Below are 53,898 nucleotides of genomic sequence, written 5' to 3' on the forward strand. Positions count from 1 at the left end.
GGTCATCCGAAAGACCGTTTTAATGACAGACGGTCTGATTTGATAGCGGACAACCTTCCCCTGGCGGTCAATCTCCATAATCGCCGACTGGGTTAGACGGTCGAGGTTAGGATTAAGGGAACAGATCCCATTAGATAAGCGTTCAGGCAGCATAGGAACAACGCGATCAGTCACATAGACAGAAGTTCCCCGTGCCAGTGCCTCGCGATTTAGTGCAGACCCTTCTTTAACATAGTAGGAAACGTCTGCAATGTGGACACCCAATTCAAAATGGCCATTGTCTAAGCGTTTGATATGAACCGCATCGTCCAGATCCTTGGCATCTGCGCCATCAATCGTAAACGTCAGCTCCTCACGCAAATCTAAGCGCCCCTGATAATCTTTTTCTGAGGGCTTATCCGGCACCTGATTGGCTTCAGCCATGACGTCCTCCGGAAAGGCTGAGACAATATCCATTGACTCAAACACCTCCAGAACATCTATGCCAGCATCACCCTCATGTCCCACAATATCAAGTAAATGAGCGACAAAATAATCATGATGTCGGCTGGGATACTTGTCAATAGCGACTTTAATAATTTCCGTACCATCGAGCAGAATGGGTTGTTTTTTGATGTAAATCTTTTGACTAATTTTCTGATTTTTACTCTTGATATAACCAGCATACTTGGGTTTGTCATCATCAAGAATAAACCGGCCAACAACTGTTTTGATGCTCCGTTCCAAAATAGAAACGACACGGGCTTCTGCTGCCGTCCCTTTAAGACGGTTGGGAACCTTCTTGATAACCACCTCAACGGTATCCCCGTCAATGGCATGTCCGACATCTCCACGGCCTACAAAGAGATCTTCTTCTGCTTCATCAACCGTCACAAAACCAAAGCCCGCCTTATTAGCCCGAAAAACTCCCTGAACCGTGACTTGTTCTTCTTTTTTGATTTTTTTGCGCAGAGAAATCGTACCGTCCTGTTCAAAACGGAGTTTCCCCTTGCTTTCCAGGCTTGAAATAGCCTTAATCAAATGAGGGAATTTTTTGGCACCGGCCATATCCAGACTGACAGCCAAGTCATCAACGCTGGATTTCCCCTTTTCTTCTAAATATGTAATTATTTTTTCTTTCATTCGTTTTCCTATAATCTCTTCAAAAAAAATAAGCCAGACTAGGTCAAGCTCACTTTTTATTGACTTGATAATACAGCAAGTGCTAAAGCAATAGCCAGCCAAAAGAAGACCAGAACTGCTGTCAAGCGTTGCATAAAGGCTTCAAAACCGCGAGCTTTCGAACGCTCAAACAAGGCTTCTGAACCGCTGTTATCAAAAACATTACTGCTAGGATTCTTTTGGGGCTGCATAAAGATTGCAATCACCAAAATCGCCGATAAGACTAGCAATATTGTAAGTAAAAAGCTGTACATGTTTTTTCCTCCACTACTGTCTTTGCCATTTTAACATACTTTTGTCTAAGATTCAATATGTAAGGTTACTTTTCTCTCTTTAGGACAGTATTTAAGGACTTCTATTTTATCTGGGTGATTTTGTTTGTTCTTGCTGGTTAAATAATTCTTACTGCCGCAGGAAGAACATTTTAAATTGATTTTAACACGCACTAAATATCCCTAACCTTTAATTCTTTTCTAACATTAATAAGATTCCTCCCGAGCAGAAGTCAAAGCCGACTATCAATTCGTCCTATGCCTTCTAACATCCAGATGTTCAACCAAAGGAGGCCTAACGGGCTTAACAAGAGAAAAGCTTGCTCCAGTAAGAAAACTACCGAACCAAGCTACCAAAAGGTTTTCTTCCCATTAACAGTTGTTATGATTAGTCATTATCTTCTTTTCTGAACCACTATAAGCCATTATATCACACTTCAATCCGTAGCCATCACCTAAATCATTATTTTTAGCTAAAGCTTACTTACGCAGGCTGCCAAAGATACCACGAACTAATTCACGGCCAACTGTTCTAAGAGCTGAGTTGATAAAGTTGTCTCTGGCTCTCTCAAAGCTCGTTTTGCGCGGTCTGCCCGCTGACGAGGTCTGCTTAGCTTCCCGTTTGGCTTTAGCTGTCGCCTCTTGTTGTGCGGCAGCCGCCTTATCGGCTTCTTCTTCTCTAGCAAGCTTAGCTGCTAGAAGCTCGTAGGCTGATTCACGATCTACTTGCTGAGCGTATTTGCTATGAAAAGGTGAACTAGAGATAAGCGTCTGAGTTTCTGCCAGCTCCAGAGAAGCAAAGCTGGACTGAGGCGGCAGAATGTAAGCACGCTCCACCATACTTGGCTGCCCTTTGTCATTAAGGAAAGACAGCAAGGCTTCGCCGACTTCTAGCTGGGTTAAAACAGCTTCAACATCCAGTTCTGGATTCGGCCGAAAACTATCCGCAGCAGCCTTGATCGCCTTCATTTCTTTAGGTGTATAGGCACGAAGCGCGTGCTGAACCCGATTGCCCAGCTGACCCAGAATTGTTTCCGGCAGGTCCTGAGGATTTTGCGTAATGAAATAAATCCCCACTCCTTTTGACCGAATCAGACGAACCACCTGTTCAATCTTTTCAACAAAAACCTTAGGCGCATCCTTGAACAAGAGGTGTGCCTCATCAAAGAAGAAGACCAGCTTAGGCTTATCAGGGTCTCCAACTTCTGGCAGGCTTTCAAAAAGTTCAGCTAACAGCCAAATCAAGAATGTAGAATAGAGTCTCGGAGACTGAAAGAGCTTTGTGGCCGATAAAATATTGACAATGCCCTTACCGCTGCTGTCCAGCTGCATAAAATCAGCCAAATCAAGGGCCGGTTCTCCGAAGAAAAGATCAGCTCCCTCCTCTTCCAAGACTAAAAGACTTCTCTGGATAGCACCTACCGACTGTTTGCTGATATTGCCGTATTGAGTTGAATAATCAGAGGCGTGATCCGCAACTTCTTTTAAAAGACTCTGCAAATCCTTCAGGTCAATCAGCAGCCAGCCCTTGTCGTCTGCAACCCTAAAGACGATATTTAAAATACCTGTCTGGGTATCATTAAGATCGAGCAGACGTGCCAGCATAAGGGGACCCATCTCAGAAACAGTAGCCCTGACAGGATGTCCGGATTCTCCAAAAACATCCCACAATCTGACCGGAAAAGCCTGTGGCTGATAGTCCGTCAGCCCCAGTAAATCGAGCCGAGCCTGTAATTTTTCGGTCACCTGACCAGGCTTGGCCAGATTCGTCAGATCTCCTTTGATGTCCGCTAAAAAAACCGGAACCCCTGCTAAACTCAGCTGTTCTGCTAAGACTTTCAAAGTCACCGTTTTCCCAGTACCTGTTGCGCCCGCAATAAGACCATGGCGATTCAGCATGTTCAGATAAAGCGGGGGCGGCGTTTTGCCCTGTCCTAAAGTGATGGTTGTCATAATGAATCCTTTTCTAAATCTTCTAATAGCTTATCTAATTGGCTGTAAGTCTCTGTGAGGCTACCCGAATTGTCCACAACAGCATCTGCCAAGACTCTCTTTTCGTCTAAACTCATCTGAGCCTGAATACGATCCAGTGCCTCTTCCTTAGAGAGCTTGTTTCGTGCCATCAGACGGCTCAGCTGCTGATCTGAATTAACATAAACCAACCAAACCTTGTCAAACCAGTCTTCATATTGCCTTTCATATAAAAGCGGGATATCCATGAAAAAAACGGACTGCTTTCTTTTTAAATCTTCATAGCGCTGCCGCAATTCCTGACGAATGATATGATCTTGCAACTCCGAAGATTTCCTTAATGTTTCTGGGCTGGAAAAAATAAGCTGGCTTAATTGGGGGCGGTCCAAGTTCCCCGCTTCATCTAAAATGGCTGGCCCAAAATATGCAAGCAGGGCCTGATAAAGGCGACCTTCCTTTTGCTGGAGTTCATGAACCAACTGGTCAGCATCAAGCACCTGATAGCCCCTGTCCTTTAAATACTGACTGACGGTAGACTTTCCTGAGGCAATCCCCCCCGTTAAACCAATCGCTTTAGCCTTCATCTTTTCTGACACCTCGGGCAAAAATGACTGCCCCTTCCCCCTACCTGAATCTTTTGAATAGTCGTTCCGCACCTTGGACAAGGCTGACCAGCCATGCCATAAACCTGCAAATAATCCTGCATGGTCCCATCTCGCCCCAACGCATTTTTATAGGTGCGAATAGTGGAGCCTCCTTTTTCAATACCTAGCTGCAAAATACGAATGGTCACATCGTGGATCCGCTTGACTTCAGCCTTTTTAAGACTACTGGAGACACGTTCTGGGTGAACCCTAGCTGCCCAAAGCACTTCATCCACATAAATATTACCCAGACCAGCCACCACTTTTTGCTCCAAAAGCAGAGGCTTAATCAACTTGTTAGAAGCCTTCAAGGATCGTTCAAAAGGAGCCAGTTTGAAATCCTTCTTGGTCGGTTCAGGACCAATTTTTTTAGCGCTAAAATACCGGTCTTCTTCTGATTTAGCCAGAAGCTCGAAAGTGCCAAACTTGCGGACGTCTTGATAAACAAGGGTTGAAGCATCATCTAGCTGAAAAAAGACGTGAAAATGCTTGTTTTCAGGCACCTGCTCTGGAAAGAGCAGGTATTTCCCCTCCATGCGCAGATGAGAAATCAAGATCTGACTGCCAAGGTCAAAAATTAGATACTTCCCTCGGCGGCGAACAGCTTCAATGGTCTGACCAGACAGGTCCAAGGCGAAAGTCTCCCTGTCCGTCTTAATCATCTTGGGGACACGCACTTGAACAGCCTTGATGTCCCTGCCGACAACAAGCTTTTCCAAGCCCCGCCGAACGGTTTCGACTTCTGGTAATTCGGGCATTCTAAGATACTAAGCCATTAAGCGACTCAAAGAAAAGTATGAACCTTACTGACAGTGTAACAGCACCCAGATAAATGGTTGTCTCCTTTCACAGAGTCCTAGGTGTGTTCGATTCACACACCTTTCTGGCTAACCTTTCTAATAAAAATCTCAACAAGGGTAACGGGCTGTATTCAATCGTCAAATCGTCTTAAGGTAGCAGGAAATCGGCCATCCTGAAAAAAATACCGGACTAACTGGATATGACTTTCAACATCACCAAAGAGCCAAGCATGTCCCTTGTTAGGATAATAGGCGCATTGACTCTGACTGTTTGTTTGTGCTAAAAGCTGATGTGACTCATGAATTGTCTCTGACTCCTTACCCCCTGAAACAAAAAAGACAGGATTACTAAAGTCTAAATTAACATGGAGCAGATTGGCCTGGGACATGGCACGCCGAAAGGATTTCCGTGAAACGCTTTGTAAATCCGAAACAAAGGTTTGACAATCTTGTTCAGAAACCCCGTCTTCCCGCATCATTTTAGTCATCAGATTAGCAGTCAGCTTGGTGTTCTTAAACAGCGACATGAAATAAACCGCCGCAATGACTCTACGATAGCCCTTGATAGGCTGATGGGCTGCCCCATCCACTATCACCCGATCAAATAAGTCGAAGTGCTTTTCTAATAGTTTAAAAATGAGACTGCCACCCAAAGACAAACCAACTAGGTGCGGTTTCCCGTGAGATCTATTCTTAATCGTCTCCACTAGAAGCTCCGCAACATCATCAAAAGTGGTCCAGTCTACCTCATGACTCTCCCCATGACCAGGTAAGTCAAGGGTGATGCAGTGAAAATCACTTTTTAACTTCGCGATATGGTGTCTCCACATCTTGCTGCTGGAACCCGAGGCATGTAAAAAGACAATTGTTTTCGCATTGTGCTGGCCTGCTTCATTAACAAATAACTGAGATATTACTGCCATAACCATCACCTTCGTATTTCTTGATTGGTGGACTGAAACAGTCTAATAGACTGTTTCAGATTGGAAATGAGGACTATCCCCAGGCTACCTCACTCTCCTTTTTCTAGGCTCGGAATACTAAGATCCACCGGATCTTAGTATTCCTTCTTACTATACCCAAAGTCCGCCAAATCCAGCTTTTTATCCCGCCAGTTTTTCTTGACCTTGACCCAGGTTTCTAAGAAGACCTTGTCGCCCAGCATAAGCTCGATATCACGCCTTGCCATAGAGCCGATCTTTTTAAGCATAGAGCCGCCCTTACCGATGATAATGCCTTTTTGGCTGTCGCGTTCAACCATGATGGTGGCCTGAATATGAATCTTATCTGTTTCTGGATCCCGTTTCATCGAATCAATCACAACAGCCACTGAATGAGGGATTTCCTCTCTGGTCAGGTGAAGCACCTTTTCACGAATCATTTCCGACACCAGAAAACGCTCCGGATGGTCTGTAATCTGATCATTTGGAAAATATTGGAAACCTTCTTCCAGATTTTCCTTAAGAATTTCCATGAGACGGTTGATGTTGTTCCCCTGTAAGGCAGAAATAGGCACAACTTCTTTGAAGGGCATCTGGTTTCTAAAATCATCAATCTGTTCCAGCAACTGATCGGGGTGAACCTTATCAATCTTATTGATGACCAGAATAACAGGGACTTTGGCTGCCTTAAGCCGCTCTATGATCATATCATCTCCCTTGCCTCGCTTCTCATCAGCAGGCACCATAAATAAAACCGTATCTACTTCTCTCAGAGTGCTGTAGGCAGATTCCACCATAAAATCACCCAAGGCTGTCTTAGGCTTGTGGATCCCAGGGGTGTCAATAAAGACAATCTGCTCCTCAGCAGTTGTGTAAATCCCCATTATTTTATTGCGCGTCGTCTGCGCCTTATCACTCATAATGGCAATTTTTTGCCCCATTACGTAGTTTAAAAAAGTAGATTTGCCAACATTTGGCCGTCCCAAAATCGCCACAAAACCTGACTTAAATGTCATCTTCTCTCCTTATTGTCAATGAAAAATCAATGCCCAAATTTTTGGCACAAAAATAATAATACCTGTTAAAGCCGCAAAGCCAGAAATGACAAGCACGGCGCCTGCCGCCATATCTTTGGCATTCTTGGCTAGCATGGAAAAGTGGTAGTTGCTAGCCAAATCCACCACATTTTCAATAGCTGAATTCAGTATCTCAAAAGAGATAACTAAAAAGATACTCAGCAGAAGAAAAAGCCACTCCGTCACCGACACCTGAAAAATCAAACCGGCAAAGACGGCCAAAACGGCAGAGACCGCATGCTTTTTCATATTGCGCTCTTCTTTGAAGGCCGTGACAATCCCAGTCACCGCAAACTCAAGACTGGAGGTCAGGGTCAAGTTTTTCCATTTTTTCTGATTCTTATCGCGTAAGTCCATAGGCTTTTAATATCTCTTCCTGTAAGTTAAACATTTCCTTTTCTTCTTCAGGGGTATAGTGGTCATAGCCATTAATATGTAAAAAACCGTGTACTGCCAAAAAGCCCATCTCCCGCTCAAACGAATGACCATATTCCTGAGCCTGCTCCTTAGCCTTGTCTATTGAAATAAATAAGTCACCAATATAGGGATCAAACTCTGTCATCAGATCTGCCAAATCAGGATCATCTGCCAAGATACTGTCGTCAAAAACAATCGCTTCTTCTGGCTTATACTCTAGACTGATAACATCTGTCGGCCGATCCGTCTGCCGATAAAGCAGATTAAGCTCATGGCTGCGTTCATTGGTTACAAAAGTCACCGCCATTTCCTTGTCGTCTTTGCCAATCTTTTGAGCCGCAAAATCGAGAAGTTCTAACGTTTGTTTCTTTATTTCATCTGAAACCTGATTGGTTTCGTCTATCATTTCAACATACATTTTGAATCTGCTTTCATCCTTAATACTTTTATTATATCATAAAAGCCAACTCTTTCTAAGCAAAAGACAAGAGCAGAATCCCAAGATTCTGCTCCTTGATCTGACAATCATCACGGACAAAGCCAGCCTTTTGAGACGGCTCTAATCCCTTTTATCCTCATAGGCATTGATAATTTCTGCAACAACAGGATGGCGGACAACATCCTTAGATGAAAAATGCACAAAATCAATTTGGCGGATTCCTTTCAATTTTTCAGAAGCATCAATCAGACCCGATTTGACATTCTTGGGTAGGTCAATTTGACTGATATCCCCATTGACAATCATCTTGGAATTAAAGCCCAGACGAGTCAGGAACATTTTCATCTGCATAATAGTCGTATTTTGCGCTTCATCCAAAATCACAAAAGCATCTTCCAGCGTGCGGCCACGCATATAGGCCAGTGGCGCGATTTCAATAATTTCCCGCTCCATCAAACGGGTCGTCTGCTCCCGCCCCAGAACCTGATATAGGGCATCATAAACAGGTCGCAGATAAGGATCAACCTTTTCTTTCAAATCACCAGGCAGAAAGCCCAGACTTTCTCCGGCTTCCACCGCAGGTCTTGTCAGAATAACCCGTTTGATCTGACCGCGTTTTAACGCCTTGATGGCCAAGGTAACTGCCAAAAAAGTTTTTCCGGTTCCGGCAGGACCTATTCCAAATACGATATCATGATTCTTGACGCTGTCTACATAAACCTTTTGCCCCAAGGTCTTGACACGAATGGTCTTCCCATACGAATCTTTGATGATTTCTTCCTCGTAAAGAGCCACAAATTTATTGATGTTATGGTTTTTAGCCATGGAAATAGCTGTTGCTGTGTCCGCTGTCGAAATGAGCATCCCTCGATTGACCAGAACCAAAAGGGCCTCAATCACCTGACGGGCCAATTCCACAACTTCGGCACTCTCTCCCAGAACCTGTACAATCTCAGTCCGAGCATGGATAGTGACCGCAAGTTCATCCTCAATCATCTTCAGATGGCGTTCATTGCTACCAAAAAGATTCATCATGTCATCGGGATGGCTTAAACGGATATCAATTGAATAATCTTGCAAATAGACGCTCCTTTAGCTAATAACTTTCTTTCATTATAACAAAAAACACGCCAAAAAGCGTGATTTAATGAGACAAATACTCTTCCCAAATCCTGTCAAATTGACCTAGATTGAAGGAGAAAGCAGCCCCATCTTCCAAATAGCGGCTGACCTCATCAAAATCATCTGTGTGCTTGGGAAAGGTCGAATCTTCAAAGGCCAAATCCGCCAAAATGGCCACCGGCTCCTGACTTTTGGGATTACGCTGGGTCATCAGCCAGCTATAAAAAGATTTTCTCATGACCATTTCCTTTCTAAAAAGGCATGCCTAGTCTGGCTGCTGAGTGCATAGCGTTGAGGATTTTTCCGGTAAAAGGCCTGATGGTATTCTTCGGCTTCATAAAAAGGCTGTGCAGGTTCAATCCTTGTCACGATAGGACGGTCAAATCGACCGGAAGCTTCAAGTCTGGCCTTGGACTGCTCAGTAATAGCTTTTTGGCGGTCGTCCTCATAGAAAATAACAGGCCGATAGTTATCTCCTCTGTCCTCAAACTGTCCAAAAGCATCTGTCGGATCCGTCTGCGCCCAATAAAGCTCCACAAGATCAGCATAGGAAATCTTCATCTCATCAAAAATAATTTCTACGGCTTCCGTGTGTCCCGTTCTGCCGCCGCAGACGTCTTCATAGGTCGGATTTTCTGTATGCCCGCCAGTATAGCCTGATCTGACTGATAAGATGCCATCCTGCTCTTCAAAAGGCTGTACCATACACCAAAAACAGCCGCCTGCAAAAATCGCACGTTCCATGATTGCCTCCTTTATCAAAATCGTTCTTTTATTGTAGCAAAAAAATCCCAGTTTAGCTGAGATTTTGATGTTAGTGCGTGTTTAAAAAGTTATAGCAGGTTTATCCCTTGATAAATCAAACCTGCTGCTGGACAGACCAGCAAAGGCCATAAGAAGAGATGTTCTGGCAGTCCGAGATGCAGCATCCAGTTTCTGGTCTGCCAGTCTGGGCAGTCTTCTGTTCCCGGAATCATCAGGTGATCTATCATTTTTTGACGAAAAAGCCAGTCTAGGCCTATCAGATCCCCCACATTAACCAAAAACAGCTGCCAATAACCGATCATAAATAACGGCAAAAAGCCCCTGACAGGAAGGTAGGCTGTCGTCACTAAGCCCAACCCCAAGGTCAACAGGTAAATCCAGAATAGCCGTTTTCTCATCTTCTGGCGCTGAAACCCATCAGGTTTGGGAGCGATTTGCTGTATTTGCCTAGGCAGCATCGAAACCACAGCCCTTGGATAAGTCAGCCAAAGTCGGGCAACTGCCCCATTAAACAGCAAACTCATCAAAAGACCAACTAGGGTCACATACAGCCATAAAGCCATTGTTAGCCTCCCATCCCAAATCTTATTTGATTAATTCTGTTCCCAGTTCATCTTGCTTGATTTTTTTAGCTTTCATAAGCCCTCCCAGAGCCTTTTTGAACTGCCCTTTAGAAATACCAAAGACCGCTTTGATCTCTTCAGGAGAAGACTTATCATTTAAGGTCATAAAGCCGCCCTTGGATTCTAGGTAAGTCAAAATCATCTGTGCATCATTTTCCAACATCTCAAAAGAACGCGGTTTTAGAGATAGGTTAAGACTGCGGTCTACCTCACGAAAACCAATGACACGCGCAGTAACTTCCTCGCCTAAGCGCGGCTCCTGATAACGCTCGCTGGGATGAATAAAGCCCAGCATATTGTTATCAGGCAGATAGACAAAGGTGCCCGACAGTTTCAGACGATAGACGATGGCTCGTAAGTTCTGATTCTGCATATTATCATAAGCATGACCGGCCAGCTTTTGAAAAACAGCCGGCTCAGCAGGAATGCCCCAGATACGGTCCTTGCTGTCCACCTCAAGTGTGATGTAGAGTTTATCACCTTTTTTAGGCCATAGTTCCTTGAGTTCCGGCAGTATATCCAGAGAAACAACAATTTCTTTGTCAGGAATGCCAGTATCCACAAAAACTCCCAGATCACGGCGGACATTGGTCACCTCTCCCCAACCATAAGATTGGCAGGTCGATTCAATCGCTTTGGTCGTCAGCCGTAATTTCTGCTTCATATCGACATAAGCAAATCCGCTCACCATGTCCCCCACTTGCTGAGGACCTTCTGATTTAGGCAGGGCAAAGGTCAGTCCCTCCTTCTGGACAAAGTAAAAGGTATCATTTTCATCTGTCACTAAGGCAGTAATCTGCCGTCCTAATAATTGATTCATGCTTTTCCTACCATTTCTGTTAACGGGAAAAATAGAAGGGGCAGGAACCTATCATTAAGGATGCTTTGATAGGCTGCCTGCTCCCCTTATCGTTGAGATATGTCTTTAGACTTCGAGGAGTTCTTTTTCCTTGTTTCCCGTCATCTCATCAATATGTTTCACCGCGTCATCTGTAATTTTTTGGATGTCCTTTTCAAGAGACTTTAATTCATCTTCTGCGATTTCTTTATCTTTTTCAGCTTTCTTAGCTTCATTCATGGCATCTCGGCGGATGTTACGAATGGCAATTTTGGCATTCTCACCCACTTTTTTAACCTCTTTAGCCAGGTCTTTACGGGTTTCTTCCGTCAAAGCTGGAATAACCAGACGGATAACAGAACCATCGTTGGCTGGATTGATGCCCAAATCAGACTCATTGATGGCACGCTCAATCTCTTTGATGGATGATTTGTCAAAAGGTGAAATTAACAGCACACGCGCTTCTGGCACAGTGATAGACGCTAGCTGATTTAAAGGTGTTGGCGCGCCATAGTACTCTACTTCAATCCGATCCAAGAGGCTGGCGTTGGCACGGCCGGCACGAATGCTGGCAAATTCCCGAGCCAAAGCCTGATGGGATTGTTCAAATCTCTCTTTAGCCTTATTAATAATGTCTTTAGTCATGATATCTCCTTTATTCTGAAACTTTATTCGTAACGGTTGTACCGATTTGCTCGCCAAAAATCACCCGCTTGATATTCCCAACCTCATTCAGATTGAAAACAACCAAATCAATGTCATTGTCCATAGACAGTGAACTTGCTGTAGAGTCCATAATTTTGAGACCCCGCTTCAGGACTTCAATATGAGTCAATTCGTTAAATTTGATCGCATCAGCATTTTTGCGAGGATCATCGTTGTAGACGCCATCTACACCATTCTTAGCCATGAGGATGGCATCTGCCTCAATTTCGGCTGCCCGCAGAGCCGATGTGGTATCGGTTGAAAAATAGGGGGAACCGACACCGGCAGCAAAAATAACAATCCGGCCTTTTTGCAGATGACGAAGAGCACGGCCTCGGATATAAGGCTCAGCAACCTGCTGCATAGCAATAGCCGTCTGAACACGGGTATCTACACCAAAGTGCTGGAGAGCATCTGCCATCACAAGAGCGTTCATCACCGTACCAAGCATTCCCGTATAATCAGCCTGTACCCGATCCATGCCAGCTTCTGCCGCTGGCTCTCCTCGCCAGAGATTACCGCCTCCGATAACGAGGGCAATTTCAATGCCGGATTCGTGAACTTCCTTGATTTCCTTAGCAATTGCTTGAACTGTCGGCAGGTTGATGCCAACCCCTTTTTCTCCCGCCAGAGCCTCCCCGGACAACTTGATCAAGACGCGATTGTACTTTGGTTTTCCCATTATTCTCACTCCTTATATTATCCCTACTATTTTACCACACTTCAGCTAATATTGACAGTTTCTTTTTCGAGAATCCTGAGGATCAAAAAAAGAACCTTAACGGTTCTTTTGCATTTTTAGAATGACGCTGTGTCAACTTTGACACCAGGTCCTTGAGTTGTTGTTACAGTAAGGCTTGTGATGTAAGTTCCTTTTGCTGTCGCAGGTTTTGCCTTGGCAATGACATCATTGAAAGCTTTAAAGTTTTCAACCAGTTTTTCTGTATCAAAGGATACTTTACCGATGATAGCCTGTACGATACCAGCCTTATCCGCACGGTAAGTGATTTTTCCGCCTTTAGACTCTTCAACCGCTTTAGCAACATCCATGGTTACTGTACCAGTTTTAGGGTTTGGCATCAAGTTACGCGGACCGAGCACACGACCAAGACGTCCAACAACTGCCATCATGTCTGGTGTTGCGATGACAACATCAAAGTCCAGCCAGCCATCGTTGATTTTGGCAACAAGGTCATCTTCACCAACGAAGTCTGCTCCCGCTGCTTTTGCTTCTTCTGCTTTCGCACCGCGTGCAAAAACAAGAACACGCTGTGTTTTACCAGTTCCGTTTGGCAAGACCATTGCTCCGCGGATTTGTTGGTCAGCTTTTTTAACATCAATGTTAAGGTTATAGGCAACCTCTACGGTTGCATCAAATTTTGCAAAGTTGGTTTCTTTTGCGAGCGCTACTGCTTCTTCTACGCTGTATACTTTAGTGCTGTCGATTTTTTCGAGAGCAGCACGTAATTGTTTGCTTTTTTTAGCCATTATTATCTTCTCCTTGTAATGTGGTCATATCGATTTTCATCTCCCACGTCACTCGTCACATATGATCAAGTATTGCGGGCTAGCGAATGACTCTGAACTTCAATCAAAATCATTCTCTGCTGGGCATATTACAGAATTAGTCCGTAACAGTGAATCCCATTGAACGAGCAGTACCTTCGATCATACGCATTGCAGACTCAAGGTTTGCAGCGTTTAAATCTGGCATTTTTGTTTCAGCAATTTCTTGTACCTGAGCACGTGTTACTGAAGCAACTTTCGTTTTGTTTGGCTCACCAGAACCTTTTTCAACACCTGCAGCTTTTTTCAAAAGAACAGCAGCTGGTGGTGTTTTGGTGATGAAATCAAATGATTTATCTTCATAAACTGAGATAACAACCGGAATAATCATACCAGCTTGATCAGCTGTACGAGCATTGAATTCCTTTGTGAATCCCATGATGTTGATTCCTGCTTGACCAAGAGCTGGTCCAACTGGCGGAGCTGGGGTTGCTTTACCGGCAGGAATTTGAAGTTTTACAATGTTTTCGACTTTTTTAGCCATGATATAAAATCCTCCTATTGTGGTTCTTTCGGTAATTAGAGATTTTTACCTCCCACAAATATGCATTACACATACCCTACTATTATACACGATCTTGTTTAAAAAGCAAGCTATTTTCTTTAAAAAAGGTAGATCTGCCCTCTTACCTCCTTGAAGCGATCTTGTTCTTACGATCCAAAATGGCATTTACTTTCTTCTTAAATTCTTATAAAATAGAGACATGGATATTTATAAAATAATGGCTGTTGCTTTTATCTTTTTGACTATGGCTTTTGCTTACGTCATTGCAACAACCTTTAAACTGAACCGTTTTGGTCTTAACTTGGCTGATATTGCACTTCCTATGTATGTCTTTGAAATCGTTTTGGTATCGGCTAGATATTACACCCACAGTTTTTTACCTTATTATATGGCTGCCATGTCCCTTTTGGCTATGACCATTGCCATCCGGCAGCTGGTTAAACGCAAGTCTTTCCATTTTAAACGTTTTTTCAAATTTTTTTGGCGAGCTGGTTTTATTTTAACCTTTCTCTTTTATCTAGCAACTGTCATCGCTGTCTTTTTAGCCTGACAAACATTACCGACTAGGCACTTCAAGATGAAGTGCCTAGTTTTTTGACAGTCTTAAACTAGATAGGATACATCGTTCAGAAAACAGCTGTCTCTCCCCTAGAACTCATATGCTAAAAATAGGAAACTGGTACTGCTGAAAGGGATTTTGGATTGACAAAAGACAAAAAAAGAATTATAATATGAATGAACAAAAAGAAATATTCATTCATTCTTGATAAGAAAGGAGGTCCAATGACAGAAGATAAGAAAGCGGCCCTCAAAGCCGCAGCTTTGGACATTTTTGGTCAAAAGGGATACAAGGCAACTGGGATTTCTGAGATTGCTCGGCAGGCCAAGGTGGCCGTGGGGTCTTTTTATAACTACTATGATTCCAAGGAAGCCATTTTTCTGGATGTCTATGTTGAGGAGAACAAGCGGATTCGCCAGAAGATGATGGAGGAAATCAATTGGCAGGGGGAAGCGGTTGACTTGGTAGGCCAACTCTTTGCCTGGTCCAGAAAGCTGATTTCTCCCAATAAAATCCTGTCAGAATGGTACAATCCAGCCATCTCGGACTACCTGCGCAACTACTATGCTTCCGAAAACGGCAAGGAGGAAAACACCTTTCATCAGTTTTTGATCCAACATTTTACAGAGCGCATGCTGGACCAAGGCTTTTCCCAAGAAAAAATCCAGGAAATTCTGCAGGTTTACCAACTATTCTATTACATGGATATGCACATCACGGAAACGGATTTTCCGGCCATTGGCCAGACTATTGAGACGCTGGCGACCAACTTTGTCAAAGGGATATTTAAATAAAGAAGCTTCATTCTTTATTTTTTGAGAAAAATGAATGAACATTAGATATCATTCATTCAATAACATAAAAGGAGGACGATCATGAACACAGAGAAAGGAAATCAAATGAGTGGATTTACGATTGCCGGAATGGCACTTGCAGTTACAGGAATTTTAGTGGTGATTTGGGGCATGACCTTACAGCCTGTCCATTTGCTGAGCCCTGACTTCATGTCTTTCGCAACGGGAGGCTTGCTCTTATTGGCCATCGGATGCTGTATGATGACTAGACTGCCAGCTATCGTACAGATTGTCGGAATTTGGCTGGCAGCTGCAGCGACCATGCTCTATCTTTACAGCCTGCCTGATACGGATCTGATTATCAAGTTGATTGGCTTTGTGCCGGTCCTTGGATTGGCAGTCTGGCTGAGCCTCAAGTTTTGGCGCTAAACTAACGAAAGGAGACAATTATGCTCATCCTTATCCTATCCATTCTTGCACTGGGGCTTCTTACTTGCTGGGGAGTCTATGCCTATCTTGGACGAAGCCTTGATTTGTCGGTCAAATCCATTGAGCATTTGACTGGAGACCTTTTCCTCATTCATCTGACAAAACCTGAACATCTGCTCTGGGAGTCAGGTTCCTATGCCAAGTTTGTTTTGCCTGATAACAAAGAGAGCCGCTGGCTGACCATCGCCTCAACGCCTGATGAGAATGAAATGTTGATTCTCACTCATCATAACGGCAGTGCTTTCAAGAAAGCCCTGACTTCCTTGCATAAGGGGGAGAAAATCCAGATGAGCTGGCTGTCCTCAACCTTAAAAGTGAAAGAGGAAGCTAGTCCGCTGGTTTGCTTTGCCTCTGATGTTGGCATCGCCGCTATACGCCCCATTATCAAAGAATGGGCTGGTAAGCGCGAGCTTATACTCAGTCACCTAGATAAAGGGGGGCTGGCTTTTGATAGTGAACTGGTAGAGCTGGCCGCCAATCAAGAACTGCTAACTTACCAAACCAGCGCCAGCCTTTACCAAAGTAAAGAACAATTAGCGCAAGCTATTGACCACTATAGCACCCACGCCACTTACCTTTTGGCAGGACAACCTGATGATGTGGAAGCCATGAAAGCCTTTCTTTCAGTCAAGGGAATAGACAGCAGTCAGATTCTAGTTGAGTTGTTTAGGGGCTTGCCATGAAACTTGAAACTTCCATTGAGAGCTGAATACCAAAAAACATGCGCTCAGCATGTTTTTTTGCTTGTTGGTGGCTTCTTATATTACTTGATTATATCGAAAAGATATGTTACTATTAGGTATATAGAGAAGAGGAAGAAGATTGAATAACATTATTTTAGGCATTCTTATGATGAGAAGAATGACGGCCTATGAGCTGAGGAGTGTCATTGGAGAACATTTTCAATCTATGTGCAGCGACAGTCTGGGAAGCATTCAAGCTGCTCTCAAAAAATTGCTGCAATCTGGCTATGTGACTTATGATGAGGTTACTGAAAATGGTAGGTTCAAAAAACGCTATGCCATTACTAAGGAAGGTCGTCAAAGCCTGATTCAATGGATAAAAGTCCCCATCGACATGGGCAAAACCAAAAATATGGATCTTGGAAAATTTTTGTTTATGGGACTTGTATCGAAAGAGGAGCAGACCTACCTGATTGACAAGCTGATTGCGTCTTTGCAAGAAGACTATATGACCTTGCAAGAAATAAAAGAAAGCCTGATGCCAGAACTCCAAAAATCAGAGGCGATAGATTATTTCAGGGAGGATACTGTCTATCTAGATGGTATCTGTGACATAAAGGAAACTTCAGATGTTATGCAGATTGTGGATGATTATAGTCAGTTCAGTCTTGCAACTCTGGAGTACGGAATTGACCTTGCTGCTTTTAATCTTGCTTGGTTTAAAAATTTCAAGGAAAAACATCTAAAGAGAATGGAGGAATAGAGATGGCCATTCTTCTAAAGGATAAAAGTATACATCATGCGACACTTCTGGCCTATCAAGGGGACCGTCAGTATCTGGCGGAAAACAAAGGCGATCTGACCATTGATATGCCTATTGCTGTTGCTAGTATTTCAAAACTCTACACCGATACCATTGTTTTTCAATTGCTCGATCAAGGAAAGCTGACCTACAGCACGAGATTGACCGAAGTGCTTCCCAAGGACTTGACAGATCGTCTGCCTCATGCCGAATTGGTCACAGTTAGACATCTGATTGATCAAACTTCGGGCTTTCCAAATTACGAAACAGATCGCCAGACTAACGGTAAAATCCTGATGGATAGTATTTTGGAGGAAGATCGGCGAGTGGAATGGGATGAGGCGCTTGGTATCTTATCAACTTTATCTGCAAAATCCAGCCTCGGTGGAAAGAGGGCCTACTATGCTGATGTCAATGCTATGCTTTTGGGGAAAATAGCAGAAGCGGTGACTGGCAAGTCCCCAGAGTCATTATTAGATGATACTGTCTGCCAGCCCTTAAACCTCCAGCAAACTCATTGGGCGACTGGCTACGAATCCCTTGCTCCAATCTATAAGGGGCAAGATATTGTAACGTGTCAGCAGTATTTAGCTAGCCAGTTTTATCAAGGCGGTATTGTGACCAGCAACAGAGAACTGATGCGCTTTATCAGGGCCTTTTTCGGTGGAGAACTTTTTTCACCGACACATATCAGCAACCCAACCTTTCGAGCTATTCAATTTCGTCCGCTCAAATATGGCAGTGGCATGATGCAACTAACCTTGAGTCCGATTTTATCGGTCTTTTTCGCAGGAGTCCGAGAAATCCGTGGACACAGTGGTATAACAGGGAGTTTTGCTTTTTATTGTCCAGAGAAGGATATCTTTGTAACAGGAACAATCAATCAGTTCAGCAAACATCCCTACCCCATGATTTTCCGCGTGATTGCTGCTGGTTCAAAATTGTAAGAAAACTAGTAGATGACAGTCTAAGAAAATAGAGGCCTTTTTAAGTAAAAAAACATTACACAACTCTCTCCCTTATTTCTGAATCTGCCATATTCTTTCTCTGCCTCTTTCTGACCATCTCTAGTCATTCCTTATTACCCTATGCCTCAAATACCGAGTAAGCAAGAGTATTAGAGCCGTCTTAACATCATTCTTGTTATCACTTTAGTTTAAGCTTCTTTATTGTCAGGAAGACTTGTTTACCCCAGTCTTGACTTGGTCTACACTACTTACACGGTTTATCAATCGGTTTCAAGGGCTTCAACAAGCTCCACTCGAGGAGGTGCTAATTAATTATTAGTGCTCAGGAATATCAAAAAACGTCAAGACTACCGAGGTTAACTTCCTTTGTAGTCTTTTATTCTATCTCCACTTGCCCTGACAAGGTCCTTTTGATATACTGGGAGTATTGTACGAAAGAGGTAACTATGTTTTTGATCACAACTATCATTGATGAGCATTTAGCAGATTCTACTGCCTCTCTGGCTTATTTTGATAAGGAAGGAAATGTTCATGGTGTTACACATGGGGATGAGACTTCCTACCCTTCCTTTGAAGATTATTACCTGGCCATGGGCGCGCGTATTAGTAGAGAAGTACAAAGTCAATATACCAGAAAACTGAGATTTTGGGCCTTTTGGGAGGCCGTACAAAGCCCCTCGCTTCTTCTTTCTCTATTCATCGGTCTTATTTCCTTGGTTCTTTTTTTCATCACAAAGGGAGAGGGATGGCCTGAGGGGCTTGTCACTATTGCTGGTATTTTAGGTATGGGGCCCTTTTTTGGCTTTCTCTTTTATAATTGGTTTTTCAAAACTTGGGCGACAACAAATTTTGAAAATGCTTATAATAGAGAACTAGCTAAGAAACAGTCAACGATTTACACAAAGAAAGTCAAGCGTGAAAAAAATTGGCCATTTATCATCGCTGTTGTTGGGCTACTAGCCTTGGGATACTTTGATAGCTGGACTACATCAGTAAAACTATTACTAATGGGGCTGATTCCATTATTATTTAGTATGATTGAGGGAGTCATCCTGATAGCACTTATAAAACTATTTGCTACCCTATTCCCAAAAAAGAAAAAAGAGACTACTGATGATTCGCAACGTCTATCTCTAGAACTTGATATGGAGTTAAGGAAGCGTCTCAAGATGCTCTATTTGGATTTTCAAAAAGGGAGATATGCCGATGCTTTTAAGAGATTTGACACTTCTCAGAAAAGTTGGGAAGAGTTTCACCAAGAGATTCAAAATTTCCTTAATGACCAAGATCTGACCGCCTTCCATACCATTCCCTTTGAGGAGACGGAAATTTCAATTTTAAACGTCACGGCCAGCGATTTTGAAGCTGATTTATTTCTTTATGATACCGAGGCACAAGAATTTCCAGAGTTTTATCTTATTTGTAAGGTTAGCTACCAAGAGGATAGGTTACAGGCTATTGAATTGGTTGAGATAGGCTATTAAAGACCGAGGCACTTGGTCTTTTTTTCTGCTTCAAACCGTGGTATTATAGTTCCCATTTATTTATAACATAAAAGAAACTGCTAATGCAGTTTCTTTTTGGATTATTGATTGGTTTGCAGGACTTTACGGGGTTTGGTGCCTTCGGCTGGTCCGATAACTCCTGCTTCTTCCAATTCTTCCATAAGTCGAGTAGCGCGATTGAAGCCCACAGAGAGGCGTCTTTGCAGCATAGAGGCGGAGGCTTTTTGAGTTTCAAGGACAAGCGCCCTAGCTTCTTCAAAGAGAGGATCCCCATCAGAAGCACCGCTATCCATAGAGACATCATTTTCTGAAACCTCTCCCGGATCAAAACTATCATCATAGTCTGCTTCTGCCTGATCCTTGATAAAGCTGACTATACGCTCGACGTCATCATCCGAAATAAAGGAACCTTGCAGGCGGACAGGGTGGTTCTCATCAATCGGTTTAAAGAGCATATCGCCACGACCGAGCAGTTTTTCCGCCCCATTCTCATCAAGAATTGTCCGGCTGTCTGTGCCGGATGAAACCGCAAATGCAATTCTCGATGGCACATTGGCTTTAATAAGACCTGAAATGACATCAACGGATGGACGCTGAGTTGCAAGAATCATATGAATACCAGCCGCCCGTGCCTTTTGCCCTAGACGGATAATGGCATCTTCCACTTCCTTGCTGGCTACCATCATCAAATCAGCTAATTCATCAACGATGACCACTAAGAGAGGCAGCGGAATGTGCTTGGTCTCAGACTGGCTGTTAAATTCCTCGACCTTGGCATTGTAGCCTGCGATGTTTCGGACACCGAAATGACTAAAGAGTTCATAGCGGTTTTCCATTTCATCAACCACCTTCTGCAGAGCCCGGCTGGCCTTACGAGGATTGGTGACGACTGGTATGAGCAGATGGGGAATATCATTATAGACAGACAGTTCAACCATCTTAGGATCAATCATCATGAATTTAACCTGGTCTGGCCGAGCTTTCATCAGAATGCTGGCGATAATCCCATTGACAGCAACTGATTTTCCTGAGCCAGTAGAACCTGCCACCAAGATATGGGGCATTCTAGCCAAATCAAAGGAACGTACCGAACCATTGACAGCCTTCCCAAGCGGTACTTCCAGCAGTTTTTCTGGTGATGTCTGAGCTTGCTCCCAAAGTTCACGGAAGGTAACGGTGGCCACTTCTGAATTCGGAACTTCAATCCCTACCAAGGATTTACCCGGAATTGGCGCCTCAATTCGGACGTCTTTAGCTGCCAAGGCCAGAGCCAAGTCATCTGCCAGATTGGAAATCCGATTGACACGAACGCCAACAGCCGGTTTGACTTCGTATTTGGTCACGGACGGACCAATTTCAGCTCGCTCGACACTGGCTTTAATCCCAAAACTGGCAAAGGTTTCTTCCAGAATCTTGATATTATCCCGAACCAGCTTTTTCTCTTTTGTTTGATTTTTAGGTCTGTCTGGCGCAAAAAGATTGATCCCAGGCAGCTTGTAGTGGCGTGTTTCCTTGGGGGTGAAGTCAACTTCCAAGGGCTGACCATCATCCTCTTCTTCGGTCAGAGGCGGCTTCATTTCTTCAGGCATATCCTGAGATGATGCAATGTTTCCGTAGTCTTCTAATTCGTAGGAAATAATCTCAGGTTCATTGACCGGCAGCTGCTCATCTAAACTATTGAACTGATCAGCCGAATGAACCTCAGGAGATAATATCTCCCCAGTTTCTAAGTCTACCTTTTCTTCTGACGCTTTATGCTCAGCCTCTTTTCTAGCCTCTTCCTCAGCCAGAAGTCTCGCTTCTTCTTTCTTTAAAAAACGTTGTTCACGGCCAGCTTCGCGTTTGGCCTGAATCGTGTCATAGGCTTCTTTAAAGAAATCCATAATATCGTAAACCGTCCAAGGAGTCATCAAAAAGAGACCCAAGATAATAAAAAGCGCACCAATCAGAAAAGCACCTAAATTTGAAAAAAGAAAGGCTACCGGTTTATAGAAGAGAGCTCCTAAAAGCCCCCCGCCGGCAAATGATGTCACTTGAAACTGCTTAAGATCGTTGACAATCAAAAGAGCTGTCGCCGTGAACGGCTCCTTATCTTTCATGGATGGGAAAGAAAAAAGGTAAGCCTGCCATTCAATCAAAAGACCAATCATGGTAACAACAAAGCCTGTCACCAAACCTTCTTGCTTCTTAAGCCATTTGATTGCAAAAAGGTAAATCAACAGGGCAAACATGGCCGGATAGGCCAAGCTTCCCACCATAAAACGGACACTGTTATAAGCCGTAATCCCAAATCGTCCTAATTTAAAAACAGCAAAAAAGAGGATAAAGGCTGTGATGAAAGCAATCACCATGCGCTTTATCGCTTTTTGCTTTTCCAATTCTGCTTTTGTCGGGCGCCGAGTGGTCCGCCCTTTTTTACTTTTCTTTGTTTTTGCCATGCTGTTATTATACCATGTTTTAAGGATTTGAGAAAAGGGATTGAAATCCCTATTTTTATGATAAAATAGGATAAGGTTTATTTTAAGGAGAAGAACATGAAAAAACTATTGTTGACCCTGTTGCTGCCTCTTTTGTTTTTAGCTGGCTGCGAGAGCATTGACCGTGCTATCAAGGGAGATGACTATGTTGACGCAAAGATTGCCAAGGAAAAAGCTGCTGCAAAATTAGCAAAGCTAAACAAGGCAAGTTTCCCCCAGCTGTCTAGCAAGGTCGGTCAAAATGAAGCCCAGGTCAAAATCGTGACCTCAAAAGGTGACATCACCCTTAAACTCTTTCCAAAGTATGCCCCTTTGGCAGTCGAAAACTTTCTGACGCACGCGAAAGAAGGCTACTATGACGGCCTCACCTTCCACCGCGTCATTGCAGATTTTATGATTCAGTCTGGTGACCCTAGCGGAGACGGCACCGGCGGACAATCTATTTGGAAGGATAAGGACAAGAGCAAAGATTCTGGCAATGGCTTTAAAAACGAGACTTCTGACTACCTTTATAATATCCGGGGAGCCTTAGCTATGGCAAATGCCGGTCAAGATACAAACGGCAGTCAATTCTACATTGTCCAAAACGGACAGGATCAATCTAGTCAGCTGTCAACGGAAATCTATCCTAAAAAAATCATCAAGGCTTATCAAAAAGGGGGCTATCCAGCTGGTGATGGCAAATATACGGTCTTTGGGCAGGTAACCAAGGGGATGGAAGTCGTTGACAAGATTGCTCAAGTCGAAACTGATGATAATGACAAACCCAAAGAAAAAGTAACCATCAAGAAAATTGACATTTTGAAAGATTACCAGTTTAAAAAATAAGAGGCTTCAAAGCGATTAAGAAAAACTATCAATGCGATAGTTTTTTTATATTATACAAATGACAGCCCCGGTCCTATAATAGAGAATAATTAACCAAGGGGTAAGATTTATGAGATTAACAACCAAGAAAGATTATTTTCGGCTTTTTTTCGCTAATGTCACTATTTTGCTAACGATTGCCATGCAGTTGGGGATTCCAAAGTCTACCGTTGACTTCAGCAAAGATCCCGATTGGTACCTCTATTTTCTTTGGCTGTCCTTTTTTACCTGCCTCTTTTTTGCCCTGCTGACTCTCTTCAGAAAGCACAAAGGCAAATTTTTCCATAAAAGCTATTTTATTGGTGCTGCTTATCTGGCTTTAGCAATCTATAATCTGGCAACGGAGAAGTTTCTTTTGCTTCAAGAGCTTTTCTTTCCCAGTCCAAATAACATCTTGAAGGTCTTTGTTGAAAACTGGGGCTTTATTCTCAAGTGTGACCTCTTTTCGCTCAGGCTCTTGGGTATTTCTTGGATGATTGGTATCAGCCTGGGCATCCTAACTGGTATTCTGGTGGGCTGGTTTACGTCTTTTAATTATTGGCTTGATCCCATCGTTAAAATTCTTGGCCCTATTCCTTCAACAGCCTTTGTACCACTTGCCTTAACCGCCTTTCCGACGAGTTTTTCAGCCAGTATTTTTTTAATCAGTTTATCCGTTTGGTTTCCCGTAACCATCCTTACCAACTCTGGTATCCAAAATGTTAAGAAAACTTATTTTGAAGTGGCGGATACGCTGGGGGCTACGACCTTTCAGAAAATCATCAAAGTAGCCCTTCCCGCCAGCCTGCCCAACATCTTTGTCGGCATTTTTAATGGTGCCTGCTCAAGTTTCATAACCTTAATGACTGCTGAAATGCTGGGGGTTAAATTTGGTATTGGCTGGTATATCAACTGGCAACGACAGGTTCTTGGCTATGCCAATGTTTATGCCGGTCTGATTACAATCGCCATCACTTTTAGCGTCATCATTACCTTACTGTTTAAAGTACGTGACCGCTTGTTAGCATGGCAGAAAGGATTTATCCAATGGTAGGAGCTATTTCATTCACCAATATTCAAAAAATCTTTCCCGCTCAGGATGACCAACAGGCTGCCGTTGAGGCTCTAAGTCATATCAATGCCTCAATAGAGCCGGGTCAATTTGTTTCTCTCGTTGGACCCTCTGGGAGTGGGAAAACAACCCTCCTAAGAATCATCGCTGGACTGGAAAAACCAACTACGGGTGAGGTACTGATTGACCAAGAACGAGTCACCCAGCCTTCCCGAAAAAAAGGCTTTGTCTTTCAAGAAGCCACCCTCTATCCTTGGCTGACGGTCTATGACAATATCGCTCTGGGATTGAGACTCAACAAAGAGGAGAAACGTCTTAATGAGGTCAACGATTACATTAAATTAGTTGGTTTAGAAGGCTTTGAAAAAGCTTTTCCTCATAATCTCTCTGGAGGTATGCAGCAGCGGGTCAATATTGCCCGCGCTTTAATCAACAAACCTGATGTTTTGCTGCTTGATGAACCCTTTGGGGCACTTGATGCTTTCACCCGCAGTAAGATGCAGAACGATTTGATTGCAATTTGGAAAGAGCGTCAGATAACCATGGTCATGGTAACACACGATGTCGAAGAGGCTGTCTTTCTGTCCGATCGTATTTTTGCCATGACACCGCGCCCAGCAATCATAAAGGAAGTGATTCCAGTTCATCTGGAACGCCCCCGCTTAAGAGATGCACCGGAATTCATCGCCATTAAAGAACAGGTCCTGAGTGTCCTTAATTTTTAAACCAAGAAAAAGGGAGAGATTTATGAAAAGAAAGTATTTTGTTTCAGGATTAGTCGCCGTTTTCACTGCCATCAGCTTATCAGCTTGCAGTAACAAGGCATCAGATACAAGCACCAAAACGTATGATGCTTCGCAAAAGGATAATTATGTCTTAAAAATATCAGAAAACTCCGATCTCTGCGGAGCACCGCAGCAGATTGCTGTTGAAAAAGGCTTCTTTAAAGAAGTCGGCCTCAACTATAAGATTGTCAAAATCGGTCAAGACACCTCCAATTTAGAAGCTCTTAATACCGGTAAAATAGACGCCTCGAACTCTTTGTTAGCCAGTCTGATTCAGCCGCTGGAAAATGGCTCAAAACTCAAGATTACAACGGGGCTTCATACTGGATGTCTGCAAATCCTTACCAAAGACGGCAGCATCACTAAAGCCAGTGATCTTAAAGGCAAAAAAATTGGGGTTACGGCTGTCGCAGGCAGTCCTGCAACCTTTGCCAAACGGGTATTGTCCGATGCCGGGATAGATGTTTCGACAGAGAAATCACAAGTTGAGTTTGTGACCTATGAAAGCGATCAACTGGGAACTGTCCTGAATAAGGGCCAAGTTGACGCCATCGCTATCGGTGACCCAACTTCCGAAATTCTGAAAAAAGAATTCGGCTTTAAAACGTTAGCCAATTCAGCAACGGATGCCCCTTATAAAGACGAGTACTGCTGTGTGGCTTACGTTTCGGATGACATCGCCAAGAAGCACCCTGCTATTGCTGCTAAATACACATTGGCGATGCAGAAAGCAGCCGACTGGGTCAATAAGCACAAGGAAGAAACGGTTGAGCTCCAGCTCGAGAAAAAATTGGTGGCAGGCAATAAAGACACCAATTTGATTAGCTTAGAAAGCTATCAATTTATCCCAAGCTATCAGGGGGCCTACGATGCTTTTAAGAGCGTCTCTAGTGACCTCCAAAAAATTGGTATCCTCTCAGACGATACCGACTTATCTGCCCTTCGTCAAAATTCTTTCTTGAAAGTTAAGGGCGTCGAATAAAACGAAAACACAGGTCCATCTTGACCTGTGTTTTAAATCTCTTCTAAAAAGGCTAAAATCAGCTGAGCTGAGCGCCTACCTGCTTCAAGGATAAATTCATCAAAAGTTAGATTCGCATCATGGGCAGCTGTATCACTCATCGCACGAACAACAATAAAGGGACGTTTAGCCGCTCTGGCAGCCTGGGCAACAGCCGCCCCTTCCATCTCTACCGCCTGAACGTCAGGAAAATGTTCTTTGACAAAATCAGTCTTGGCTTGACTGGCCATAAAGGAATCACTAGTGGTTATCAAACCAATTTTACTTTTGATCTGATGCTGATCCAAAACTTTTTCAAAGGTTTGAACCATCTGCCTGTCTGATTCAAAATAAAGAGGCTGTCCTGACATTTGTCCAAAGGCATAGCCAAAGGCAGTCAAATCCACATCATGATAAGCCAGACGGTCTGCCACAACCACGTCGCCGACTGCCAAATCAGGTGCCAGGGCACCTGCAGAACCAGTATTAATCAGGGCGTCAACCTCAAAGTTATTGATTAGGACGGCAACACTCATTGCCGCCATAACCTTACCGACACCGCTTTGAACCAAAACAACATCGTGTTTTCCTAAACGACCGCTATAATAAGTGTTTTCCAAATAAATGGCGGTTTTCTTTTCTTGCAATTTTTCCAGAAGGAGCTTCAGTTCCTCCTCCATGGCTGCAATGATTCCAATTTTCATTTATTCCATCCTTCTCACCATTTAAAAACAGCGTAAATCAAGATTGCCAAAAGAATGACAATAGCAAAGAGAATCATATTGAGCTTCGACTGGAATTCACCTCGTTTGGCATTCTCAATTCGGCGGCTTTTAATGATTGGATCCTCAGCCTCTAAATAGTCCACTTCTTCTTGACGAACGTGTTCTCGGTTTGCACCATCATTACTGTTATCTGTTGAAATCACTAAGGTTTCTTCGCTATCAAACGAAGCCGCCTCATTTCCAATAGATTCTCCTTGTCTGGCGCGCTCAATAATCTCATCTGTTAAAAGCGGTTTTCCCATTAGTCAACCTCCTTACGCATCCCTTAAATGCAAGGCAAAATACTGCAAAGCAATAATGGTCTTAGCATCCTCAATCGCACCCGATCGGACCAAATCCATACATTCTTCATAGGTCAATTCAAAAAGTTCTAAAACCTCATCATCATCCTGAGGACGAGGATTTTCCACCTTCCTTAAATTTCTGGCCAGATAGAGTTTGATTTTTTCATTACAAAATCCGATAGCGGTGTAAAATTCGTGAATGAGCTCTAAATCGCCCGTATAACCCGTCTCTTCTTCCAACTCACGAAGAGCTGCTTCTTTTTCAGAACCATTTTCTCCGACTTCTAATTTTCCAGCTGGAATTTCATAGGAAATTTTCTCAATAGCCTTACGATACTGCTTGACCAGCACGATTTTTTTATCCGGAGTCACCGTCAGAATAGAAACCGCCCCCTTATGAAAAACCAATTCTCGCTTGGCCTGTCCAAGATTATTGGGCAGCTCGACATCATCAACAGCCACTGTAAAAATATGACCCTTAAACATTTCCTGACGTGCAATGGTTTTTTCTTCAAAGTCCACAAGCTCATCCTCCGCTAGTATTTCTTGATTCTACTAACTTCAATTTTACTATATTCAGACCAGAAAAGCGAATCTTACCATTGAATGGTACAGCCGCGCTTAGGACATCTTCCTATCGCCATTGAACTTTCTCCTGAAAAAGACTACAATAACAGTAGAAAATGAGAAATCTAAATGGATTGAATGCAGGAGGACGAAAAATATGGCTGAATTCATACCCTACATTAAATGGACCGTACTTCGCGTTTTAGCAGTCTTGCTGGCATTTGGCATCTGTGCTCTTTCAATTTGGAAAGTCAACAACCAGCCCAGTCAAGCCTGGCAGACTCTCTGTGCCGGCTTTATTGCCGCGGGGGTTGCTGGAACTTGGAATATCTATGATATCAACTCTTGGCCGCTAAGAAAACGAAGCCTGGTTCACACTTTCTTTATGGCTCTTGTCGTTTTCCCAACCCTCTTTATCAGTGGTTGGCTTTCCTTGAACCTAGCCAATGTCGCTCTGGCAGCAGGAATCTTTGTCCTGACAGGAGCCGTCGCTTGGACTATGGGCTATCTCTTTTTCAGAGGTAAGGATACCTAAATAAGATCAAACATAAAAGCTTGGTTTAGTAAAACCAAGCTTTTATGTCATCTCTGCATAGTTACATTCTCAAGGAAGACTTCCTCCCAAAGAATGGCACCTACTCTTTACTGGTCGGATTTCTTTTCTGGATGGTGGGGTTTTGTCTTGGCGTAGCCTTCTTTATTGACCTGCCTGCCGCGACCGATAGCCACACTGTCACGTGGTACATCATGGGTGATGCTAGAGCCGGCGGCGGTCAGTGCATTGTCTCCGATTTCAAGCGGCGCAATAAGAGTTGAATTGCTTCCGACAAAGACATGATTCCCAATTTTAGTCAGGTATTTATGTTTGCCGTCATAGTTGACCGTGATCGTTCCCGCTCCAAAATTAACATCATGTCCAACTTCAGCATTTCCGATATAAGTCAGGTGACCAGCTTTAGTCCCTTTACCAAGACTTGATCCCTTAACCTCAACAAAATTGCCGACATGAACTTCCTCAGCCAGCTTAGATCCTGGACGAAGGTGGGCGTAAGGGCCAACCGTTACATCATTGGCAACCTCTGAAGCTTCGATCGTTGAATTGCTGATCACAGCATTTGGGCCGATAGACGAATCCACAATATAGGTGCCATTTGTCAGGTGAACACCCGCAGCAATCGTGGTTTGGCCTTTCAGCGTGACATTGGCATCAATGACAACGTCTGGCTCAATCGTCACATCGATATCAATATAGGTGGCTTCTGGATTCGTAAAGGTAACGCCTTTCAGCATATGACCTCTGTTAATCCGCTGACGCATCACTTTTTCAGCTGTCGCCAGTGCAAGGCGGTCATTGACTCCCAAACTTTCGTCAAAGTCCAGCAATTTATAAGCGCCGACTTTTTCCCCAGCTTCCTTAAAAATACTGATGACATCCGTTAGGTAGTATTCTCCCTGAGCATTGTCTGTGTTGATTTTTTTAAGAGCTTCAAAAAGACGTTTATTATCAAACACATAGGTACCGGTATTGATTTCCTTAACCTGCTGTTCAAAGTCAGAAGCATCCTTTTGCTCAACAATCTTAGTCACTTCACCATTCTGATTTCGGATAATACGGCCGTAACCGAATGGATCAACTGCCTCCGCTGTTAAAATAGTCGCCACATTTTTATGGCTTCTGTGATAGGCCACTAGATTTTGGAGGCTTTCACCGGTAATCAGAGGGGTGTCCCCTGCAATAACCAGCGTTTGACCATCTTGGTCTGCCAACAGTTCTTCTGCCATCATGACAGCATGTCCAGTTCCCAACTGCTCAGTCTGGAGGACAACATCTGACTGACCTGCCAAGACCTGCTTAACCAGTTCAGCCTTATGGCCAATAACCGTAACATTCTTGGCCGGATTAAGGGCTGAAACACTGCGGAAAACGTGTTCCAGCATGGTAATGCCTGACACCTTGTGCAGCACTTTGGGAAGATCGGATTTCATGCGTGTTCCCTTGCCAGCAGCAAGGATAATAGCGTAATTATTCATGTCATAGTCCTTTAAAAAATATAATCAACTCATTATAGCAAAATTCCAAGTATTTGAAAAACGCCAGCTGGTCAGCTGATAAGCCAGCCCTTTCAACGATTAGCTATTTAAACTGTTCCTATCTGCTGGTGTTTTAGGCTTGCCGTCTTCTTACATAAAGGTAGAAAAGGCCATAAAGCAAGGTTGTCACCGCATAGATGGACAGGCAAACCAAGATTTCTCCCCCATCGTAAGTCCAAATCGGATCAATCCAGAAACCTGCACTCCTCGAAGGAAGGGGAAGTCCGACACTAGCATGAAGCGCCAAGACAATCAGATTTCCCACTAAGAGAAATTCCGAGTATTGCTTGAGAGCCTTCTGTCTGTCCTCCTGATGGCGGCAAATCACACCATATACGTAAGCAAAAATGGGCATACTCACCAAGAAACTCAGCCCAGTTCCTACCCTCAAAGGGTCAAAAGGCCAAATGATCAGTCCCCCAAGTATGCCCAATGCGACCATTATCAGCCAGTGTAATAGGCTTGATTTCGTTTGCATCTCATTTCCCTCACTTTTCAATCTTTTACCGATTTGTAAACTACTTGGAACTCCTCCAGTACTACCTTGGATGCAGGACTAAAGCTGAGACCAATTTCAGCCAGCCACTTGGTAAAAAGTTCCTCGTGGACCTGGCACCAATAGGCCAGAGAACGGTCTCCCTCCCCTTCCTTATAGGCGTGGTCCGCCGACACATCCCTAAAAGGAAGCACCGTCACTTTTGTCGTTTCGATAATGGCAACAGCCTGTCCCTGACCATCCAGGACCACATCTAGATCACCAACCTTGGGCAGTTCTTCCTCGTAATGGACGTATTCATCATAGGCCGAGGCCGTTGCTGTCTTGACCCCCTGGACCACTAATTCTGCCAGCAAATCTGGTGCCACCCCAAAGGCCCAGGCATCAATCTCATCTCCAATTTCAGGGTTGATTGCCTTGTATTCATTCCAACATTCTTGTGGTGTCATTGTAATCTCCTTAACAGTTATCTAAGCGAAATCGTCCTTATTAGAGTCAGACTGCCAATGGTATTCTATCTTGTAGGCGATATCCTTGGCCTTACTTTGGCCAAATTGATCACTAATAAAGCCCAAGACCATGTCCATCCCTGCCGACACTCCTGAAGACGTGTAATATTTGCCATCAACCACCCATCGAGCTTGTCTAACCCAATCTACTTTTGCATTGGTGGAAGAGACCCAATCAAATGAGCGCTTATTGCTGGTGGCCCTACGACCGTTCAAGAGTCCAGTTTCAGAAAGCAGGACCGCTCCTGTGCATACAGATAAGACATAGGTTGCATTCTCAGCATAACTTTTTACATAATTAATAAAAGAAGGCTGCAGATAAACCTTTCTTGTCCCTTGTCCCCCAGGAATGAGCAGAATATCGCAGATTTCTCCTAGGGTCATTTTCTCTGTATCCAGGTTTAAGCCAACCTTATTTTTTATGCTTCCGCCAAACTCGGAAACATAACGAAATCGAACCTCATCTAAAAAAGATAGCAACTCGATCGGCCCAAATAAATCTAGGAGCTCAAAACCATCAAACACTAGAACGATTACTTCTAACTTTGTTGTACTGCTCATTTAAACCTCCGATACAATGCCCAAAATAACTTTGGTAGCTTTGCGGTTTTTCCGTGTCCTTTTAAATCCTTCCTTGCTGTCGCAAATCCAGACGGACTTCCCTAGCCAAATTCTATGTACTTTTTCATTTCAAACTCCAGCCGCCATCCATCTTGATGATTTCGCCCTGCAGGGCCTGCATCTTGCCTGAGGCGAGGACCAGGGTCAGCTCTGCGATTTCCTGAGCTTGGATCCAGCGTTTGATGGGGGTTTCCTCAGAGACCCACTCTGATAGACCTCCTGGCTCAAAATCCTTGGCTGTCATGGCCGTTTGGACGGCACCTGGGGCCAGGCCAAAGACTTGAATCCCTTGGTCTGCATAATCCAAGGCCAGCTGCTTGGTAAAGCCTGCCAGGGCATGCTTGGAAGCCGTGTAGCTTGAACCGCCGCCACCAGCCAAGAAAGAGGCGATGGAGCACATATTGATGATAATCCCTGATTTTCTTTCCAGCATCGCTGGCAAATAATGGCGGCAAATCTGGCTTGGCGCAAAGAGATTGACCGCAAAAATTTCTTGCATTTGGGCATCCGATTGCCCCAAGAGAGGCTTGTAGTCATCCAGGATGCCAGCTGTATTGCAGATAATATCCACATCAGCCAGCCAATCAAAAAGAGGTGATAGTTCACCCATCAAATCCAGCTGCAAAAAATGAAAATTCCCTGTCAAGTTGGGTTTTCTATCCTTATCAACACCGTAGACCTGATACCCTTTTTCCAAAAAGAGGCTGGCCTGGGCCAGGCCGATACCGCTGGAAACGCCTGTCACCAGCACCCGCCTAGTCATGGACTTCCACCCAGTCTTCCGCTAGGACATCACAGGGAGTAGGACTCCACATGGAAAAGCCCTCGCCGTCACCGGAAACGTTGATGAGGAAGTAGGGAGTCGCCTCCAGCTTGACTCCGTCCACCTCGATACTATCAAAAAGCTGAACATAATTTTCAGCCCCGCCCCAGCCAGTGCGGACATACTTTTTCTTGGCCTTGAGGCCAGGTAAAATCTCTTCAAATGTCATGATAAACTCCTTACCTATTGACTCTATTATAGCACACAAAAAAGAAGACAACCGGAGTCATCTTCTTTTTGATGTTTAACCAATAATACTGCCGTTTGGTACCGATGGATCGACGGTTAGAACTGTTAACTGACCCTTATGCTCGGCAGAGAGAATCATTCCCTGACTAATTAGCCCCATCATCTTACGTGGCTTAAGGTTGGCAACAATCTGCAGTTTTTTACCGACTAATTCCTGTTCCTGTGGATAGAACTGAGCAATACCCGATAGAATCTGACGATTTTCTTCATCACCTGCATCCAAGCGGAATTTCAAAAGTTTATCCGAACCGTCAACCTTGGAAACTTCGATGACTTCTGCGACACGAATTTCAACCTTATCAAAGTCGTCAAACTTAATCGCTTTTTTCGTCAAGGTTAAGTCGACTGCTTCCGGCTGCCAATCTTTTTCCGCAGGCTTATCAGCATTCATCTGACTCTTAATATAGGCAATCTCTTCTTCCATATCCAGACGAGGGAAGATTGGCTGACCTTTTTGCACCACTCTCAGGCCTTGCGGCAGACCAGATAAGCTCAGGTTTTCCAAATCAAAATCAAGTGAAAGCCCAAGCTGCTCCATAATGGCATTGGAAGTGGTCATCATAAATGGCTGAATAAGGTGAGCCACAACACGCAGACTAGCAGCTAAATGCGACATCACCGATGCCAGCTGACAGGATTTTGACTCCTCTTTCACCAAGACCCACGGAGCAGTCTCATCGATATATTTATTTGTGCGAGAAATGATGGTCCACACCGCTTCCAAAGCTTTTGGATAATCCACCTGTTCCATCTGCTGATGGTATTCCGCAATCTGCTTAGTCACCAGCTCTGCTAAGTCCGCATCAAAGTCCGTCACATTCTCAACGTACGTAGGAATATGACCGTCAAAATACTTGTTAACCATGGCAACGGTCCGGTTAAGCAGATTTCCCAAGTCATTGGCCAATTCATAGTTGATGCGGCCAACATAGTCTTCCGGCGTGAATGTCCCGTCAGAACCAACTGGCAGGCTGCGCATGAGATAGTAACGAAGCGGATCTAGACCAAAACGCTCGACCAGCATTTCAGGGTAAACGACATTACCTTTAGATTTTGACATCTTACCATCTTGCATGACAAACCAGCCATGGGCTACCAAGCGTTTAGGCAAAGGCAAATCAAGTGCCATCAGCATGATTGGCCAATAGATGGAGTGAAAACGCAAAATATCCTTACCAATCATATGGATATCTGCCGGCCAAAATTGATGAAATTTAGCTAAATCGTCAGACCAGCCGTAACCTAAAGCGGTGATATAGTTAATCAGAGCATCAATCCAAACATAGATAACGTGCTTAGGATCAGACGGCACTTTAACGCCCCATGTATAAGTCGTTCGGCTGACCGCTAAGTCCTCTAGACCTGGCTCAATAAAGTTTTTCAGCATTTCATTCATACGGCCATCTGGCTGAATGAACTCAGGATGTTCTTTATAATAGGCTGCCAAGCGGTCGGCATACTGGCTCATCCGGAAGAAATAAGATTCTTCTGACACCTTCTCCACTTCATGCCCCGACGGTGCAATTCCGCCAATCATCTCCCCATTTTCATCGCGGAAGACTTCAGCCAGCTGGCTTTCTGTGAAAAATTCCTCATCCGAAACAGAATACCAGCCTGTGTATTCCCCCAGATAGATATCCCCTTGAGCCAAAAGCTGTTCAAAAATCTTAGCCACAGCCTCTTCATGGTAACTATCTGTCGTGCGGATAAACTTATCATAGGAAATGTCAAGGAGTTTCCATAATTCCTGAACACTTTCTGCCATACCGTCAACATAAGCCTGAGGCGTTAAACCTGCTTCTTCTGCTTTTTGCTGAATTTTTTGACCGTGCTCATCAAGCCCTGTCAGATAAAAGACATCATAATTCATCAGACGTTTATAGCGTGCCAGTACATCGCAGGCAATGGTTGTGTAGGCAGAGCCAATGTGCAGTTTCCCTGACGGGTAGTAAATGGGCGTTGTAATGTAGAATGATTTTTGATCAGTCATGTATTTTCCTTTCAAACCAGAGGAAATGACCTCTGTAATTGATAACACTTTATTATAGCACAAGTTCCCTTTTCTTGATACAGCAAAAAGACTGACCTTGCGGTCAGTCTCATTCAGAAAGGAAAGACTAGTAGTCGTTTTTGTCGCCATACTGGGACTCGTAGCTTTCTTTGATTTTATTATACTTACGATATAAGGCCTTGGTCTGTGAAGCATTTAATTTTTTGAAGGTCATCTCCATGATAAATTTACCGTCACTATTATAAATCTTGACCGTTAAGCGATTTCCTTGTCTGACATAGGTCTGCTTTCTGCTTTTGACATCTTCATAAAAGTCCAGATAGGATTTTTTGAAGCTAGATGAGCTGCTGGTATATTGACTGCCATCGTAGTGCTCAGTGATGACCTCCTCAAGCTCCTTTTTAAAACCTTCTGTCGTCAGAGTCGGCTCTAAGCTCCGCTTCCATTGATTAACACCCATAAAGGCATCAAAATAGTTAATCGGTGAAATGTAGTTGTAGCTCTCATCAGAAGGATTGTCGTAATAAAAGTACTCTTTGTAGCGCCCATTTTTAACTTCGGCAAAATAGTGGGTGTACTTGTTGTTTTCTGATTCTGAACTGTACCACTTTTCTTTATCTTCATCATAGTAACGATAGGAAGTTGTCTCCCAGACACCGTCAATATTACCAGACTGGTAGTAAAGTCCTAAACCAATTCCGCATAAAAGTAAGAGCCCGCCAACAACTGACAAAATACTGATTAAAACAATCGTTCCTGGTTTCATTTTCCTTTTCGGTGCCACAGCAGGCGGCTGACCTTGGTATGTCGTCTGAGGCTGATGACCAGATGGTGGGGTCTGAGCATTTTGCGGCGTTTCCGCTAGAAACTCTCCTCTTTGATAAGCGGCGCTAAATTCCTCCTGACTGGGGTAGCGACCGTAAGTCTGACGAAATTGCTCCAACCATTCTCCTTGTTTCATAAAATCTCCTCCTTTACTGATACCTTTGATGAAAACTTTGTTCGTTTATCTAATTAATTCAAATATGGGCAAGTCATCCTTAATCAGCTGTTCTCACTTTGTGTCATCATCGTCTCCACTTCTTCTCATACTATTATTCTACCATATTAAAGCGTTTTCTTCATCATTATTTTCGGTCAGACCAGCTCCTAAATCCAATAAGCCTCTCCGTCTATGTTATAATAACATCATCTAAAAAAAGGAAGGTGCTATGAAACAGCAAGCAAACACTGAACAGCTGATGGCTTACAAACAAATGCCTATATGGACAGCTGACACAATTCCTGACAGTCTGACTCGCAGACACAATACCCAAATAGGCAGCTGGGCCAAGCTGACTATCCTTGAAGGAGAGCTGGAATGCTGCCTCTTGGATGAAAACGACCGTCTTTTAGAAAGACTTGTTTTTGATAAACATTCCAAAACGCCTTATCTTGAACCGCAAGTCTGGCATAAAATTCAAGCCCTAACAGATGATTTACGCTTTTACCTGACTTTTTATTGCCAAAAAGAGGACTATGCCGCTAAAAAATATGGACTGAGTCCCACACATTCTGAAGTCCTCTTGGCAGAACCTTATTTAAAGCCTAAAAGTAAGGTGCTTGATTTAGGATCAGGGCAGGGACGCAACAGTCTTTATCTCAGTCTGTCAGGGCATGACTTAACTGCCCTTGATGCCAACCAAGAGAGTTTGGCCCGCCTAGAAGAGATTGCCGAAACAGAGCAGCTGGATCTTGATGTGGCTTGGTATGATATCAATCAGGCTAATCTCAAAGGGGAGTACGACTTTATCCTGTCAACCGTTGTGCTTATGTTTTTGGATCCCGATCGAATACCCGAGATTATCCGCAATATGCAGGATCATACCGCTGCTAATGGCTATAACCTGATTGTCTGTGCCATGGATACTCCAGACTACCCTTGTCCCATGCCCTTTCCCTTTACCTTTAAAGAGGGCCAACTAAAGCACTACTATAAGGACTGGGAACTCCTGAAGTACAACGAAAACCTAGGACAACTTCATCGCCTAGATGCGCACGGCAATCGCCTCAAGATGCGATTTGCCACTCTACTAGCGCGAAAGACCAAGTAAAGTCTCAATCCCCTCAGTCGCCTACCCAGGGGATTTTTGCTATAATGAGAAAAGTATAATGATAGAAAAGGAAATCTTATGAAACTTATTTCATGGAATATTGATTCCCTCAATGCCGCTTTAACCAGCGACTCTGCACGCGCCCTGCTGTCCAGAGCAGTAGTTGAAGACCTAACCAAACATGGGGCTGATGTGATTGCCATCCAAGAAACCAAACTATCTAGCCAAGGGCCTACAAAAAAACACTTGGCTATCTTGGAAAGCTATTTTCCCGACTATACCATTGTTTGGCGTTCCTCTGTCGAGCCCGCCCGCAAAGGTTATGCCGGAACCATGTTTCTTTACAAAAAGGAATTGTCTCCCATCGTAACCTACCCAGAGATTCAAGCACCGACCACCATGGATGCCGAAGGGCGTATCATCACCCTTGAATTCGATCAATATTTTATCACTCAAGTCTACACTCCTAATGCTGGCGATGGCCTCAAGCGCTTGGAGGAACGTCAGGTTTGGGACGAAAAATACGCCGACTACCTGGCAGACCTCGATGCCCAAAAGCCAGTTCTGGCAACAGGCGACTATAATGTTGCCCACAAGGAGATTGATCTGGCCAACCCCAACAGTAACCGCCGCTCACCTGGTTTTACTGATGAAGAACGTGCAGGCTTCACTAATCTTTTAGACAGAGGCTTCACGGACACCTTCCGCCTGATTCATGGCGATGTGCCTGATGTCTACTCTTGGTGGGCTCAGCGCAGCCACACCAGCAAAATCAACAACACCGGCTGGAGAATTGACTACTGGCTGACTAGCAATCGTCTGGCTGACAAGGTGCTCAAATCCGAAATGATCGATTCCGGAGCCCGCCAGGACCACACGCCGATTCTCTTAGAAATCGATTTATAAATAGAATATCATTCGACTGATTTAACGGCTTCTATATGACAGCTCAGTCACTAAAAGGCTCTTTTGATGAGTCTTTTTTCTTGCTAAATATCGGGACAAGCTAGTATAATAAGCTGTATTTATTTTTTATTAAGGAGACACTCATGATCCAATCAATCGGTCAAGTCATGCTTTACATGGATGACACTAAAGCTGCGATGGAATTCTGGACTCAAAAAGCCGGTTTTGTCCTGCTTAAAACCGAAGAATTTCCCGATGCCACCTCTTACACCATTGCCCCTTCCGAAGAGGCTGATGTCCAGTTTGTCCTTCACAACAAAGACTGGGTGGCTAAGATGAACCCTGGCATGAACTTAGGCATTCCATCAATCCTCATGTCTTCCAAAGACATCCATGCAACACAGGCTCAATTTATCGAAAAAGGCATTGCGGCTAACCCTGTCGTTGAAATGGCCGGCATGCTAACCTTTAATTTCCCAGATAATGAAGGCAATTATTTTGCCGTTAGACAAATCGATTAAGGAGACCCAGATGATTTCTGCATTAAATAGTTATATTGTGACAAACGGCAATGGCCGTGAAGCTGTTGATTTTTACCAAGACCTCTTTCAGGCGCAAGTTACCAACCTAATGCTTTGGAAAGATGCTATTCCAGACTGCCCTAAAGACAGAGAGCATCTGGTGCTTAATGCTCAGCTGGAATTTAATGGTATCCGCCTTCAGGTTTCAGACGAAAATCCTGACGAAACCTACAAGGCAGGAACTAACCTGTCCATCGCTATCATTACAGACAGCCCTGAAGAAGCAAAGGAACTGTATCAAAAGCTAATCCAAAATGCACAGCATGTTTTCTTAGAACTGCAGGAAACCTTCTGGAGCCCTGCTTATGCCAACCTTATTGACCAATTCGGTGTCATGTGGCAAATCAATACAGAAGGCGCAAACGCCTAATCATCCAACCCCCAAGGTTCATGTCTTGAATCTTGGGGGTTTTTCCTTGTAGCAGGCTGGAAATCCTATGGTATACTAAAAAGAGAACCAGATGAGGAAAGGAAAGAGCTATGAAGCAACGACAAATCGAAAGACAATCACTTATCATCTCCATTATTGTCAATGCCGTAACAGGCTTGGCCGGTCTTGCCGTCTATATCGTGACAGATTTAAATGCTCTACTCTTGGACGGCGTTTTCTCTCTTATCGCGTCTTTATCTGCTCTTGTAGGCCTCTTCATTTCCCGACGCAGCCATTGGCGGACAGCTTCTTTCCCGCAAGGCCTCTTTTTCTTAGAACCTCTCTATGCCGTCATTAAATCCCTAGCCATTTTATTTCTGCTCCTCATCACCTTCTTAGAAACCAGTGCAACAGCCTATGCTTATTTTGTCAACCAAATCGGGCATCAGATAGAAACCGGACCTGTCCTGCCTTATACGATGACCACAGGTCTGATTTGCCTGCTTTTAGGACTCTACAACTCTCGTCAAAATGACAGGATAAACAATATGAGTACCATGCTGAAGTCAGAAACCAAGGGCAATTACATTGATGCCGTGATTTCTTTAGGCATTGGCTTTGCAGCCTTCCTTCTGTATTTTATTGCTATTGAAGGGCCCTTAGGCTTTCTTCATTACACAGGTGACTTCTTTATTACGGTTATTCTAGTCCTCTTTTCCATCAAAGAGCCGATAGCCATCCTCATTTCTTCCTTTAGAGAGTTGACCTATGCCACAACCAATGACCAGGATATCCGTGATATGGTGTACCAGATTCTAAAACCGCACCTGAAGCATAAAAAAGATGACTTGGATATCCTCATCTACAAACAAGGAATGCAAATTACTGTTAAAATTTTTATCCTAGACCTTGAAAATACCGACTTACTAACAGATTTGGCACAAGAAAAAGCCGACCTGCTCAATCAGCTTCGTAAACGGTACGAACACATCCGGGTGGAATATACCTTTTAAATTAAAAACTCTCGATCATAAATCGAGAGTTTTATAGTCTGTTCGATAACCAATTTGCACAACCTTGTCTTCTTTTAGCAGAATAGGACGCTTGATGAGCATACCATCATTCGCCAAAAGCTCAAGCGCTTCATCCAGAGACAGATCGTCAAACTTATCTTTGAGGCCTAACTGACGGTAACTATTGCCACTGGTATTGAAGAATTTTTTCAATTCCAAGTCGCTCTGCTCAAGCCAGACCTTAATAAGGTCCGCCCTAGGCGGTGTCTCTTTAATGTCAATGGCCTGATACTCAACCCCAAGATGGTCTAACTCTTTTTGAGCTGCCTTACAGGTTGAACATTTTGGGTAGTGATAAAAAGTATACATCGTTTCTCCTTTAAATGGCTGATTGTTCGTGAGCCAAAAGCCAATTTTTTCTGTCTAGACCGCCAGCGTAACCTGTGAGATGTCCCCGACTTCCCAAAACACGGTGGCAGGGAATCATGATTGAAAGCGGATTTTTTCCCACCGCACCACCGACAGCCTGCGCTGAAGGGCAGTTCAGCCGCTGGGCAATGTCTCCATAAGTGAGGGTTTCTCCATAAGGTATGTCTTGAAGTAACTGCCAAACTCTCTGCTGAAAGGCAGTCCCCCTAGGGCACAAGCTCAAGGCTGATAGACTAGGGTTTTCCCCCTTAAAGTAAGCATCCAGCCATTTTCTAGCAGCGATGAGATGCCGATTGTCCTCTTCTAAGGCAAGGATTTCTTCATAACCCCGCTGAAAATAACGTTGCTCTAAAAACCAGACCCCCAAAAGCCCCTCCTCATCAGCCAATAAAGAAAGGTCTCCTATCGGAGAAGAATAAGTTGTTTGATAAAAAACTGTCATAAAACCTCTTTTCTAGTAAAAAGAGGTCCGTTTAAAGACCTGACTTTTTACTTAGGATTGGCGATTAAACGCACTTTGACAATGTGATCGCTTGTTTCAAAGAGAGCCGCCAATTTATCCACCTTGCTACGATCCGTTTCATCTAAATCAAGCAGAGTATAGGCGTAATCTCCTTTGGAGCGATTCAAGATATTGGCAATATTAATGTCCAAATCCGAAACAGCTGTTGAAATAGCTGCGACAATATTAGGGACATTTTTATTGATGAGCGTAATGCGATAAGGCGCTGTCAAGGCCTGATGCATATTAGGGAAGTTAACCGAATTGGTAATTTCACCTGTTTCCATAAAGCGACGAATGGTCTGACCTGCCATAATAGCACAGTTAAGTTCCGCTTCAGCTGTTGATCCGCCAACATGAGGAAAGACCGTAATGCCTTCTTTATTCAGCAGTTCCTCTGTCCCAAAGTCCGTGATGTAACGCTTAACAACACCTGTTTCCAAAGCATCAAAGAGGGCCTGATTGTCCACCAGCTCACCGCGCGCAAAGTTAATGATGGTTGTCCCCTTATTCATTAAGGCAAAGCTGTCCGAATTAAAGGTGTGACGGGTATCATCTGTCAGTGGGACATGGATTGTGATATAATCACTATTTTCAAAGATATCACGCAGTTCATCCACACGTTTGACATGGCTTGAGATATTCCATGCCGTTTCAATAGACACATAAGGATCATAGCCCAGAACCTTCATTCCCAGACGCCGGGCATCATTGGCAATACGCGCACCAATCGCTCCAAGCCCGATAACACCCAGTGTTTTACCTGAGATTTCAGTTCCCGCAAACTGCTTCTTCCCTGCTTCAACTTGTTTTGGCACATCAGCACCTGTCAGTTGATTGGTCCAGTCATAGGCTGAAATGTAGTCACGTGCTGACATTAAGATAGAGGCAATCACCGCTTCTTTCACCGCATTGGCATTGGCACCAGGTGTATTGAACACCACAATACCTGCTTCTGTCGCCTTGTCAATCGGGATATTATTAGTTCCGGCACCAGCACGGGCAATGGCTTTTAGATTATCCGGAAACGTCACATCATGCAGGTTTTCACTGCGAATAATATAAGCGTCCGGGTTTTCTTTCAAATCGCCATCAATCTGGAAATGATTGCCCAGCTCTTTTAAACCAACTTGATTAATATTATTGTAAGTCTTAACACTAAATACCATTTTTTATTCCTAATACTGTCTGTTATTCAGGCCTTTCTTTTTGCTTTTATGTGATAAAGCGCCGATTAGACGCTATGATGATCCGCTTCATCAACTTCTTGATACAGAGCCTTTTCGCGGTTACTTTTGATTTTCTGGTAGGCCAGACGTTCCCCATCAATAGGTACCTTGCCGCAATAAACAAAGCCTAGCTTTTCCAGAATGTGCTGCATGGTCTGATTTTGCTCATGTGTATCACAGCGAAAATCCTGAGCATCAAGTCCCTCAACCAAACCCTGAAGGAAGGTCTGTACCAGCTGTTGACCACGATAATCTGCCGCCACCATAATCCGGTGAAAAGTCACATACCTATAGTTGTCATGTTTCCACTTGCCATCATAAATGGCCTTGTATTCGGGCTGGTTCCCTCGATAGACTGCTGCATAAGCCACAATCTCACCTTCAATTAAGCCGACATAGGCCCGATTTTCCAAAATATCCTCGATAATGTCATCTTGATTGGGATAGCCATTTTCGCCCTGCCCCTGACTGCTGCCAGAAGCTGCCAAGAAGGCCTTGGCTTCCTCTAGGATACTGGCGATTGGCTCCACTTCATTGGGATGTGCGAGACGGATTTCCATAATCACTCCTAGTCTTATTTAACTTTGCAAACACTTCGATTTCTACTAACAAGTCTTCGTCAATCAAAGAAGAAACTTCGACCATCGTTGCAACAGGCTTGATGGTTTTGAAAAACTCACCATGAGCACGCCCAACAGCTTCCCATTGTGATATATCGGTCACAAACAGTCGTGTCCGATAAATGGTTTCAAAAGGTATCCCTTCTTTGATGAATAACTCTTTTAGACATTGCAAAATATAACGGGTCTGTTCATAGGCATCACCTATTGCATAAGGCTTTCCATCTTTAATGGCAGTTGTGCCAGCTACTTCGACCAGATCGCCGGTAATCACCATGCGGGAATATCCCACAATATCTTCCCAAGGGGACTGCCCCGAGATATTCTGACGATAGGGTTGAGGCATTACTGATTCTCCGCTTCAAACGTCTTCATGAAGTCAAGGAGGTCAAGGACACCTTGGCGTGGGAAAGCATTGTAGAGGCTAGCCCGCATTCCGCCGACGGAACGGTGCCCCTTGATATTTTTAAAGCCCAGAGCACCCGCTTCAGAAACAAACTTGGCATCTAAGTCCTTGTTTGGGGTCACAAATGGAATATTGGCTACCGAACGGTCAGCCTTATTTTTAACAGGGCTGGTGTAAAAATCAGACGCCTCAATAAAATCATAAAGCAAATCAGACTTTTCACGGTTAATTTTTTCCATTTCGGCCACACCGCCAAGCTCCTTGACCCATTCAAAAACAAGTTTAGCCATGTAGATGCCAAAGGTTGGCGGTGTATTATAGAGCGATTGGCTTTCCGCCTGAATACTATAATCCAGCATACTTGACAAAACGGGTTCTTCATTCAGCAAATCGTCACGAATAATAACAATCGTCACACCCGCAGGACCGATGTTTTTTTGAGCACCAGCATAAATCAGCCCAAAATCAGCTACATTATAGTCAACAGCCAAAATATTCGAGGACATATCCGCTACCAGCGGTACACCGTTGGTTTCAGGCAAATCATAAATCGCCGTTCCTTCAATGGTGTTATTTGTTGTGATGTGGACATAAGACGCATCAGCATCAATCTGAGAACTGTCAATCTGTGGAATGTGATCATAAACTGTCTCCTCAGAGGAAGCCAAGAGAATAGGTTCAAAAGGGATGGTTTTTGACAATTTGACCGCTTCAGTATAAGCTTTTTTCCCCCAGGAACCGGCTACCACATAATAAGCCTTTCCTCCCTTAGCCAAATTGAGAGGAATCATGGAAAATTGTGTTGACGCTCCGCCCTGCAAAAAGAGCACCTTGTAATTATCTGGAATCTTCATCAAATCACGCAAAAGCTGTTCCGCCTCTTTGATGATATCATCAAACTCTTTGGAGCGATGCGACAATTCCATAACGCTCATACCTGATTGGCTGTAATCCAAAAATTCGGCTTGGGCCTTTTCAAGAACAGGTTTGGGCAAAACTGCGGGACCTGCTGAAAAATTATAAATTGTCATTTCAATACCTCCAAAGTAAATTAGGTTCATTATATCACAAATTGTCAGAATCTTGTCACTTTTTTTCTTTTAACCTAGGCATTGTTCGCATGTTATAATAAAAAGGAACTATTCTAAACGAGGTGAATCATGATTATCAAAGAACTTTGCGCTGAAAACCTGTCCCGTCTCTTCTCCCTCAAACCAGAAGAGGTTTCCCGGGTGGAACTGTGTGATAATTTAGCTGCTGGGGGAACCACCCCATCATACGGTGTCATCAAGGAAGCTGCCCAGCTTCTCCATGAAAAAGGCATCAGTCTGGCTACCATGATTCGCCCCAGAGGCGGCAATTTCGTCTATAACGACATTGAATTGCGTGTTATGGAAGAAGACATCTTAAAAGCTGTCGAACTAGAAAGCGATGCCCTTGTTTTAGGTCTGCTGACTCAGGACAATCGGCTAGATAGCGAAGCTATCGAACAGCTCCTGCCTGCAACCCAAGGGCTTCCCTTAGTCTTTCACATGGCCTTTGATTTCATTCCTAAAGACGAGCAAAAGCAGACAATAGATGACCTGATTGATTTAGGCTTTAGCCGTATTTTGCTTCATGGCAGTCCCTTAAAAGGCGACATTTTTAAGAACATCGACCACATCAAGGACTTAATCTCTCATGCTAACGGCCGCATTGACATGCTCCTCGGAGGTGGTGTAACCGCTACTAATTATCAAGAGCTAGTCCAAAAAACAGGTGCCAATCAGGTTCACGGAACAGCCATTATCACCGTAACCGCCTAAACCAAGTCTAAAAGAGCTGAGACCATTTGTCTCAGCTCTTTTAGGACAACTATAACTCCACTCCGAAGATCTCCAGTGCTTCCCTTTCTTCGGGCATCAGTCGTCTGAACTCTCCTCGCTGCAATTGACCGTCTAACTGCAGAGGTCCCATGCTCAGCCGCTGTAAGTCGACGACTTCTTTGCCACAGGCCTTGACCATACGCTTTATCTGATGAAATTTTCCTTCTGAAATGGTAATTTTAACGAGAGAGCACTGCTCTGCCTCATCTCTTTCCAAAATCTCTAAATGGGCGGGCTGACAGGTGAAATCCTCCAACTCGATCCCTTTTGCAAAATAAGCCGAATCACTGTCATCCATCAGACCCGAAACCTGAGCCAAGTAAATCTTAGCAACATGTTTTTTGGGAGACAGCATGGCATGAGCCAGTTGACCATTATTGGTCAAGAGCAGGAGTCCATGAGTATCAATATCCAGCCTGCCGACAGGGAAAACCTCTTTTTGGCGGGCACGTTCATCTAGCAAATCCAAGACAGTCTTAAATCGCTTGTCTTCTGTTGCAGACACGACACCTTTGGGTTTATTCAACAAATAATAAAGGTATTTTTCATACACGAGGGGTTCGCCATCAAGGGCTACCTTAGTCTGACTTTCATCTATGACGCGTTTAGGGCTTGTCTCAGTCTGCCCATTCACAGTCACTCGTTTTTGTTTTAACAGCCCCTTGACCTGCGACCGTGACCCCAGACCGCAATCAGCCAGATACTTATCTAGACGCATACTCATCCCCCTTTCTTTCCCATTATAACATGAAAACCGGCAAGATCTGATTTACAAAAGGGCAAGATAAATCTTGCCCTTTTGATTTCCTTTAAATCGCATCACCATCACGCTCTCCTGTCCGAATCCGAATAGCTTCTTCGACAGGAAGCACAAAGATTTTTCCATCACCAACTTCACCCGTGCGAACTGTCCTCATAATGGTATCTACCACCTCATTCACAGCAGCATCTTTAACGACGATCTCAATTTTAACTTTGGCCAAGAGCGTTGGTGTTACCTTTTGTCCGCGGACGTATTCCGCATAACCTCTTTGGTTTCCATGTCCCAATACCTGACTAATCGTCATTCCATTGGCAAAACCTGCTTCTGTCAGAGCTGATTTAATATCTTCCAACTTATCTGGCCGAATAATTGCATCCACTTTTTTCATCTTAGCATCCTTTCTTCTTAAGAATCCAGTCCCATAAAGGTTGGGTAAGCGGTCTCTTCATGCTCACTATCATCCAGTCCGATAGCCTCTTCGCGGTCACTAACACGAAGCGGCATGAAGATACCAATTACTTTTATGATAACAAAAGTGACAAGAGCTGACCAGACAACCGTAAAGGCAATCGCTGCCAGAGTGACCAGCAACAGCCGCGGACTTCCATACAACCAGCCAACATTGGCCTTATCGAGAGCTAAACTTGGGAGGGTAAAAATCCCTGTTACAATTCCACCGAAAATCCCACCGACACCGTGGCATCCAAAAGCATCTAAAGCGTCATCATAGCCAAACTTAGCTTTAAGAACAGCAATTGCAAAATAACAAATCGGGCTAACCAAAAGACCAATCAGAAGTGAACTCCATACGGATACAAAACCAGCTCCAGGCGTGATAGCCACTAGACCCGCAACAAGACCTGTTGAAGCACCGATTAATGAAGGCTTTCCTGTTGTCACCTTTTCTACCATCATCCATGAAAACATAGCTGCCGCTGCAGAAAAGTGAGTCGTTATCAACGCATGAACCGCTAAACCATCTGCGGCCAAACTAGACCCAGCATTGAAACCAAACCAGCCAAACCACAGTAGGGCAGCCCCCAACAAGACAAAGGGGACATTGTGAGGACGGTATTCCAGCCGGTCATAATCCCTACGTTTGCCAACCACCAGAGCCAGCACCAGACCAGAAACGCCGGATGTGATATGCACCACATCGCCACCGGCAAAGTCTATTGTCCCCCACTGTGCTAAAAGCCCCTCATCCCAAACCATATGGGCAAATGGGTAATAAACCAGCAAAAGCCAAAAGACGATGAAAATCACCAAAGGCGTAAAACGCATTCTACCGGCAACTGACCCTGTCAAGATACCAACTGTAATGATTGAAAACATCATTTGAAAGCCTGAAAAAAGGGCATCCGGAATCTGCAAACCGCGCGTACTGCTGATTTCTTTGACCCCATTGAAGAATACATGGGAAAGATCGCCTATCAGCTTACCGTCTCCTGAGAAAGCTAAGGAGTAGCCGACCAGAAGCCAGAGAAGTGAAGCGACTGCCAATGGTGCGATTGACATCATCATGGTATTAATCACATTTTTACGTCTCCCCAATCCGCCATAAAAGAAAGCTAAGCCTGGTGTCATCAAAAAGACCAAAGCCGAACAAACAATAATAAATCCAATAGAACCTGAATCCATAAGCATATCTCCTTCTTTTTATGGTATATAATATAACACGACTTTCAGAAAATGTAAATAGTATTTTTGAAATTTTCTGATTTTTCTAATTTTATGACATTGTTTGTCAGTTTTGATTCAGATGACCAATATACAATGACAGACTTTAGTGACACCAAAAAAGACAGCTTAGCTGTCTAATTGATGGTATTGTTGATAAAGTGCCTGTCGGTTAAGTCCAAATTCCTTGGCTACTTTTTTAATGGCCTGATTCGGCTTGGCTCCCTCGTCAACTAAAGCTGCGATGACTGCCACAGGATCAAGATCTTTTTCACCGGTTCTAGTGGATTCTCCACTAGAACCGGCAACTAGCAGCAGACATTCCCCTTTTACAGGATGCTCTCGGATATAGGCCAGAAGTTCTGAAACTCTCCCCCGTTGATACTCCTCATAAATCTTTGTCAGCTCACGAACCAAAACAGCCTCTCGATCGCCATAAACAAGTAAGATATTTGCCAAGGTGTCTTTCAGCCGATACGGGGATTCATAAAAAATCTGCGTTTCAGGATATAATTTTTTCTCTTCTAGAAAAGCTTTCTGCTGAGCGGCCTTTCTAGGTAAGAAACCATAAAAAATATGGGGCTGAGCGGCTAAGCCACTGGCAATTAAAGCCGTGATACCTGCTGAAGAACCTGGCAGCGATACGACTGGAACACCTTCTGCCAAAGCAGCTTTAACCAAATCATGCCCCGGATCTGAAATACTGGGCATCCCAGCATCTGAAACCTGCGCAATTGATTTTCCAGAACGCAGCACAGCCATCAGATGTGGGATTTTTTCATAGGCATTGTGCTCATGAAAGCTCAACTGAGGGGTTGCAATCTCAAAATGCTTGAGCAGAAGTCCGGTTACTCGGGTATCTTCAGCTGCAATAAAATCAACACTTTTAAGCACTTCTATCGCACGAAAAGTCATGTCCTTTAAATTGCCAATAGGCGTTGGCACCAAGTACAAGGTTCCAAAGGCCGACTCTCCCTTATAACTCTTTTGTAGCTGCATACATCACTCGCGATCTAATAATTCCATACAAAAAACACAACCCTCGTTATTTTCCCGTCTTTGACCATAAAAGGTAGTGCAGATATGAAAACCGTCTTCGTAAATATTCTCCAGATTCTCTTTTCCTGCAGATGGACCACTTTTATGAGGAGACTCAACATCATTTAAGCGCTGACGGAGTTTGTCATTTTCTAAACGTAAGGAAGCATTTTCCTCTAGAAGATCCTGAAACTGCTTCTTCATGCTGTCAATTTCAGCCAAAGTTACCAAGAGGTTTTGAGAAAAGCCGTCAAAAGCATCAAATAATTCTTTTTTATCCATTAAGACTAACCTCCTCCAAGGCAAATGTCAAAGGTACACTGCCTTCCTCCAGCCGGACTTTGACGGTTTCAGAAATAACATCAATAGCGGTGATAAAGCCAGCTCCAGTCTGCGTCATAACTCGGCTTCCGACGTCTGGAAACTTAGCCTTTGATTCACGATAGAAAGCATCTTCAAAACTAAGGCAGCACATCAGGCGGCCGCAGACTCCATTGGTTTTACCTGCGTTAAGAGATAAATTTTGATTCTTGGCCATTTTGATTGAAACCGGCGGAAATTCCCCCAAAAAACTGGAGCAGCAAAGCGCCCGACCACAAGGACCCAAACCGCCATAAATTTTGGCTTCTTCTCGGTTATTGATTTGCCTTAATTCAATCCTAGCCCTAAATAAACTAGCCAAATCTTTTAAGAGCTGGCGGAAATCTACCCGTTTCTCAGCAACAAAAGTAATCAGAACACGCTGACGCTCTAAGGGAAAAACAATATCTACCAGTTTCATATCCAGGCCGTGATAAGCAATCAAACGCTCCACCTCACCAAAGTGTTCCTCGGCCAGTTGAAGATTATCTTGATAACGCGCGACATCCTTCTGTTGAGCAGGACCCAAAACTTTGGCCATTGTTTCTACCGCAGGCAGCCTTTGTTCTTCCATATCTCTATTTGACCGAACCACCTGAGCCAGATGTTTTCCCTTAGACGTCTCCACAATAACCAAATCATCTTGGCGGTAAGACCGGTCTGGCAAAACATAGACCAATCGCCCTGTCATATCATATTTGATTCCAACTACTTCTGTCATCCTATCACCATATATTCTAATGCATTTTGAAAACTGACGTGACTGAGCCACATCTGACGTGCCCGATAGAGTTTGGAGACCAAAGCTGCTCGACCACGATCCGGAGACTGCGCCAGCAAAGCGGTCAGTATATCAAAAACATAAGCTTGCTCAGACTTTTCCTGGCATCGTGCGACGAGACGAGAAACCTCTAGATAAGCCATGTTTTCTTGACGGGACAACACCGAGACAAAGTGCTGACAGTCCTTCATTAACTCCAGAACCTTGTTTTGACTAGCCAGAGCTTCAGCTTCCTGATAGTCTCGTGCCAAGGTTGCAATCAGCTGAGCCTGACTCTTTAAAAGGCCTTTCTTTTCTAAAAATCGGCTTAAGGCTGCAAAATCCTTAGGAAATGAAAAAACCTGTGTCCGACTTTTAATGGTTGGCAAGACCTTGTCTTCCTCCTGCGTCAGCAAAACCATATACGAATGACTCGACGGCTCTTCAATGTATTTCAGCAGGCTATTGGCCGCATTGGAGTGCATTTTATCAGCTTCCCGGATGATAAAGAACTGGGCTTGGTTTTCAAAACCAGAACTGGAAAACTCCCGCAGCATCCCTCTGACCGTATCTGTCTTTATCAACTGACCGCTCGGCTCGATTATTTTGAGGTCCGAAAATTCTCCTGCTGCCACCAAACGGCAGGCACGGCATTCTCCGCAAGGTAGTTTGTCCTGAGGATCCTCACAAAATTGACTCTGAGCAATGTAGAGGGCCATCTCAAAACTGCCATAATTTCCGGAAAAAAGATAGGCGTGGCTTAGCCTATCCGATTGAATGATAGACTGAAAAGTCTGCAAAAGCTGATCGGGTAAATGGTCTTTTAGGTTCATCGAATCTCCTCAGCAAACAAGGCCTTCTCAAGAACAGCCAAGGTATCCGCCACAACCTTATCTAGCGGCTGTGATGCATCAATGGTGACAATTCTGTCAGGATTCTCTTTAGCTAAAGCCAAGTATCCTTGACGGACTTTCTGGTGCATCTCAAGCTTCTCAAGATCAAGACGGTTAATTTCCCGATCTTTATTTTGCGCAATGCGAGACAGACCAACTTCAGAAGCCACATCAAAATAAAGGGTCAAATCAGGCTGAAGACCATCTGTTGCAAAATCATTTAGCCAGACAATTGCCTGAGTATCAAGACCTCTGCCATAACCTTGATAGGCCACCGAACTGTCAATGAAACGGTCAACCAGCACAAGATTCCCTTTCGCCAGTTGCGGTAAAATTTTTTCGACCAAATGCTGCCGGCGCGCTGCAATATAAAGCAAAAGCTCTGTCTTATCATCCATAGCCGTATGCTCAACATCCAGAATAACATCACGAATTTTTTCGGCGATGGCAACACCTCCAGGTTCTCTGGTGGTGATGACCTCTCCTGACGTGAACGCTCTCAGACTTGGCAGAATCTTTTCCAAAACGCTGGTTTTTCCAGCCCCATCCGGACCTTCCAAGGAAATGAAAAATCCTTTTCGACTTGTCTTTTCTTTCTTCATCATTACTACTATTCTACCAAAAAATAAGCTAAAAAGACATCACCCAAACATTGGTGATGCCTTTTCTTTAAAAAATAGCCTTGGTTTCTGTTTTATGGATGGCTTCAACTTCAAAACCTTGGTCGCTTAAGGTTTGGCGTAAGGTCTCGACATCTGTTCTGCCATCGATTTGTATATCAAGGGCAGCCTTGCCTGAATCACGTTCTGAGACTAGAAGACGTTTAATGTTAAGATTTTCCGAAGTGAGACTTCTGACAACACTTTCCAAAACCCCAACCCTGTCCTCAACCAAAAGATGGAGACGCAGACCCTCTACACCATAACCAGAAATTTCTAAGAAGGCCCGAAAAACATCTTTGTCCGTAATAATACCTGACATCTGCCCGTGATCAACAACCGGCAAAACACCAATCTTCTTTTGCATCATCATGTAAATAGCGTCTTCCAGATTAGCATCTTTGGAGACCGTGACCACATCCTTAATCATAATGTCTCGGATTTTCGTTTTATTCAGCAGATAGTTCATTTCGTAGATGGATAGGCTGGTAGCTTTGGAAGGTCTCGCTTCTGCAATCGTCCCTTCTGTGACCAGACCAACCAGCTGATCATTCTCGATGACCGGCAGGCGGCGCAAATGTTGCTCACGCATCATGTCTGTTGCCTTGGCTACTGTTGTCTCCGGAGAAACATAAACCACACGTTTGGTCATAAAATCTTTTACTGGCATGATTGACACCTCGCTTTTCTTAACCTTATTATAACACATTTAACAATAGGATTTTCAAAAAAAGAAAGCGGTTAACCGCCTTCTTTATCCGCCCAGATAAGCCTTGCGGACTTCATCAGAAGCCAGAAGCTCCTGACCCGTTCCTGAAAGAACCAGTTTCCCTGTTTCAAGGACATAGCCTCGATCAGCAATTGATAAAGCCTTATTGGCATTTTGCTCAATGAGGAGTACTGTTGTTCCTTGCTTTTTAATATCTTCAATAATATCGAAAATTTCCTGAATAAAAATCGGAGCAAGCCCCATTGAGGGCTCATCCAGGAGAAGCAACTGAGGCTGACTCATCAGCGCACGCCCCATGGCAAGCATCTGCTGCTCACCTCCGGACAGTGTGGCCGCATCCTGATTCTTCCGCTCTTCTAAACGCGGAAAACGGCTGAAAACTTTTTTCAGATTTTGTTGATTTTCCTCGCGGTTATTTCTTAAGAAGGCCCCCATTTCAAGATTTTCAAGGACAGTCAGCCCAGGAAAAACATGCCGGCCTTCGGGAACTTGGGATAAGCCACTGGCCACAATCTTCCTTGCAGGCGCTTTATGGATATCTTTGCCCAGAAATTGAATCGTCCCTGAAGACGGTCTGACTAGACCGGAAATCGTTCTCAAAATAGACGTTTTGCCAGCACCGTTGGCTCCGATGAGAGAAACAACTTCTCCTTCATTTACTTCAAAAGAAACCTCTTTAACCGCTTGGATAACACCATAATGAACGGAAAGATTGTCAACTTTTAACATAGTCATTAGGCTTCACCTCCAAGGTAGGCTTCAATCACGCGCTTATTAGTTTTAATCTCTTCGGGTGTTCCTTCTGCAATCAGACGACCGTACTCCAAAACATAAATACGCTCAGTCACATCCATTACCAGACTCATATCATGTTCAATGAGCATAATGGTAATGTCAAACTCTTCTTTAATTTGACGAATCAGGCCTGTCAGCTCCGCCGTCTCCTGAGGATTCATCCCAGCTGCAGGCTCATCTAAAAAGAGAATTTTAGGCTCTGTTGCAAGAGCGCGGACAATCTCTAGTCGTCGCTGCTGACCATAGGGGAGGTTTTTAGCCAAAGTCTCTGCCTTATCTTCCAGATTAAAAATCTTTAACAGAGCCAGAGCTTTTTGACGTAAATCAGACTCATTAGCATAGAATTGAGGCAGGCGCAGAAAACTTGCTAAAAGGTGTGAACGCCGTTTGTTTTCCATCCCAACCAGAACATTTTCAATGACGGTCATGTTTTTGAACAGTCGAATATTTTGAAAAGTACGGGATAAACCGAGAGAGGCAATAGTATATGGCTTTTTACCGTTTAATAAGTTGCCATCTAGAGTGACACTCCCCTCGCTAGGTTCATAAACACCTGTCAACAAGTTGAAAAGTGTTGTTTTACCGGCACCATTTGGCCCAATTAAACCAACCAGCTCTCCTTCGTTAAGTTCAAGACTGACGTCACCGACAGCAGTCAGTCCGCCAAAATGTTTTGTTAACTCTTTGACTTCAAGAAGTGCCATTATTCGCCCTCCTTAGCTTTTTTATTAAAGAATCTACTCAATGATAATTCCTTTGTTCCCAAAAGTCCACCTGGTTTGAAAACCATAACCAAGATGAGGGCCAGTGAATAGATAATCATCCGAACATCAGACACATTTTGCAGGAACATATTGAGCACGCCGAGTACAAGGGCTGCCAAAACCGTTCCTGTGATTGAACCCAAGCCCCCGAATACGGCGATAATCAGATATTCAATCGACCTCATAATGGTAAAGTCTTTAGGGGCAACCGTACCGATATAACCCACATAAAGAGAACCTGCAACACTTGACATCATCGCAGCAATCATAAAGGTTAGAACCTTGACTTTAGTAGTATCAACACCCATAGACTCTGCCGCAATTTCATCTTCTCTAACGGCAATCACCTGGCGACCCATGGGACTTCTGAGATAATTCATGACCAGAATAATGAGGATGACAGCAAAGAAGAAAACCAACTGCCAGCTAGTAAACTGAAGTATCCCCATAATACCGGCCGCACCGTTGGTCAATTCACCCCCATTGACAATGGCAATACGAATGATTTCGGAAACGCCCAGTGTTGCAATGGCCAAATAGTCTCCCTTAAGACGAAGGGTTGGAAAGCCGACAATCAGAGCCACTAAGGCTGCCAGAACAACGCCGATTAGCATGGACAGGTAAAACCCTGCATAGGTCGGATTTTGTTTGGTGAAAATAGCCGTTGCGTAAGCTCCAATCGCCATAAAACCAGCCTGTCCCAACGAAAACTGACCTGAAAAACCAAGCACTAAGTTCGTCCCTAGAGCCATAATCAGACTAATACCAATTCCCATCAGAATCTGAACATAGTAAATGCCCAAAACTCCTGCATTGATTAAAACTGTTAAAACAAGAAAAATCGCAAGAATGAGGGCAAACCATGTCAGATTTGTTTTTAGATTTTTTCTCATAACTTAGACCTTCTCCTTTACACTTTTACCCAATATTCCGGCCGGTCTCACCAACAGGATAATAATCAGAACAGCATACACTACCGCATCACGATAGCTTGAAAATCCAATCGAAACCGAAAATGTCTCCAAAAGACCGATAATAAAGCCACCAAGGGCCGCACCAGGAACAATACCAATCCCTCCAAGAACGGCGGCGACAAAGGCCTTTATCCCTGGAACCATTCCCATCAGAGGATCAATCGAATTATAGTAAAGGCCGATGAGAACACCTGCAGCACCCGCCAA

General features: G+C 43.9%; 69 protein-coding genes (2 of these 69 cut by a window edge). 18 read left to right on the plus strand and 51 right to left on the minus strand.

Annotated elements, in window-relative coordinates; translation table 11 throughout:
• The 19 genes from rnr to rplK all read right to left on the minus strand — a co-directional run.
• Positions 1-1,122: the start of a ribonuclease R gene (gene rnr, locus A3GY_RS0104670; protein WP_018030251.1), read on the minus strand. It extends 1,221 nt beyond the left edge of the window; 1,122 of the gene's 2,343 nt are visible here — the first part of the coding sequence; its start codon is at positions 1,120-1,122; the stop codon falls past the left edge of the window.
• Positions 1,123-1,178: 56 nt separating this feature from the next.
• Positions 1,179-1,415: a preprotein translocase subunit SecG gene (secG, locus tag A3GY_RS0104675; protein WP_018030252.1), complete on the minus strand. Its 237-nt coding sequence runs from the start codon at positions 1,413-1,415 to the stop codon at positions 1,179-1,181.
• A 45-nt stretch (positions 1,416-1,460) separates the two neighbouring features.
• Entirely contained in the window at positions 1,461-1,607 is a 147-nt protein-coding gene (gene rpmG, locus A3GY_RS10070; protein ID WP_081601034.1) for a 50S ribosomal protein L33, read from the minus strand.
• Positions 1,608-1,913: 306 nt separating this feature from the next.
• Complete coding sequence (locus A3GY_RS0104680; RefSeq protein WP_018030253.1) at positions 1,914-3,386, minus strand: helicase HerA-like domain-containing protein; 1,473 nt, start codon at positions 3,384-3,386, stop codon at positions 1,914-1,916.
• On the minus strand, positions 3,383-3,988 hold the full coding sequence (gene coaE, locus A3GY_RS0104685) for a dephospho-CoA kinase (RefSeq protein ID WP_018030254.1): 606 nt from the start codon (positions 3,986-3,988) through the stop codon (positions 3,383-3,385). Before coaE ends, A3GY_RS0104680 begins: the two co-directional genes overlap by 4 nt.
• Complete coding sequence (mutM, locus tag A3GY_RS0104690) at positions 3,985-4,806, minus strand: DNA-formamidopyrimidine glycosylase (protein ID WP_018030255.1); 822 nt, start codon at positions 4,804-4,806, stop codon at positions 3,985-3,987. The genes coaE and mutM overlap by 4 nt, the downstream gene beginning before the upstream one ends.
• Positions 4,807-4,979: 173 nt before the next feature.
• On the minus strand, positions 4,980-5,771 hold the full coding sequence (locus A3GY_RS0104695; RefSeq protein ID WP_018030256.1) for an alpha/beta fold hydrolase: 792 nt from the start codon (positions 5,769-5,771) through the stop codon (positions 4,980-4,982).
• A 134-nt stretch (positions 5,772-5,905) separates the two neighbouring features.
• Positions 5,906-6,805: a GTPase Era gene (era, locus tag A3GY_RS0104700; protein ID WP_018030257.1), complete on the minus strand. Its 900-nt coding sequence runs from the start codon at positions 6,803-6,805 to the stop codon at positions 5,906-5,908.
• A gap of 15 nt (positions 6,806-6,820) precedes the next feature.
• Complete coding sequence (dagK, locus tag A3GY_RS0104705; protein ID WP_018030258.1) at positions 6,821-7,222, minus strand: diacylglycerol kinase; 402 nt, start codon at positions 7,220-7,222, stop codon at positions 6,821-6,823.
• Positions 7,206-7,700, minus strand: coding sequence for an rRNA maturation RNase YbeY (ybeY, locus tag A3GY_RS0104710; RefSeq protein ID WP_018030259.1), 495 nt, complete (start codon positions 7,698-7,700; stop codon positions 7,206-7,208). The genes dagK and ybeY overlap by 17 nt, the downstream gene beginning before the upstream one ends.
• A gap of 141 nt (positions 7,701-7,841) precedes the next feature.
• Entirely contained in the window at positions 7,842-8,756 is a 915-nt protein-coding gene (locus tag A3GY_RS0104715) for a PhoH family protein (RefSeq protein WP_369966153.1), read from the minus strand.
• 109 nt (positions 8,757-8,865) lie between these two features.
• Positions 8,866-9,081 (minus strand): YozE family protein, encoded by a 216-nt coding sequence (locus A3GY_RS0104720; protein WP_018030261.1) that lies wholly within the window; start codon positions 9,079-9,081, stop codon positions 8,866-8,868.
• On the minus strand, positions 9,078-9,587 hold the full coding sequence (msrA, locus tag A3GY_RS0104725) for a peptide-methionine (S)-S-oxide reductase MsrA (RefSeq protein WP_018030262.1): 510 nt from the start codon (positions 9,585-9,587) through the stop codon (positions 9,078-9,080). Before msrA ends, A3GY_RS0104720 begins: the two co-directional genes overlap by 4 nt.
• Positions 9,588-9,676: 89 nt before the next feature.
• Complete coding sequence (locus A3GY_RS0104730; protein WP_018030263.1) at positions 9,677-10,171, minus strand: hypothetical protein; 495 nt, start codon at positions 10,169-10,171, stop codon at positions 9,677-9,679.
• A gap of 22 nt (positions 10,172-10,193) precedes the next feature.
• On the minus strand, positions 10,194-11,051 hold the full coding sequence (locus A3GY_RS0104735) for a CvfB family protein (RefSeq protein WP_018030264.1): 858 nt from the start codon (positions 11,049-11,051) through the stop codon (positions 10,194-10,196).
• A gap of 105 nt (positions 11,052-11,156) precedes the next feature.
• The gene (gene frr, locus A3GY_RS0104740) at positions 11,157-11,714 is read right to left on the minus strand and encodes a ribosome recycling factor (RefSeq protein ID WP_018030265.1); all 558 of its coding nucleotides are present in this window, start codon (positions 11,712-11,714) and stop codon (positions 11,157-11,159) included.
• 10 nt (positions 11,715-11,724) lie between these two features.
• Positions 11,725-12,456: a UMP kinase gene (gene pyrH, locus A3GY_RS0104745; protein WP_018030266.1), complete on the minus strand. Its 732-nt coding sequence runs from the start codon at positions 12,454-12,456 to the stop codon at positions 11,725-11,727.
• 116 nt (positions 12,457-12,572) lie between these two features.
• Positions 12,573-13,262, minus strand: a complete 690-nt coding sequence (rplA, locus tag A3GY_RS0104750) for a 50S ribosomal protein L1 (RefSeq protein ID WP_018030267.1) — start codon at positions 13,260-13,262, stop codon at positions 12,573-12,575.
• A 136-nt stretch (positions 13,263-13,398) separates the two neighbouring features.
• The gene (gene rplK, locus A3GY_RS0104755; RefSeq protein ID WP_018030268.1) at positions 13,399-13,824 is read right to left on the minus strand and encodes a 50S ribosomal protein L11; all 426 of its coding nucleotides are present in this window, start codon (positions 13,822-13,824) and stop codon (positions 13,399-13,401) included.
• A gap of 220 nt (positions 13,825-14,044) precedes the next feature.
• Between rplK and A3GY_RS0104760 the strand changes: the two genes are divergently transcribed.
• The 7 genes from A3GY_RS0104760 (at position 14,045) to A3GY_RS09700 (ending at position 19,624) form a co-directional block, all read left to right on the plus strand.
• Positions 14,045-14,395 (plus strand): DUF3397 family protein, encoded by a 351-nt coding sequence (locus A3GY_RS0104760; protein WP_018030269.1) that lies wholly within the window; start codon positions 14,045-14,047, stop codon positions 14,393-14,395.
• Between the two features lie 233 nt (positions 14,396-14,628).
• On the plus strand, positions 14,629-15,198 hold the full coding sequence (locus tag A3GY_RS0104765) for a TetR/AcrR family transcriptional regulator (protein ID WP_018030270.1): 570 nt from the start codon (positions 14,629-14,631) through the stop codon (positions 15,196-15,198).
• Between the two features lie 105 nt (positions 15,199-15,303).
• Positions 15,304-15,627, plus strand: coding sequence for a hypothetical protein (locus A3GY_RS0104770; protein WP_026161936.1), 324 nt, complete (start codon positions 15,304-15,306; stop codon positions 15,625-15,627).
• A gap of 20 nt (positions 15,628-15,647) precedes the next feature.
• Positions 15,648-16,370, plus strand: a complete 723-nt coding sequence (locus A3GY_RS0104775) for a ferredoxin reductase domain-containing protein (RefSeq protein ID WP_018030272.1) — start codon at positions 15,648-15,650, stop codon at positions 16,368-16,370.
• A gap of 139 nt (positions 16,371-16,509) precedes the next feature.
• Positions 16,510-17,133, plus strand: coding sequence for a PadR family transcriptional regulator (locus A3GY_RS0104780; protein ID WP_018030273.1), 624 nt, complete (start codon positions 16,510-16,512; stop codon positions 17,131-17,133).
• A 2-nt stretch (positions 17,134-17,135) separates the two neighbouring features.
• The gene (locus A3GY_RS0104785) at positions 17,136-18,119 is read left to right on the plus strand and encodes a serine hydrolase domain-containing protein (protein WP_018030274.1); all 984 of its coding nucleotides are present in this window, start codon (positions 17,136-17,138) and stop codon (positions 18,117-18,119) included.
• A 467-nt stretch (positions 18,120-18,586) separates the two neighbouring features.
• Positions 18,587-19,624, plus strand: coding sequence for a hypothetical protein (locus tag A3GY_RS09700; protein ID WP_018030275.1), 1,038 nt, complete (start codon positions 18,587-18,589; stop codon positions 19,622-19,624).
• A gap of 101 nt (positions 19,625-19,725) precedes the next feature.
• Here the strand turns inward: A3GY_RS09700 and A3GY_RS0104795 are convergent, their stop codons facing one another.
• Positions 19,726-22,083 carry a DNA translocase FtsK gene (locus tag A3GY_RS0104795; protein ID WP_018030276.1) on the minus strand — a complete coding sequence of 786 codons (2,358 nt, stop codon included), beginning with the start codon at positions 22,081-22,083 and terminating at the stop codon, positions 19,726-19,728.
• A 96-nt stretch (positions 22,084-22,179) separates the two neighbouring features.
• On the opposite strand from A3GY_RS0104795, the gene A3GY_RS0104800 reads away from it, so the two are divergent.
• The 4 genes from A3GY_RS0104800 (at position 22,180) to A3GY_RS0104815 (ending at position 25,807) form a co-directional block, all read left to right on the plus strand.
• Positions 22,180-22,950, plus strand: coding sequence for a peptidylprolyl isomerase (locus A3GY_RS0104800; protein WP_018030277.1), 771 nt, complete (start codon positions 22,180-22,182; stop codon positions 22,948-22,950).
• Between the two features lie 109 nt (positions 22,951-23,059).
• Positions 23,060-24,022: an ABC transporter permease gene (locus A3GY_RS0104805; protein WP_018030278.1), complete on the plus strand. Its 963-nt coding sequence runs from the start codon at positions 23,060-23,062 to the stop codon at positions 24,020-24,022.
• Positions 24,016-24,765, plus strand: a complete 750-nt coding sequence (locus A3GY_RS0104810) for an ABC transporter ATP-binding protein (RefSeq protein ID WP_018030279.1) — start codon at positions 24,016-24,018, stop codon at positions 24,763-24,765. Before A3GY_RS0104805 ends, A3GY_RS0104810 begins: the two co-directional genes overlap by 7 nt.
• A 22-nt stretch (positions 24,766-24,787) precedes the next feature.
• Positions 24,788-25,807 (plus strand): ABC transporter substrate-binding protein, encoded by a 1,020-nt coding sequence (locus A3GY_RS0104815; RefSeq protein WP_018030280.1) that lies wholly within the window; start codon positions 24,788-24,790, stop codon positions 25,805-25,807.
• A gap of 32 nt (positions 25,808-25,839) precedes the next feature.
• Here the strand turns inward: A3GY_RS0104815 and A3GY_RS0104820 are convergent, their stop codons facing one another.
• Genes A3GY_RS0104820 through A3GY_RS0104830 form a run of 3 tightly spaced genes read right to left on the minus strand, consistent with a single transcriptional unit; the run spans position 25,840 to position 27,416 of the window.
• The gene (locus tag A3GY_RS0104820) at positions 25,840-26,529 is read right to left on the minus strand and encodes a 5'-methylthioadenosine/adenosylhomocysteine nucleosidase (protein ID WP_018030281.1); all 690 of its coding nucleotides are present in this window, start codon (positions 26,527-26,529) and stop codon (positions 25,840-25,842) included.
• A gap of 14 nt (positions 26,530-26,543) precedes the next feature.
• Complete coding sequence (gene macP, locus A3GY_RS0104825) at positions 26,544-26,852, minus strand: cell wall synthase accessory phosphoprotein MacP (protein ID WP_018030282.1); 309 nt, start codon at positions 26,850-26,852, stop codon at positions 26,544-26,546.
• Positions 26,853-26,864: 12 nt separating this feature from the next.
• Positions 26,865-27,416 carry an NUDIX hydrolase gene (locus A3GY_RS0104830; protein WP_018030283.1) on the minus strand — a complete coding sequence of 184 codons (552 nt, stop codon included), beginning with the start codon at positions 27,414-27,416 and terminating at the stop codon, positions 26,865-26,867.
• Positions 27,417-27,618: 202 nt separating this feature from the next.
• Between A3GY_RS0104830 and A3GY_RS0104835 the strand changes: the two genes are divergently transcribed.
• Complete coding sequence (locus A3GY_RS0104835; RefSeq protein ID WP_018030284.1) at positions 27,619-27,996, plus strand: DUF3021 family protein; 378 nt, start codon at positions 27,619-27,621, stop codon at positions 27,994-27,996.
• Between the two features lie 107 nt (positions 27,997-28,103).
• Here A3GY_RS0104835 and glmU read toward each other — a convergent pair whose 3' ends face one another.
• The 9 genes from glmU to A3GY_RS0104875 all read right to left on the minus strand — a co-directional run bounded on the left by glmU (position 28,104) and on the right by A3GY_RS0104875 (position 35,222).
• On the minus strand, positions 28,104-29,492 hold the full coding sequence (gene glmU, locus A3GY_RS0104840) for a bifunctional UDP-N-acetylglucosamine diphosphorylase/glucosamine-1-phosphate N-acetyltransferase GlmU (protein ID WP_018030285.1): 1,389 nt from the start codon (positions 29,490-29,492) through the stop codon (positions 28,104-28,106).
• 133 nt (positions 29,493-29,625) lie between these two features.
• The gene (locus A3GY_RS0104845) at positions 29,626-30,030 is read right to left on the minus strand and encodes a hypothetical protein (RefSeq protein WP_145980035.1); all 405 of its coding nucleotides are present in this window, start codon (positions 30,028-30,030) and stop codon (positions 29,626-29,628) included.
• A gap of 17 nt (positions 30,031-30,047) precedes the next feature.
• Positions 30,048-30,497 carry an ASCH domain-containing protein gene (locus tag A3GY_RS0104850; protein WP_018030287.1) on the minus strand — a complete coding sequence of 150 codons (450 nt, stop codon included), beginning with the start codon at positions 30,495-30,497 and terminating at the stop codon, positions 30,048-30,050.
• Positions 30,498-30,518: 21 nt separating this feature from the next.
• Entirely contained in the window at positions 30,519-31,118 is a 600-nt protein-coding gene (locus A3GY_RS0104855; protein WP_018030288.1) for a DJ-1/PfpI family protein, read from the minus strand.
• On the minus strand, positions 31,119-31,229 hold the full coding sequence (locus A3GY_RS10490; protein ID WP_111703041.1) for a DUF3977 family protein: 111 nt from the start codon (positions 31,227-31,229) through the stop codon (positions 31,119-31,121).
• 13 nt (positions 31,230-31,242) lie between these two features.
• On the minus strand, positions 31,243-31,941 hold the full coding sequence (locus A3GY_RS0104860) for a 3-oxoacyl-ACP reductase (RefSeq protein WP_018030289.1): 699 nt from the start codon (positions 31,939-31,941) through the stop codon (positions 31,243-31,245).
• Positions 31,934-32,170 carry a DUF2829 domain-containing protein gene (locus tag A3GY_RS0104865; RefSeq protein ID WP_018030290.1) on the minus strand — a complete coding sequence of 79 codons (237 nt, stop codon included), beginning with the start codon at positions 32,168-32,170 and terminating at the stop codon, positions 31,934-31,936. The genes A3GY_RS0104860 and A3GY_RS0104865 overlap by 8 nt, the downstream gene beginning before the upstream one ends.
• 75 nt (positions 32,171-32,245) lie before the next feature.
• The gene (gene metG / locus A3GY_RS0104870) at positions 32,246-34,240 is read right to left on the minus strand and encodes a methionine--tRNA ligase (RefSeq protein ID WP_026161937.1); all 1,995 of its coding nucleotides are present in this window, start codon (positions 34,238-34,240) and stop codon (positions 32,246-32,248) included.
• 127 nt (positions 34,241-34,367) lie between these two features.
• Positions 34,368-35,222: a hypothetical protein gene (locus A3GY_RS0104875; protein ID WP_018030292.1), complete on the minus strand. Its 855-nt coding sequence runs from the start codon at positions 35,220-35,222 to the stop codon at positions 34,368-34,370.
• Between the two features lie 250 nt (positions 35,223-35,472).
• Between A3GY_RS0104875 and tehB the strand changes: the two genes are divergently transcribed.
• The 5 genes from tehB to A3GY_RS0104900 all read left to right on the plus strand — a co-directional run bounded on the left by tehB (position 35,473) and on the right by A3GY_RS0104900 (position 39,224).
• On the plus strand, positions 35,473-36,354 hold the full coding sequence (gene tehB / locus A3GY_RS0104880) for an SAM-dependent methyltransferase TehB (protein WP_018030293.1): 882 nt from the start codon (positions 35,473-35,475) through the stop codon (positions 36,352-36,354).
• A 78-nt stretch (positions 36,355-36,432) separates the two neighbouring features.
• The gene (locus A3GY_RS0104885) at positions 36,433-37,260 is read left to right on the plus strand and encodes an exodeoxyribonuclease III (RefSeq protein ID WP_018030294.1); all 828 of its coding nucleotides are present in this window, start codon (positions 36,433-36,435) and stop codon (positions 37,258-37,260) included.
• A 143-nt stretch (positions 37,261-37,403) separates the two neighbouring features.
• The gene (locus A3GY_RS0104890) at positions 37,404-37,781 is read left to right on the plus strand and encodes a VOC family protein (protein ID WP_003087261.1); all 378 of its coding nucleotides are present in this window, start codon (positions 37,404-37,406) and stop codon (positions 37,779-37,781) included.
• 10 nt (positions 37,782-37,791) lie between these two features.
• The gene (locus tag A3GY_RS0104895) at positions 37,792-38,211 is read left to right on the plus strand and encodes a VOC family protein (RefSeq protein WP_018030295.1); all 420 of its coding nucleotides are present in this window, start codon (positions 37,792-37,794) and stop codon (positions 38,209-38,211) included.
• Between the two features lie 110 nt (positions 38,212-38,321).
• Complete coding sequence (locus A3GY_RS0104900) at positions 38,322-39,224, plus strand: cation transporter (protein WP_018030296.1); 903 nt, start codon at positions 38,322-38,324, stop codon at positions 39,222-39,224.
• A gap of 15 nt (positions 39,225-39,239) precedes the next feature.
• Here A3GY_RS0104900 and A3GY_RS0104905 read toward each other — a convergent pair whose 3' ends face one another.
• The 6 genes from A3GY_RS0104905 to serC all read right to left on the minus strand — a co-directional run bounded on the left by A3GY_RS0104905 (position 39,240) and on the right by serC (position 43,441).
• On the minus strand, positions 39,240-39,593 hold the full coding sequence (locus tag A3GY_RS0104905) for an arsenate reductase family protein (RefSeq protein ID WP_018030297.1): 354 nt from the start codon (positions 39,591-39,593) through the stop codon (positions 39,240-39,242).
• 10 nt (positions 39,594-39,603) lie between these two features.
• On the minus strand, positions 39,604-40,095 hold the full coding sequence (locus tag A3GY_RS0104910; RefSeq protein ID WP_018030298.1) for a methylated-DNA--[protein]-cysteine S-methyltransferase: 492 nt from the start codon (positions 40,093-40,095) through the stop codon (positions 39,604-39,606).
• Between the two features lie 47 nt (positions 40,096-40,142).
• Positions 40,143-41,324, minus strand: a complete 1,182-nt coding sequence (locus tag A3GY_RS0104915; protein ID WP_018030299.1) for a 3-phosphoglycerate dehydrogenase family protein — start codon at positions 41,322-41,324, stop codon at positions 40,143-40,145.
• Between the two features lie 65 nt (positions 41,325-41,389).
• Complete coding sequence (locus A3GY_RS0104920) at positions 41,390-41,944, minus strand: GNAT family N-acetyltransferase (RefSeq protein ID WP_018030300.1); 555 nt, start codon at positions 41,942-41,944, stop codon at positions 41,390-41,392.
• Entirely contained in the window at positions 41,916-42,350 is a 435-nt protein-coding gene (locus A3GY_RS0104925) for a RidA family protein (protein ID WP_018030301.1), read from the minus strand. Before A3GY_RS0104925 ends, A3GY_RS0104920 begins: the two co-directional genes overlap by 29 nt.
• Positions 42,350-43,441 carry a 3-phosphoserine/phosphohydroxythreonine transaminase gene (serC, locus tag A3GY_RS0104930; RefSeq protein ID WP_018030302.1) on the minus strand — a complete coding sequence of 364 codons (1,092 nt, stop codon included), beginning with the start codon at positions 43,439-43,441 and terminating at the stop codon, positions 42,350-42,352. The genes A3GY_RS0104925 and serC overlap by 1 nt, the downstream gene beginning before the upstream one ends.
• Positions 43,442-43,570: 129 nt before the next feature.
• Here serC and A3GY_RS0104935 point away from each other — a divergent pair, with 129 nt between their 5' ends.
• Complete coding sequence (locus tag A3GY_RS0104935; protein WP_018030303.1) at positions 43,571-44,215, plus strand: copper homeostasis protein CutC; 645 nt, start codon at positions 43,571-43,573, stop codon at positions 44,213-44,215.
• 49 nt (positions 44,216-44,264) lie between these two features.
• Here A3GY_RS0104935 and A3GY_RS0104940 read toward each other — a convergent pair whose 3' ends face one another.
• The 13 genes from A3GY_RS0104940 to A3GY_RS0105005 form a co-directional block, all read right to left on the minus strand.
• Positions 44,265-44,993, minus strand: coding sequence for a pseudouridine synthase (locus tag A3GY_RS0104940; protein WP_018030304.1), 729 nt, complete (start codon positions 44,991-44,993; stop codon positions 44,265-44,267).
• Positions 44,994-45,084: 91 nt separating this feature from the next.
• The gene (locus A3GY_RS0104945; protein ID WP_018030305.1) at positions 45,085-45,426 is read right to left on the minus strand and encodes a P-II family nitrogen regulator; all 342 of its coding nucleotides are present in this window, start codon (positions 45,424-45,426) and stop codon (positions 45,085-45,087) included.
• Between the two features lie 17 nt (positions 45,427-45,443).
• Positions 45,444-46,679, minus strand: coding sequence for an ammonium transporter (locus A3GY_RS0104950; RefSeq protein WP_018030306.1), 1,236 nt, complete (start codon positions 46,677-46,679; stop codon positions 45,444-45,446).
• Between the two features lie 168 nt (positions 46,680-46,847).
• Positions 46,848-47,717 (minus strand): 16S rRNA (cytidine(1402)-2'-O)-methyltransferase, encoded by an 870-nt coding sequence (rsmI, locus tag A3GY_RS0104960; RefSeq protein WP_018030308.1) that lies wholly within the window; start codon positions 47,715-47,717, stop codon positions 46,848-46,850.
• Positions 47,718-47,720: 3 nt separating this feature from the next.
• Positions 47,721-48,038, minus strand: a complete 318-nt coding sequence (gene yabA, locus A3GY_RS0104965) for a DNA replication initiation control protein YabA (protein ID WP_018030309.1) — start codon at positions 48,036-48,038, stop codon at positions 47,721-47,723.
• Positions 48,031-48,837: a PSP1 domain-containing protein gene (locus A3GY_RS0104970; RefSeq protein ID WP_018030310.1), complete on the minus strand. Its 807-nt coding sequence runs from the start codon at positions 48,835-48,837 to the stop codon at positions 48,031-48,033. Before A3GY_RS0104970 ends, yabA begins: the two co-directional genes overlap by 8 nt.
• Positions 48,834-49,709, minus strand: a complete 876-nt coding sequence (locus A3GY_RS0104975) for a DNA polymerase III subunit delta' (RefSeq protein WP_018030311.1) — start codon at positions 49,707-49,709, stop codon at positions 48,834-48,836. The genes A3GY_RS0104970 and A3GY_RS0104975 overlap by 4 nt, the downstream gene beginning before the upstream one ends.
• Complete coding sequence (gene tmk / locus A3GY_RS0104980; RefSeq protein WP_018030312.1) at positions 49,706-50,374, minus strand: dTMP kinase; 669 nt, start codon at positions 50,372-50,374, stop codon at positions 49,706-49,708. The genes A3GY_RS0104975 and tmk overlap by 4 nt, the downstream gene beginning before the upstream one ends.
• A 64-nt stretch (positions 50,375-50,438) precedes the next feature.
• Positions 50,439-51,098 carry a CBS domain-containing protein gene (locus A3GY_RS0104985; protein ID WP_018030313.1) on the minus strand — a complete coding sequence of 220 codons (660 nt, stop codon included), beginning with the start codon at positions 51,096-51,098 and terminating at the stop codon, positions 50,439-50,441.
• 84 nt (positions 51,099-51,182) lie between these two features.
• Positions 51,183-51,893: an ABC transporter ATP-binding protein gene (locus A3GY_RS0104990; RefSeq protein WP_018030314.1), complete on the minus strand. Its 711-nt coding sequence runs from the start codon at positions 51,891-51,893 to the stop codon at positions 51,183-51,185.
• Positions 51,893-52,657 carry an ABC transporter ATP-binding protein gene (locus A3GY_RS0104995; RefSeq protein ID WP_018030315.1) on the minus strand — a complete coding sequence of 255 codons (765 nt, stop codon included), beginning with the start codon at positions 52,655-52,657 and terminating at the stop codon, positions 51,893-51,895. Before A3GY_RS0104995 ends, A3GY_RS0104990 begins: the two co-directional genes overlap by 1 nt.
• Positions 52,657-53,610 carry a branched-chain amino acid ABC transporter permease gene (locus A3GY_RS0105000; RefSeq protein WP_018030316.1) on the minus strand — a complete coding sequence of 318 codons (954 nt, stop codon included), beginning with the start codon at positions 53,608-53,610 and terminating at the stop codon, positions 52,657-52,659. The genes A3GY_RS0104995 and A3GY_RS0105000 overlap by 1 nt, the downstream gene beginning before the upstream one ends.
• Positions 53,611-53,613: 3 nt before the next feature.
• A protein-coding gene (locus A3GY_RS0105005) for a branched-chain amino acid ABC transporter permease (RefSeq protein WP_018030317.1) crosses the window boundary here: on the minus strand, positions 53,614-53,898 show its end. Its footprint extends 585 nt past the window's final position; 285 of the gene's 870 nt are visible here — the last part of the coding sequence; its start codon lies beyond the right edge, outside the window; it ends in the stop codon at positions 53,614-53,616.

It is taken from the genome of Streptococcus ferus DSM 20646 (genome assembly GCF_000372425.1).
GTDB classification, from domain to species: Bacteria; Bacillota; Bacilli; order Lactobacillales; family Streptococcaceae; genus Streptococcus; species Streptococcus ferus.

Excerpts from the sequence above, each read along its gene's own strand:
- A3GY_RS0104885 (WP_018030294.1), top strand. The coding sequence starts at position 36,433 with ATGAAACTTATTTCATGGAATATTGATTCCCTCAATGCCGCTTTAACC.
- A3GY_RS0104845 (WP_145980035.1), bottom strand. The coding sequence starts at position 30,030 with ATGCAAACGAAATCAAGCCTATTACACTGGCTGATAATGGTCGCATTG.
- A3GY_RS0104890 (WP_003087261.1), top strand. The coding sequence starts at position 37,404 with ATGATCCAATCAATCGGTCAAGTCATGCTTTACATGGATGACACTAAA.
- A3GY_RS0104720 (WP_018030261.1), bottom strand. The coding sequence starts at position 9,081 with ATGAGAAAATCTTTTTATAGCTGGCTGATGACCCAGCGTAATCCCAAA.
- dagK (WP_018030258.1), bottom strand. The coding sequence starts at position 7,222 with ATGGACTTACGCGATAAGAATCAGAAAAAATGGAAAAACTTGACCCTG.
- tmk (WP_018030312.1), bottom strand. The coding sequence starts at position 50,374 with ATGATGAAGAAAGAAAAGACAAGTCGAAAAGGATTTTTCATTTCCTTG.
- A3GY_RS0104865 (WP_018030290.1), bottom strand. The coding sequence starts at position 32,170 with ATGACATTTGAAGAGATTTTACCTGGCCTCAAGGCCAAGAAAAAGTAT.
- metG (WP_026161937.1), bottom strand. The coding sequence starts at position 34,240 with ATGACTGATCAAAAATCATTCTACATTACAACGCCCATTTACTACCCG.
- A3GY_RS0104900 (WP_018030296.1), top strand. The coding sequence starts at position 38,322 with ATGAAGCAACGACAAATCGAAAGACAATCACTTATCATCTCCATTATT.
- A3GY_RS0104875 (WP_018030292.1), bottom strand. The coding sequence starts at position 35,222 with ATGAAACAAGGAGAATGGTTGGAGCAATTTCGTCAGACTTACGGTCGC.
- rplK (WP_018030268.1), bottom strand. The coding sequence starts at position 13,824 with ATGGCTAAAAAAGTCGAAAACATTGTAAAACTTCAAATTCCTGCCGGT.
- A3GY_RS0104970 (WP_018030310.1), bottom strand. The coding sequence starts at position 48,837 with ATGACAGAAGTAGTTGGAATCAAATATGATATGACAGGGCGATTGGTC.
- A3GY_RS0104950 (WP_018030306.1), bottom strand. The coding sequence starts at position 46,679 with ATGGATTCAGGTTCTATTGGATTTATTATTGTTTGTTCGGCTTTGGTC.
- A3GY_RS0104820 (WP_018030281.1), bottom strand. The coding sequence starts at position 26,529 with ATGAAAATTGGAATCATTGCAGCCATGGAGGAGGAACTGAAGCTCCTT.
- A3GY_RS0104775 (WP_018030272.1), top strand. The coding sequence starts at position 15,648 with ATGCTCATCCTTATCCTATCCATTCTTGCACTGGGGCTTCTTACTTGC.
- tehB (WP_018030293.1), top strand. The coding sequence starts at position 35,473 with ATGAAACAGCAAGCAAACACTGAACAGCTGATGGCTTACAAACAAATG.
- A3GY_RS0104795 (WP_018030276.1), bottom strand. The coding sequence starts at position 22,083 with ATGGCAAAAACAAAGAAAAGTAAAAAAGGGCGGACCACTCGGCGCCCG.
- A3GY_RS0104805 (WP_018030278.1), top strand. The coding sequence starts at position 23,060 with ATGAGATTAACAACCAAGAAAGATTATTTTCGGCTTTTTTTCGCTAAT.
- glmU (WP_018030285.1), bottom strand. The coding sequence starts at position 29,492 with ATGAATAATTACGCTATTATCCTTGCTGCTGGCAAGGGAACACGCATG.
- A3GY_RS0105000 (WP_018030316.1), bottom strand. The coding sequence starts at position 53,610 with ATGAGAAAAAATCTAAAAACAAATCTGACATGGTTTGCCCTCATTCTT.
- A3GY_RS0104680 (WP_018030253.1), bottom strand. The coding sequence starts at position 3,386 with ATGACAACCATCACTTTAGGACAGGGCAAAACGCCGCCCCCGCTTTAT.
- A3GY_RS0104995 (WP_018030315.1), bottom strand. The coding sequence starts at position 52,657 with ATGGCACTTCTTGAAGTCAAAGAGTTAACAAAACATTTTGGCGGACTG.
- A3GY_RS0104985 (WP_018030313.1), bottom strand. The coding sequence starts at position 51,098 with ATGCCAGTAAAAGATTTTATGACCAAACGTGTGGTTTATGTTTCTCCG.
- A3GY_RS0104800 (WP_018030277.1), top strand. The coding sequence starts at position 22,180 with ATGAAAAAACTATTGTTGACCCTGTTGCTGCCTCTTTTGTTTTTAGCT.
- A3GY_RS0104810 (WP_018030279.1), top strand. The coding sequence starts at position 24,016 with ATGGTAGGAGCTATTTCATTCACCAATATTCAAAAAATCTTTCCCGCT.
- yabA (WP_018030309.1), bottom strand. The coding sequence starts at position 48,038 with ATGGATAAAAAAGAATTATTTGATGCTTTTGACGGCTTTTCTCAAAAC.
- secG (WP_018030252.1), bottom strand. The coding sequence starts at position 1,415 with ATGTACAGCTTTTTACTTACAATATTGCTAGTCTTATCGGCGATTTTG.
- msrA (WP_018030262.1), bottom strand. The coding sequence starts at position 9,587 with ATGGAACGTGCGATTTTTGCAGGCGGCTGTTTTTGGTGTATGGTACAG.
- rsmI (WP_018030308.1), bottom strand. The coding sequence starts at position 47,717 with ATGCAGCTACAAAAGAGTTATAAGGGAGAGTCGGCCTTTGGAACCTTG.
- A3GY_RS0104785 (WP_018030274.1), top strand. The coding sequence starts at position 17,136 with ATGGCCATTCTTCTAAAGGATAAAAGTATACATCATGCGACACTTCTG.
- A3GY_RS0104765 (WP_018030270.1), top strand. The coding sequence starts at position 14,629 with ATGACAGAAGATAAGAAAGCGGCCCTCAAAGCCGCAGCTTTGGACATT.
- A3GY_RS0104760 (WP_018030269.1), top strand. The coding sequence starts at position 14,045 with ATGGATATTTATAAAATAATGGCTGTTGCTTTTATCTTTTTGACTATG.
- A3GY_RS0104975 (WP_018030311.1), bottom strand. The coding sequence starts at position 49,709 with ATGAACCTAAAAGACCATTTACCCGATCAGCTTTTGCAGACTTTTCAG.
- A3GY_RS0104920 (WP_018030300.1), bottom strand. The coding sequence starts at position 41,944 with ATGGAAATCCGTCTCGCACATCCCAATGAAGTGGAGCCAATCGCCAGT.
- A3GY_RS0104735 (WP_018030264.1), bottom strand. The coding sequence starts at position 11,051 with ATGAATCAATTATTAGGACGGCAGATTACTGCCTTAGTGACAGATGAA.
- A3GY_RS09700 (WP_018030275.1), top strand. The coding sequence starts at position 18,587 with ATGTTTTTGATCACAACTATCATTGATGAGCATTTAGCAGATTCTACT.
- A3GY_RS0104850 (WP_018030287.1), bottom strand. The coding sequence starts at position 30,497 with ATGACACCACAAGAATGTTGGAATGAATACAAGGCAATCAACCCTGAA.
- A3GY_RS0104905 (WP_018030297.1), bottom strand. The coding sequence starts at position 39,593 with ATGTATACTTTTTATCACTACCCAAAATGTTCAACCTGTAAGGCAGCT.
- macP (WP_018030282.1), bottom strand. The coding sequence starts at position 26,852 with ATGGGAAAACCGCTTTTAACAGATGAGATTATTGAGCGCGCCAGACAA.
- A3GY_RS0104945 (WP_018030305.1), bottom strand. The coding sequence starts at position 45,426 with ATGAAAAAAGTGGATGCAATTATTCGGCCAGATAAGTTGGAAGATATT.
- A3GY_RS0104910 (WP_018030298.1), bottom strand. The coding sequence starts at position 40,095 with ATGACAGTTTTTTATCAAACAACTTATTCTTCTCCGATAGGAGACCTT.
- A3GY_RS0104925 (WP_018030301.1), bottom strand. The coding sequence starts at position 42,350 with ATGCCTCAACCCTATCGTCAGAATATCTCGGGGCAGTCCCCTTGGGAA.
- frr (WP_018030265.1), bottom strand. The coding sequence starts at position 11,714 with ATGACTAAAGACATTATTAATAAGGCTAAAGAGAGATTTGAACAATCC.
- A3GY_RS0104770 (WP_026161936.1), top strand. The coding sequence starts at position 15,304 with ATGAGTGGATTTACGATTGCCGGAATGGCACTTGCAGTTACAGGAATT.
- rplA (WP_018030267.1), bottom strand. The coding sequence starts at position 13,262 with ATGGCTAAAAAAAGCAAACAATTACGTGCTGCTCTCGAAAAAATCGAC.
- ybeY (WP_018030259.1), bottom strand. The coding sequence starts at position 7,700 with ATGTATGTTGAAATGATAGACGAAACCAATCAGGTTTCAGATGAAATA.
- A3GY_RS0104855 (WP_018030288.1), bottom strand. The coding sequence starts at position 31,118 with ATGAGCAGTACAACAAAGTTAGAAGTAATCGTTCTAGTGTTTGATGGT.
- A3GY_RS0104835 (WP_018030284.1), top strand. The coding sequence starts at position 27,619 with ATGGCTGAATTCATACCCTACATTAAATGGACCGTACTTCGCGTTTTA.
- A3GY_RS0104940 (WP_018030304.1), bottom strand. The coding sequence starts at position 44,993 with ATGCGTCTAGATAAGTATCTGGCTGATTGCGGTCTGGGGTCACGGTCG.
- A3GY_RS0104730 (WP_018030263.1), bottom strand. The coding sequence starts at position 10,171 with ATGGCTTTATGGCTGTATGTGACCCTAGTTGGTCTTTTGATGAGTTTG.
- A3GY_RS0104695 (WP_018030256.1), bottom strand. The coding sequence starts at position 5,771 with ATGGCAGTAATATCTCAGTTATTTGTTAATGAAGCAGGCCAGCACAAT.
- A3GY_RS0104815 (WP_018030280.1), top strand. The coding sequence starts at position 24,788 with ATGAAAAGAAAGTATTTTGTTTCAGGATTAGTCGCCGTTTTCACTGCC.
- mutM (WP_018030255.1), bottom strand. The coding sequence starts at position 4,806 with ATGCCCGAATTACCAGAAGTCGAAACCGTTCGGCGGGGCTTGGAAAAG.
- A3GY_RS0104715 (WP_369966153.1), bottom strand. The coding sequence starts at position 8,756 with ATGATGAATCTTTTTGGTAGCAATGAACGCCATCTGAAGATGATTGAG.
- A3GY_RS0104990 (WP_018030314.1), bottom strand. The coding sequence starts at position 51,893 with ATGACTATGTTAAAAGTTGACAATCTTTCCGTTCATTATGGTGTTATC.
- coaE (WP_018030254.1), bottom strand. The coding sequence starts at position 3,988 with ATGAAGGCTAAAGCGATTGGTTTAACGGGGGGGATTGCCTCAGGAAAG.
- era (WP_018030257.1), bottom strand. The coding sequence starts at position 6,805 with ATGACATTTAAGTCAGGTTTTGTGGCGATTTTGGGACGGCCAAATGTT.
- serC (WP_018030302.1), bottom strand. The coding sequence starts at position 43,441 with ATGACAATTTATAATTTTTCAGCAGGTCCCGCAGTTTTGCCCAAACCT.
- pyrH (WP_018030266.1), bottom strand. The coding sequence starts at position 12,456 with ATGGGAAAACCAAAGTACAATCGCGTCTTGATCAAGTTGTCCGGGGAG.
- A3GY_RS0104860 (WP_018030289.1), bottom strand. The coding sequence starts at position 31,941 with ATGACTAGGCGGGTGCTGGTGACAGGCGTTTCCAGCGGTATCGGCCTG.
- A3GY_RS0104895 (WP_018030295.1), top strand. The coding sequence starts at position 37,792 with ATGATTTCTGCATTAAATAGTTATATTGTGACAAACGGCAATGGCCGT.
- A3GY_RS0104915 (WP_018030299.1), bottom strand. The coding sequence starts at position 41,324 with ATGGTATTTAGTGTTAAGACTTACAATAATATTAATCAAGTTGGTTTA.
- A3GY_RS0104935 (WP_018030303.1), top strand. The coding sequence starts at position 43,571 with ATGATTATCAAAGAACTTTGCGCTGAAAACCTGTCCCGTCTCTTCTCC.